General features: G+C 74.4%; 54 protein-coding genes and 1 tRNA gene (1 of these 55 running past the window's edge). 41 read left to right on the top strand and 14 right to left on the bottom strand.

Going from position 1 to position 57671, the window contains the following annotated elements; translation table 11 throughout:
* The 3 genes from BLS70_RS19915 to BLS70_RS19905 all read left to right on the top strand — a co-directional run.
* On the top strand, positions 1–355 hold the end of the coding sequence (locus BLS70_RS19915) for an NAD kinase (RefSeq protein ID WP_091771485.1). 689 nt of this gene lie to the left of the window's left edge; the window shows 355 of its 1044 coding nt (coding positions 690–1044); its start codon lies off the left edge, out of view; it ends in the stop codon at positions 353–355.
* Entirely contained in the window at positions 330–2162 is a 1833-nt protein-coding gene (gene recN / locus BLS70_RS19910) for a DNA repair protein RecN (RefSeq protein ID WP_255362611.1), read from the top strand. The genes BLS70_RS19915 and recN overlap by 26 nt, the downstream gene beginning before the upstream one ends.
* 63 nt (positions 2163–2225) lie before the next feature.
* Positions 2226–2936 (top strand): class I SAM-dependent methyltransferase, encoded by a 711-nt coding sequence (locus tag BLS70_RS19905; protein WP_091771560.1) that lies wholly within the window; start codon positions 2226–2228, stop codon positions 2934–2936.
* Positions 2937–2974: 38 nt separating this feature from the next.
* On the opposite strand, the gene BLS70_RS19900 is transcribed toward BLS70_RS19905, so the two are convergent.
* Complete coding sequence (locus BLS70_RS19900) at positions 2975–3817, bottom strand: TetR/AcrR family transcriptional regulator (protein ID WP_255362610.1); 843 nt, start codon at positions 3815–3817, stop codon at positions 2975–2977.
* A gap of 263 nt (positions 3818–4080) precedes the next feature.
* Between BLS70_RS19900 and steA the strand changes: the two genes are divergently transcribed.
* Genes steA through BLS70_RS19860 form a run of 8 tightly spaced genes read left to right on the top strand, consistent with a single transcriptional unit; the run spans position 4081 to position 14457 of the window.
* Positions 4081–5217, top strand: coding sequence for a putative cytokinetic ring protein SteA (gene steA / locus BLS70_RS19895; protein ID WP_255362609.1), 1137 nt, complete (start codon positions 4081–4083; stop codon positions 5215–5217).
* Positions 5214–6155 (top strand): copper transporter, encoded by a 942-nt coding sequence (locus BLS70_RS19890; protein WP_091771481.1) that lies wholly within the window; start codon positions 5214–5216, stop codon positions 6153–6155. The genes steA and BLS70_RS19890 overlap by 4 nt, the downstream gene beginning before the upstream one ends.
* A complete protein-coding gene (locus BLS70_RS19885; protein ID WP_091771479.1) occupies positions 6152–7000 on the top strand; it encodes a hypothetical protein in 849 nt (282 codons plus the stop codon). The genes BLS70_RS19890 and BLS70_RS19885 overlap by 4 nt, the downstream gene beginning before the upstream one ends.
* A complete protein-coding gene (murJ, locus tag BLS70_RS19880; protein WP_091771477.1) occupies positions 6997–8619 on the top strand; it encodes a murein biosynthesis integral membrane protein MurJ in 1623 nt (540 codons plus the stop codon). Before BLS70_RS19885 ends, murJ begins: the two co-directional genes overlap by 4 nt.
* Positions 8612–9751, top strand: coding sequence for a glycosyltransferase family 4 protein (locus BLS70_RS19875; RefSeq protein WP_091771475.1), 1140 nt, complete (start codon positions 8612–8614; stop codon positions 9749–9751). Before murJ ends, BLS70_RS19875 begins: the two co-directional genes overlap by 8 nt.
* Positions 9748–12150: a hypothetical protein gene (locus BLS70_RS19870; RefSeq protein WP_091771473.1), complete on the top strand. Its 2403-nt coding sequence runs from the start codon at positions 9748–9750 to the stop codon at positions 12148–12150. Before BLS70_RS19875 ends, BLS70_RS19870 begins: the two co-directional genes overlap by 4 nt.
* Positions 12125–13861, top strand: coding sequence for a CTP synthase (gene pyrG, locus BLS70_RS19865; protein ID WP_091771471.1), 1737 nt, complete (start codon positions 12125–12127; stop codon positions 13859–13861). The genes BLS70_RS19870 and pyrG overlap by 26 nt, the downstream gene beginning before the upstream one ends.
* Positions 13861–14457, top strand: coding sequence for an NUDIX domain-containing protein (locus BLS70_RS19860; protein ID WP_091771469.1), 597 nt, complete (start codon positions 13861–13863; stop codon positions 14455–14457). The genes pyrG and BLS70_RS19860 overlap by 1 nt, the downstream gene beginning before the upstream one ends.
* Positions 14458–14519: 62 nt before the next feature.
* On the opposite strand, the gene BLS70_RS19855 is transcribed toward BLS70_RS19860, so the two are convergent.
* The gene (locus BLS70_RS19855; RefSeq protein WP_091771467.1) at positions 14520–15314 is read right to left on the bottom strand and encodes a hypothetical protein; all 795 of its coding nucleotides are present in this window, start codon (positions 15312–15314) and stop codon (positions 14520–14522) included.
* A 147-nt stretch (positions 15315–15461) separates the two neighbouring features.
* Between BLS70_RS19855 and BLS70_RS19850 the strand changes: the two genes are divergently transcribed.
* Both BLS70_RS19850 and BLS70_RS19845 read left to right on the top strand, forming a co-directional pair.
* Positions 15462–15956 carry a GNAT family N-acetyltransferase gene (locus BLS70_RS19850; protein ID WP_218122518.1) on the top strand — a complete coding sequence of 165 codons (495 nt, stop codon included), beginning with the start codon at positions 15462–15464 and terminating at the stop codon, positions 15954–15956.
* Positions 15957–16115: 159 nt separating this feature from the next.
* Complete coding sequence (locus BLS70_RS19845) at positions 16116–17582, top strand: HNH endonuclease signature motif containing protein (RefSeq protein WP_091771463.1); 1467 nt, start codon at positions 16116–16118, stop codon at positions 17580–17582.
* A 40-nt stretch (positions 17583–17622) separates the two neighbouring features.
* Here the strand turns inward: BLS70_RS19845 and BLS70_RS19840 are convergent, their stop codons facing one another.
* Positions 17623–18264, bottom strand: a complete 642-nt coding sequence (locus BLS70_RS19840) for a hypothetical protein (protein WP_091771460.1) — start codon at positions 18262–18264, stop codon at positions 17623–17625.
* A 76-nt stretch (positions 18265–18340) separates the two neighbouring features.
* Between BLS70_RS19840 and ald the strand changes: the two genes are divergently transcribed.
* The 6 genes from ald to scpB all read left to right on the top strand — a co-directional run bounded on the left by ald (position 18341) and on the right by scpB (position 23868).
* Entirely contained in the window at positions 18341–19456 is a 1116-nt protein-coding gene (gene ald / locus BLS70_RS19835) for an alanine dehydrogenase (protein ID WP_091771458.1), read from the top strand.
* A gap of 50 nt (positions 19457–19506) precedes the next feature.
* Positions 19507–20433, top strand: coding sequence for a site-specific tyrosine recombinase XerD (locus tag BLS70_RS19830; RefSeq protein ID WP_255362608.1), 927 nt, complete (start codon positions 19507–19509; stop codon positions 20431–20433).
* Between the two features lie 212 nt (positions 20434–20645).
* Positions 20646–21551: a ParA family protein gene (locus BLS70_RS19825; RefSeq protein WP_091771454.1), complete on the top strand. Its 906-nt coding sequence runs from the start codon at positions 20646–20648 to the stop codon at positions 21549–21551.
* Complete coding sequence (locus BLS70_RS19820; RefSeq protein ID WP_091771452.1) at positions 21548–22075, top strand: hypothetical protein; 528 nt, start codon at positions 21548–21550, stop codon at positions 22073–22075. The genes BLS70_RS19825 and BLS70_RS19820 overlap by 4 nt, the downstream gene beginning before the upstream one ends.
* 123 nt (positions 22076–22198) lie before the next feature.
* Positions 22199–23041, top strand: a complete 843-nt coding sequence (locus BLS70_RS19815) for a segregation and condensation protein A (protein ID WP_091771450.1) — start codon at positions 22199–22201, stop codon at positions 23039–23041.
* The gene (scpB, locus tag BLS70_RS19810) at positions 23038–23868 is read left to right on the top strand and encodes an SMC-Scp complex subunit ScpB (RefSeq protein ID WP_091771448.1); all 831 of its coding nucleotides are present in this window, start codon (positions 23038–23040) and stop codon (positions 23866–23868) included. Before BLS70_RS19815 ends, scpB begins: the two co-directional genes overlap by 4 nt.
* 3 nt (positions 23869–23871) lie before the next feature.
* On the opposite strand, the gene BLS70_RS19805 is transcribed toward scpB, so the two are convergent.
* The 3 genes from BLS70_RS19805 to BLS70_RS19795 form a co-directional block, all read right to left on the bottom strand.
* On the bottom strand, positions 23872–25347 hold the full coding sequence (locus BLS70_RS19805; protein ID WP_091771446.1) for a hypothetical protein: 1476 nt from the start codon (positions 25345–25347) through the stop codon (positions 23872–23874).
* The gene (locus tag BLS70_RS19800; protein WP_255362607.1) at positions 25344–25919 is read right to left on the bottom strand and encodes a SigE family RNA polymerase sigma factor; all 576 of its coding nucleotides are present in this window, start codon (positions 25917–25919) and stop codon (positions 25344–25346) included. Before BLS70_RS19800 ends, BLS70_RS19805 begins: the two co-directional genes overlap by 4 nt.
* A 90-nt stretch (positions 25920–26009) precedes the next feature.
* Entirely contained in the window at positions 26010–26417 is a 408-nt protein-coding gene (locus BLS70_RS19795; RefSeq protein WP_143030467.1) for a hypothetical protein, read from the bottom strand.
* Between the two features lie 99 nt (positions 26418–26516).
* Between BLS70_RS19795 and BLS70_RS19790 the strand changes: the two genes are divergently transcribed.
* The 4 genes from BLS70_RS19790 (at position 26517) to der (ending at position 29882) form a co-directional block, all read left to right on the top strand.
* Positions 26517–27362 (top strand): pseudouridine synthase, encoded by an 846-nt coding sequence (locus BLS70_RS19790; protein ID WP_091771439.1) that lies wholly within the window; start codon positions 26517–26519, stop codon positions 27360–27362.
* 116 nt (positions 27363–27478) lie between these two features.
* A complete protein-coding gene (gene aroH, locus BLS70_RS19785) occupies positions 27479–27841 on the top strand; it encodes a chorismate mutase (protein WP_091771437.1) in 363 nt (120 codons plus the stop codon).
* Positions 27838–28539: a (d)CMP kinase gene (gene cmk, locus BLS70_RS19780; RefSeq protein WP_255362606.1), complete on the top strand. Its 702-nt coding sequence runs from the start codon at positions 27838–27840 to the stop codon at positions 28537–28539. The genes aroH and cmk overlap by 4 nt, the downstream gene beginning before the upstream one ends.
* A complete protein-coding gene (gene der / locus BLS70_RS19775; RefSeq protein WP_091771435.1) occupies positions 28536–29882 on the top strand; it encodes a ribosome biogenesis GTPase Der in 1347 nt (448 codons plus the stop codon). The genes cmk and der overlap by 4 nt, the downstream gene beginning before the upstream one ends.
* A 48-nt stretch (positions 29883–29930) precedes the next feature.
* Here der and BLS70_RS19770 read toward each other — a convergent pair whose 3' ends face one another.
* Positions 29931–32096, bottom strand: a complete 2166-nt coding sequence (locus BLS70_RS19770) for an MMPL family transporter (RefSeq protein WP_091771433.1) — start codon at positions 32094–32096, stop codon at positions 29931–29933.
* A 270-nt stretch (positions 32097–32366) separates the two neighbouring features.
* Between BLS70_RS19770 and BLS70_RS19765 the strand changes: the two genes are divergently transcribed.
* Positions 32367–32440: transfer RNA gene (locus BLS70_RS19765), tRNA-Pro, on the top strand.
* A gap of 242 nt (positions 32441–32682) precedes the next feature.
* Positions 32683–33438, top strand: coding sequence for a hypothetical protein (locus tag BLS70_RS19760; RefSeq protein WP_091771431.1), 756 nt, complete (start codon positions 32683–32685; stop codon positions 33436–33438).
* Positions 33439–33529: 91 nt separating this feature from the next.
* Here BLS70_RS19760 and BLS70_RS19755 read toward each other — a convergent pair whose 3' ends face one another.
* Positions 33530–35725, bottom strand: a complete 2196-nt coding sequence (locus BLS70_RS19755) for an MMPL family transporter (RefSeq protein ID WP_091771429.1) — start codon at positions 35723–35725, stop codon at positions 33530–33532.
* A gap of 4 nt (positions 35726–35729) precedes the next feature.
* Positions 35730–36317 (bottom strand): TetR/AcrR family transcriptional regulator, encoded by a 588-nt coding sequence (locus BLS70_RS19750; protein ID WP_091771427.1) that lies wholly within the window; start codon positions 36315–36317, stop codon positions 35730–35732.
* Positions 36318–36511: 194 nt separating this feature from the next.
* Here BLS70_RS19750 and BLS70_RS19745 point away from each other — a divergent pair, with 194 nt between their 5' ends.
* Positions 36512–37129: a TetR/AcrR family transcriptional regulator gene (locus tag BLS70_RS19745; protein ID WP_091771425.1), complete on the top strand. Its 618-nt coding sequence runs from the start codon at positions 36512–36514 to the stop codon at positions 37127–37129.
* A gap of 50 nt (positions 37130–37179) precedes the next feature.
* Positions 37180–38325, top strand: a complete 1146-nt coding sequence (locus BLS70_RS19740) for a nitronate monooxygenase (RefSeq protein WP_091771423.1) — start codon at positions 37180–37182, stop codon at positions 38323–38325.
* Between the two features lie 157 nt (positions 38326–38482).
* Here the strand turns inward: BLS70_RS19740 and BLS70_RS19735 are convergent, their stop codons facing one another.
* Entirely contained in the window at positions 38483–38686 is a 204-nt protein-coding gene (locus BLS70_RS19735; protein ID WP_091771554.1) for a hypothetical protein, read from the bottom strand.
* A 55-nt stretch (positions 38687–38741) separates the two neighbouring features.
* On the opposite strand from BLS70_RS19735, the gene BLS70_RS19730 reads away from it, so the two are divergent.
* Entirely contained in the window at positions 38742–39296 is a 555-nt protein-coding gene (locus tag BLS70_RS19730; RefSeq protein WP_091771421.1) for a DUF2243 domain-containing protein, read from the top strand.
* Here the strand turns inward: BLS70_RS19730 and BLS70_RS19725 are convergent.
* Both BLS70_RS19725 and BLS70_RS19720 read right to left on the bottom strand, forming a co-directional pair.
* Entirely contained in the window at positions 39269–41065 is a 1797-nt protein-coding gene (locus BLS70_RS19725) for a hypothetical protein (protein WP_091771419.1), read from the bottom strand. The two genes, BLS70_RS19730 and BLS70_RS19725, sit on opposite strands and share 28 nt — an antisense overlap.
* A 103-nt stretch (positions 41066–41168) precedes the next feature.
* Entirely contained in the window at positions 41169–42974 is a 1806-nt protein-coding gene (locus BLS70_RS19720) for a hypothetical protein (protein WP_091771417.1), read from the bottom strand.
* A gap of 200 nt (positions 42975–43174) precedes the next feature.
* Between BLS70_RS19720 and BLS70_RS19715 the strand changes: the two genes are divergently transcribed.
* The 13 genes from BLS70_RS19715 (at position 43175) to BLS70_RS19655 (ending at position 56297) form a co-directional block, all read left to right on the top strand.
* Positions 43175–45262 (top strand): elongation factor G-like protein EF-G2, encoded by a 2088-nt coding sequence (locus BLS70_RS19715; RefSeq protein WP_091771415.1) that lies wholly within the window; start codon positions 43175–43177, stop codon positions 45260–45262.
* Between the two features lie 90 nt (positions 45263–45352).
* Entirely contained in the window at positions 45353–46009 is a 657-nt protein-coding gene (gene clsA / locus BLS70_RS19710) for a cardiolipin synthase ClsA (protein WP_091771413.1), read from the top strand.
* Positions 46006–46917 carry a DUF881 domain-containing protein gene (locus BLS70_RS19705; RefSeq protein WP_091771411.1) on the top strand — a complete coding sequence of 304 codons (912 nt, stop codon included), beginning with the start codon at positions 46006–46008 and terminating at the stop codon, positions 46915–46917. The genes clsA and BLS70_RS19705 overlap by 4 nt, the downstream gene beginning before the upstream one ends.
* 3 nt (positions 46918–46920) lie before the next feature.
* On the top strand, positions 46921–47253 hold the full coding sequence (locus BLS70_RS19700; protein ID WP_091771409.1) for a small basic family protein: 333 nt from the start codon (positions 46921–46923) through the stop codon (positions 47251–47253).
* Positions 47250–48128: a DUF881 domain-containing protein gene (locus BLS70_RS19695; RefSeq protein ID WP_091771407.1), complete on the top strand. Its 879-nt coding sequence runs from the start codon at positions 47250–47252 to the stop codon at positions 48126–48128. The genes BLS70_RS19700 and BLS70_RS19695 overlap by 4 nt, the downstream gene beginning before the upstream one ends.
* Before the next feature lie 41 nt (positions 48129–48169).
* Positions 48170–48592 (top strand): glycine cleavage system protein GcvH, encoded by a 423-nt coding sequence (gene gcvH / locus BLS70_RS19690; protein WP_091771405.1) that lies wholly within the window; start codon positions 48170–48172, stop codon positions 48590–48592.
* 260 nt (positions 48593–48852) lie between these two features.
* Complete coding sequence (gene odhI, locus BLS70_RS19685; RefSeq protein ID WP_091771403.1) at positions 48853–49374, top strand: oxoglutarate dehydrogenase inhibitor Odhl; 522 nt, start codon at positions 48853–48855, stop codon at positions 49372–49374.
* Between the two features lie 5 nt (positions 49375–49379).
* On the top strand, positions 49380–50108 hold the full coding sequence (gene ftsR, locus BLS70_RS19680; protein ID WP_091771552.1) for a transcriptional regulator FtsR: 729 nt from the start codon (positions 49380–49382) through the stop codon (positions 50106–50108).
* A gap of 83 nt (positions 50109–50191) precedes the next feature.
* Complete coding sequence (locus BLS70_RS19675) at positions 50192–50692, top strand: bifunctional nuclease family protein (protein ID WP_091771401.1); 501 nt, start codon at positions 50192–50194, stop codon at positions 50690–50692.
* A gap of 266 nt (positions 50693–50958) precedes the next feature.
* Positions 50959–51528, top strand: coding sequence for a MerR family transcriptional regulator (locus BLS70_RS19670; RefSeq protein WP_091771399.1), 570 nt, complete (start codon positions 50959–50961; stop codon positions 51526–51528).
* 336 nt (positions 51529–51864) lie between these two features.
* The gene (gene gcvP, locus BLS70_RS19665; RefSeq protein ID WP_218122516.1) at positions 51865–54909 is read left to right on the top strand and encodes an aminomethyl-transferring glycine dehydrogenase; all 3045 of its coding nucleotides are present in this window, start codon (positions 51865–51867) and stop codon (positions 54907–54909) included.
* A 63-nt stretch (positions 54910–54972) separates the two neighbouring features.
* Entirely contained in the window at positions 54973–55572 is a 600-nt protein-coding gene (locus BLS70_RS19660; protein WP_255362605.1) for a DinB family protein, read from the top strand.
* Positions 55569–56297 carry a class I SAM-dependent methyltransferase gene (locus tag BLS70_RS19655; protein WP_091771397.1) on the top strand — a complete coding sequence of 243 codons (729 nt, stop codon included), beginning with the start codon at positions 55569–55571 and terminating at the stop codon, positions 56295–56297. Before BLS70_RS19660 ends, BLS70_RS19655 begins: the two co-directional genes overlap by 4 nt.
* 15 nt (positions 56298–56312) lie before the next feature.
* Here the strand turns inward: BLS70_RS19655 and BLS70_RS19650 are convergent, their stop codons facing one another.
* A complete protein-coding gene (locus tag BLS70_RS19650; protein ID WP_091771395.1) occupies positions 56313–56516 on the bottom strand; it encodes a DUF5999 family protein in 204 nt (67 codons plus the stop codon).
* A 173-nt stretch (positions 56517–56689) separates the two neighbouring features.
* A complete protein-coding gene (gene coaA, locus BLS70_RS19645) occupies positions 56690–57643 on the bottom strand; it encodes a type I pantothenate kinase (RefSeq protein ID WP_091771393.1) in 954 nt (317 codons plus the stop codon).
* Between the last annotated feature and the right edge of the window lie 28 nt (positions 57644–57671).

Here is a 57671-nt window from a genome sequence, read left to right as displayed (position 1 = left end):
ACTGGTGACCTCGCCGAACTCCGTGCTGACCGTGACCGTCCCCGCCGACGGCAACCGCGCCCGCGCCTCGGCGGACGGCCGCCGCATGGTCGACGTCCCCGACGGAGGGCGCGTCGACGTCCGCAAGGCCACCCGGCCGGTGCGGATCGCCCGTGTGCACGCCGCCACCTTCGGCGACCGGCTGGTCGCCAAGTTCGGCCTGCCGGTGCGCGGCTTCCGCGACGCCCGGCACGCCGGGCCCGGCCACGAGCTCTACACCAGCCGGAACGTCCTCACCCGCGGCGTCATCACCGGGGGCGGCGACGTCGTGGCCGGAGGGGAGGCGGCCGGTGCCGGCTCGCACGAAGACGCCTGACGAAGGACCCTCCTGCCCCCCACCCCTCGCTGACGCTCGGGGCGGGACCCTGCAGGAGGGCCGTTCCAGCACGTCACCGGGCCGCCTCACCGAGCTCCGCATCCGCGGGCTCGGCGCGATCGACGACGTCACCCTCGAGCTCGGCCCGGGCCTGACCGTGGTCACCGGTGAGACCGGTGCCGGCAAGACGATGGTCGTCAGCGGCCTGACGCTGCTCTTCGGCGGGCGCGCCGACCAGGGCCGGGTCCGGGCCAACGGCCGGGCCGGGGTGGAGGGTCGGCTGACCCTGCCGCCGGACTCCCCGGTGTGGCAGCGCGCCGCCGACGCCGGCGCCGACCCCGACGACGACGGCAGCCTCATCCTGGCGCGCACGATCAGCGCCGAGGGGCGCTCCCGGGCCTTCCTCGGGGGACGCAGCGTGCCGGTCGGCGTGGTCTCCGAGCTGGCCGAGAGCCTGCTCGCCGTCCACGGGCAGACCGACCAGCTGCGCCTCTCCCGCCCCGCCGAGCAGCGACGAGCGCTGGACCGCTACGCCGGGACCGAGCACCTCGCGCTCATCGACCGCTACCGCGAGGCCCACGACCGCTGGCGGGCCGCCGCCGCCGAGCTCGACCGCCGGCGCAGCCAGGCCCGTGAACTGGCGCAGGCCGCCGACGTGCTGCGACACGGCCTGGAGGAGATCGAGGCCGCCGCTCCCGAGCCGGGCGAGGACGAGGCGCTGGCCACCCAGGTGAAGCGGCTCAGCGACGCCGACGCGCTGCGCGCCGCGGCCGACGAGGCGCGCATGGCCCTGGTCGGCGACGTGACCGGCGACCTCGGCGGGGGAGACGTCCCGCAGGACGCCACCGCCGCGCTGGCCATCGCCGAGCGCGCGCTGGCCGGGTCGGACGATCCGACGCTGGTGCTCCTCGCCCAGGACCTCGCGGACGCCGTCGCCGTGGTGTCGGACGTCGCGGGGCAGCTCGCCGGCTACGTGGCCGACCTCGACGCCGATCCCGCGCGCCTGGCCGAGGTGCTCGACCGACGGGCGCTCATCACCGGCCTGACCCGGAAGTACGCCGACCCCGGCGACGGGCTGGCCGGCGTGCTGGCCTGGGCGGACGAGGCACGGCGGCGGCTGTCCGAGCTGGACGTCTCCGACGAGGCGCTGGACCAGCTCGCCGCGGCGCGCGACGCCGCCCGCGCGCAGGTGGACGACCTCGGGGCGCGGATCTCCGCCGGGCGCCGGGCCGCCGCCGACGGCTTCGCGGCCGAGGTAGGCCGGGAGCTGACCGGGCTGGCCATGAAGAGCGCCCGGGTCTCCTTCTCCATCGAGACGGACCCCGACGAGCCCGGTCCGGACGGCCTGGACCAGGTCGCGCTGCTGCTCGCCGCGCACCCCGGCGCACCGGCACGCCCGGTGCACAAGGGCGCCTCGGGTGGTGAGCTCTCCCGCGTCATGCTCGCCATCGAGGTGGTCTTCGCCGGCGCCGACCCGGTGCCGGTCATGGTGTTCGACGAGGTGGATGCCGGCGTCGGTGGACAGGCCGCGGGCGAGATCGGCCGCCGGCTGGCGCAGCTGGCCCGCCAGCACCAGGTCGTCGTCGTCACCCACCTGGCGCAGGTCGCCGCGTTCGCCGACACGCACCTGGTCGTCGACAAGTCCCCGGACACCGGGGCGGGGGTCACCGCCACCGACATCCGGGCGGTTCAGGCCGACGACCGCGTGCGCGAACTCGCCCGGATGCTCTCCGGGCTGGCCGACAGCGACACCGGCCAGGCCCACGCCCGGGAGCTGCTCACCGTCGCGGCGGAGGCCCGCGGGTGAATGGTGCGTGCCCGGTCGGGTGACTCGGCTTTGCACGACGGATCTCCGGGGTAGGGGTCAGTGGTGACCTGCTTCTCCTCGGCCGACGAATCGGCCCACTACGGGTTCTCCGTCTGCATGCTGCTCGAGCAGTACCGCGACCAGCTCGGCTGGGAGCGCGACGGTGTCGTCGAGCTGGGCAGCGGTGACGCCACCGCCATCTCCGACGTCGTGGCGAGCCTCCCGGGGCTCCGGGTGCGTGGCTTCGACATCAGCGCGCCCTCGGTCGAGAAGGCCCGCGAGAACATCCGCGCCCGGGGCGTGGACGACCGCTACACCGTGGAGCTGGGCGACTTCTTCGACCAGGCGGACTCCTCCGGTGGCCCGCAGATCGCCACCGTGATCTCCAACCCGCCCTACATCCCCGCGCCGGACCGCGACATCCTCATGCCCGAGCTCTGGGGCGGCGTGTACGGCAACGACCTGGTGCTGCAGCTGCTCAAGACCGGCTACGACAACGTCGTCGCCGCGGTCGCCAGCTACTCCGACCCCGTGACCACGGTGCGCACCGCCGAGGACGCGGGCTACCGCGTGGCCAACTTCCTCGCGATGGGCCTGGACTACGGCACGTACAGCAGCGAGCCGAAGGTCCGCGACCACATCCGCCGGCTCTGCGACGAGGGGCGCGGCTGGGCCGGGGACGACGAGTACATGGTCGCCGTGGCGCTGTTCACCCGGAACGCCGACGTCCCCGGCGACCGCGCCGACCAGCTCCTCCGCGCCCTGCAGCTCTGACGGTGCGGGGCCCGCAGGGGTCCCGCACCGCCAGGGCGCTAGCGGCGCTTGGCGTAGCCGGCGAGGCCGAACTGCAGGAGGGCCAGCCCGCGGCGGCCCTGCCGGCGCAGCTCGCCGGACAACTCGGGCCCGGTCACCCCGGCCAGCACCCGGTCGCGCGCGAGCTCGAGCAGCGAGGCGTACAGCCCCAGGACGGCGTGCGCCGCCAGCCACGGCTCCACCTGCCCCGGCCAGGCCCGCGTCTCCTCGGCGATCAGGCCGGCCAGCGCGTCGGTGAGCTCGCCCAGGATCTCCCGCTCGCGGACCTGAAGCGTGCGGCTGCCGCGGATCACCCGTGCCATGCGGGCGACGCCCTCGGCCGCCTCCGGCGCCCCCAGCAGGCCCACCGCCGCGACGACGAAGCTCCCGGCCGCCGCGGAGACCGACTCTCCGGACGGGCGGCTGCGCACCGCGTCCAGCAGCGCCTCGCGCATCGGCGGGTCGGCGTCGAAGACCAGTCCCTCCTTCATCGGGAAGTGGTTGAAGACGGTCTTCTCCACCACGCCCGCGCGCTTGGCGATCTCGACGACGCTGACGGAGTCGAAGCCACGCTCGGCGAAGAGGTCCGCGGCGGCGTCGACGATCCGCGCCCGTGTCTCCTGGTAACGCTGCTCACGTCTGCCCGGCGTGCGGGCACCGCGCCGGGCGGCCTCGCCGTCGCCCTCGCGCACCGGTGCGGTGCCGTCCGCGGTGGCTGGCGCCGCCGGCACGACGTCGACCGCCGCCTGGTCGCCGGAGGTCGTCCGCACGGGGGCCGGCGGAGGCGGGGGAGCGGTGGGGAACGCCCTGATCAGCGGCGAGGGGACCGCGGGCGCGGGTTCGGCCGCCGGGGTCGCCGGCACGGGGGGAAGAGGGTCGGTACGGGGCACTGCGCGGGCCACTCCAGTCACAGGCGCAACGCTAGTCACGACTCGGTAACGGTCTCGCGCGAGCGCTGAACACGGCGCCGCTGGCGTGTCGCCGGGAAGTGGTGTCGCGCACTCTGCGTGACCGGTGGATCGCAGTTGCGCGTCGGAGGTCCGGCGGGTGAACGGCCCGTGAAAGCATGCAGGTCATGCGCATCGGCACCCTTCGACGTGGCCGGGCACAGGAGTCGGGTCCCGGCGTGTCCGGCGTCGTCCGCCTGGACCGCCGCACGAAGACCCTGACCAAACGGCTGCGCCCAGGCGACATCGCCGTCATCGACCACGTCGACATCGACCGGGTCAGCGCCGACGCGCTGGTGAGCTGCAAGGTCGCAGCCGTCGTCAACGCCGCGCCCAGCATCTCCGGCCGCTACCCCAACCTCGGGCCCGAGATCCTGGTCAACGCCGGCATCCCGCTGCTCGACGGCGTCGGGCGCGACGTCTTCGCCGCCCTCAAGGAGGGCACCTCCGTCCGGCTGGTCGAGAACCAGCTGATGACCGGGGACGGCACCGTGGTCGCCGAGGGCGTGGCGCAGGACGCCGAGCGCATCGCCGCCTCGATGGCCGAGGCGCGCGCCGGGCTCTCCGCGCAGCTCGAGGCGTTCGCGGCCAACACGATGGAGTACATGAAGCGCGAGCGCGCGCTGCTCCTCGACGGCGTGGGCGTGCCCGACGTCAGCACGGCGATCGACGGCCGCCACGTGCTCATCGTCGTGCGCGGTTACGACTACAAGGAGGACCTGCACGCGCTGCGGTCCTACATCCGGGACTACCGGCCGGTCCTCATCGGGGTCGACGGCGGCGCCGACGCGCTGATCGAGGCCGGTTACCAGCCCGACATGATCATCGGCGACATGGACTCGGTGAGCGACGCTTCGCTGACCTCCGGTGCCGAGGTCGTGGTGCACGCCTACCCCGACGGCCGGGCCCCGGGGTTGCCCCGCGTGCAGGAGCTCGGCGTCGAGGCCATCACCTTCCCCGCAGCCGCCACCAGCGAGGACATCGCGATGCTGCTCGCCGACGAGAAGGGCGCCAAGCTCATCGTCGCCGTGGGCACCCACGCCACCCTCGTCGAGTTCCTGGACAAGGGCCGAGGCGGCATGGCGTCCACGTTCCTCACCCGGCTGCGCCTGGGCGGGAAGCTGGTCGACGCCAAGGGCGTGAGCCGGCTGTACCGCAGTCGCATCTCGACCACGGCCCTGGTCGTCCTCGTGCTCGCGGCCTTCGTCGCCATCGGCTCCACCCTCGTGGTGTCGACCGCCGGACGGGTCTACCTCGACCTGCTGCTCGACCAATGGAACAGCTTCGTGTTCTGGCTGGAGAACCTCTTCTCGTGATCGACTTCCGCTACCACCTGGTCTCGCTGATCGCCGTCTTCCTCGCGATCGCGCTCGGGATCGTCATCGGCACCACCGCGCTGAACGGGCAGATCCTCGACGACCTCGAGAGCCAGGTCGACGCCCTCGAGACGGACAAGCGCTCGCTGGAGGACAGGTCGCAGATGCTGCAGGGCCGGCTCGACTCCACCGACCAGTTCCAGGCCGCGGTCGCCCCGGCCCTGGTGGACGGCGCCCTCACCGACAGCAGCGTCCTGCTCGTGCTCGCCGACGAGGACGTCGAGACCGAGGACGTCGAGGAGATCAGCGCGCTGATCACCGACGCCGGCGGCACCATCGCCGGGCAGATCACCCTGGCCCCCGCGTTCAGCGACCCCGCCTCCGAGTCCAGCCTGCAGAGCTACGCCACCGGCTCCGGTCTGCCCGCGGGCATCACGCTGCCCGACGTCGACGACGCCGGCGAGCTGGTGGGCTCGCTGCTGGCGCAGGTGCTCATGGTCCCCGCGGGCGGCACCCCGCCGGACACCGCCGCGACCTCCTCGGTGCTCGCCGGGCTCCCCGCGCTCGAGGTGCTGCGGACCGACAGCGACTCGGTCACCGCGGCCGACTACGCCGTCGTCCTCACCGCCGGCGAGCTGACCGACGACGACGCCGCGGACCGGAACGCCAACCTCGTCGAGCTGGTCGCCGCGCTGGACGCCGCCGGCTCCGGGGTCGTCGTCGCCGGCGACGCGGTGTCGGCGCGCGAGAACGGCCTGGTCGGCACGGTCCGCAGCGACCCCGACCTCTCCGCCTCCGTGTCCACCGTCGACAACGCCGGCACGCCGGCCGGCCGGATCAGCACCGTCCTCGCCCTGCGGGCGGAGGGGGAGGGCACCTCCGGCGCCTACGGCACGGGCGAGAACACTTCTCCGGTGCCCCCGGTCACGACCCCGTGACGCCGCGGCCCCCCGCCCGCTCCCGGGCGGGCCTCGTGCTCGCCGGTGCCGCGGCCGGTCGGGCCGCGCTCGCGGTGGCCGCCGCCCTCGCCGCCTCCGACCGCGGCCGGGCGTGGGCCCGCACCAACTACGCAGGGCGGCCGGTGACCCTGCTCGGGGGACCGGCGCTGGCCCTGGCAGCCACGGCCACCGGCGTCCTCGGCGCCCCGGCCGGGCTGCGCACCGCCACCGCCGTGGCCGGCGGCGTGTCCGGTCTGGTCGGTGGCTACGACGACCTCGTCGGCGCCCGCCCCGAGCAGGCGCGCGACAAGGGGCTGGCCGGCCACCTCCGTGCCCTGCGCGCCGGCCGGGTGTCCGCCGGCGCGGTCAAGGTCGCCGGCATCGGGGCCGCGGGCGCCGTCGCCGCCCTGCTCACGTCCCGCGGCCGCGGGACGGGGGCGCTGGCCGACGCCGTCCTCACCACGGGCCTGGTCGCCGGCACCGCCAATCTGCTCAACCTGCTGGACCTGCGCCCGGGGCGGGCGGCGAAGGCCGGTGTGCTCGCGGCCGCGGCCACCCTGGGCGGTGCCCCCGGATCCCTGGTGGCGGGGCCCCTCGGTGCCGCCCTCGCAGTCCTGCCGGACGACCTCGGCGAGCGGGTGATGCTCGGCGACAGCGGGGCCAACGCCCTGGGCGCGCTGCTCGGCCTGAGGCTGGCCGCGGGGCCCTCGCGCGGTCGTCGGGCCGGGCTGCTCGCCGGTATCACCGCGCTGACGCTGGCCAGCGAGAAGGTCAGCTTCACCCGGGTCATCGACGCCACCCCGGGGCTGCGCGACCTGGACCGGCTCGGCCGCCGGCCGTCGTGACCCGCCGGTCGGTCGCGCAGGGGGTCGCCGGGGCCGCGGCGCTGATCGCCGTCCTGACGCTGCTGGCCCGCGTGGCCGGCTTCGGCCGCACCCTGGTCTTCACCAACGCGGTGGGCGCGGACACCACAGGTGACGCCTACCAGGCGGCCAACACCGTCCCGAACATCGTGTTCGAGGTCGTCGCGGGGGGAGCGCTGGCGGCACTGGTCGTGCCGATGCTCGCCGGTGGCATCGCGGTCGGCGACCGTGAGCAGGTGCGCCGGACGGCGTCGGCGCTCCTGGGCTGGACCCTGCTGGTCCTGACTCCGCTGGCCGTGGTCATCGCGCTGTTCGCCGAGCCCATCGCCCGCGTCCTGAGGCCCGGTCAGCCGGAGCAGGTCGACCTGGCCGCCCGGCTCCTGCTCGTCTTCGCGCCGCAGGTCGTGCTCTACGGCATCGGCATCGTGCTGGCCGGCGTGCTGCAGGCGCACCGCCGCTTCGCCGCCCCCGCCCTCGCCCCGCTGCTGTCCAGCGTGGTGGTCGCCTCGGCCTACCTGTTGTTCGCCGGCATGGGCGGCAGCCGCGACGTCGCCGACCTGTCGCGGCCGGCCGAGCTCGTCCTCGGCGTGGGGACGACGCTCGGCGTGGTGGCGCTGAGCCTGAGCCTGCTCGTCCCGCTGCGCCGGCTCGGCCTGGGGCTGCGGCCCTCGCTGCGTTTCCCGGTCGGCGCGGCCCCGCGGGTGCGCCGGCTCGCGGTGGCCGGTGTGCTGACCCTGGCCGGTCAGCAACTGGTCGCCTTCGTGGCGATCCGCCTCACCGGCGGGAACGCGCCCGAGGGCAGCCTCGTGGTCTACGGCGCCGGCCTCACGCTCTTCCTCGTCCCGTGGGCCGCGCTGGCCGTGCCGCTGGCGACGTCGGCCTACCCGGGGCTGTCCGAGCGGGCCGAGCTGGGCGACGACGCCGGCTATGCCCGCGCGCTCGCCCCGGTGACCGCGCTGGTGGTCGCCGCCTCGGCGGGAGCCGCCGCGCTGCTGATCGCGGTGGCCGGTCCCATGGCGCGGGTCTTCCTGAGCTCGGGCACCGACGCCGGCGTGGGCGCGCTGCGGGACACCACGATCGCCTTCGCCCCGGGGCTCGTGGGGTACGGACTCGTCGCCGTCCTCACCCGCGCCCTGTACGCGCGCGGGGAGTGGAAGGCGCCGACCGCGTGCGTGGTCGGCGGCTGGCTGGTCGCCGTCGTCGCCGACGTCGTCCTCGCCGCCGCGCTGCCGGACGCCGACCGTGCGGCCGCGCTCGGTACCGGCCACACGCTGGGCGTCACCGTCGCCGGGGTGGCGCTGCTCGTCGTGGTCGCCCGCACCGCCCCGGCGGGCTCGCTCACCGGACTGCCCCGCATCGCGACGACGGCGCTCGCCGCCGCCGCGGCCGGGGCGGCCGCCGGGCTGGCCCTGTCCCGGGCCCTCGGCGCGGATCCGGTCCCCGACGACGGGGTCCTCGCCGCGATCGGCGTCGGCGTGCTGGCCGGAGCACTCGTGCTCGTCGTCGTCCTGGGCGTCATGATGGGGGCCGCGCGGGGGCCGCTGTCCGCCGCGCTCGGCGCTCTGCGTGCGCCCGACCGGCAGGAGGTGCACCGTGGCTGAGCGACCGCCGCTCGCCGGTCGCCGTGTCGTCGAGGTGCTGGCCACCAGCGCCGGCGGGGTGGGCACGCACGTCCGGGCCCTGCTGCCGACGCTGCGCGAGGCCGGCGCCGACGTCGGGGTGTGCGGTGCGCCGGCGACCGAGGAGCTGTTCGGCTTCACCGCCAGCGGGGCGGACTTCACTCCCGTGGGCATCTCCTCCGGGCTGGCGCCGGTGGCCGACGCCCGGGCCGTCCTCCAGCTGCGCCGCGCCGTCGCCGGTGCCGACCTGGTGCACGCCCACGGGCTGCGCGCCGGTCTGGTCGCGGCCGCGGCGCTGCGCCTCCGGAGGCCGCGTCCGCCGCTCGTCCTCACCCTGCACAACGCCCTCCAGGAGGGCGGTGGCCGGTTGCGAGGTGCGATGCAGGCCCTGGAGCGGCTGACCGTGCGGGGCGCCGACCTGGTGCTGGCCGTCTCCAGCGACCTCGCCGCCAACGCCCGGCGGGCCGGCGCCCCCGACGTGCGGGTCGCTCCCGCGCTCGCGCCGCCGCTGCCCCCCGCCCAGCGCAGCCGCGACGAGGTCCGGGCCGAGCTGGGCCTCGCCGAGGGCAGGCCCCTGGTGGTGGCGGTGGGCCGGTTGCACCCGCAGAAGGGCTACGACGTCCTCTTCGACGCCCTGGGCCGGTGGGCCGGCACCGACGACGCCCCGCTGGTCGCGATCGCCGGGGACGGGCCGCTGCACGACGAGCTGGCCGCCCGGATCGCGGCGGAGCGGCTGCCGGTCGTGCTGCTCGGGCGACGCGGCGACGTCCCCGACCTGCTCGGTGCGGCCGACGTGTGCGTGCTCCCCTCGCGCTGGGAGGGCAGCCCCTTCACCGCCCAGGAGGCGCTGCGCACCGGCACGCCGCTGGTCTCCACCCGCGCGGGCGGGATCCCCGAGCTGGTGGGGGAGGCCGCGGACCTGGTGCCCGTCGGCGACGCCCCCGCGCTCGCCGACGCACTGCACCGCGTGCTCGCCGACCCCGCGCACGCGACCGCGTTGGGGGAGGCGGGCCGGCGGCAGGCGGAACAGTGGCCGGACGAGGCGGGCGCGGGACGCCGCGTCGTCGCCGTCTACCGGGAGCTGCTGGGGCCTCCGGAAGCCGGTTCCCGGTGACCAGCGCCCGGCGGTGGCTCCTGCCGCTGGTGCTGCTGCTCGTGGTCCTGCTCGGCTGGGCGCCGCCGGCCTCGGCCGCGGACGACGGGCCGGGGGACGACGCGGCGGCCGTGGACCGCGTCCTCGTGGTCGGTGTCCCCGGTCTGGTGTGGGGCGACGTCGATGCCACGACCACCCCTCGCCTGTGGGAGATGGCCGAGCAGGGGTCGGTCGGCGCCCTGTCGGTGCGCGCCGCGCGCGGGACGACCTGCCTGCTCGACGGCTGGGCCACCCTGGGCGCGGGCAACCGCGCCCGGTTCCCGGGTCCGGACGACGGCCTGCCCCCCGTACCCCTGCCCACCGTGCCCCTCCCGGAGGACGGGCTCGGACCGCCGCCACCCGGCAACGCCCCGACCGACCCCGGCGCCGGCGAGGACGAGGCCGAGCCACGGGTGGACACCTCGCTGTCCTACTGCGGCCTGCAGGAGCGGATCGCCGCGGTGGCGCTGGACGACCCGGCGGCCACGGTGCAGCGGACCGCCGACGACGTGGGCACGGCCCGGTTCGGCGCGGAGCCCGCGGCGCTGGGCGCGGGCGTCGGGTGCGCCGGCGTGTCCGGCCGGGCAGCCGCGCTGGCGGTGGCCGCACCCGACGTGCGCCTGGACCGCAGGGTCAGCCTGCCGGGCGAGCCCGCCGAGCTCGCCGCCTTCCTCGAGGGCTGCCGGCTGAGCCTGGTGACGCTGGACCAGCTGACCCTGGCGGGCACGCCCGGCGCCGACCGGACCGACGACGGCACCGATCCGTTGCCCCGGGCGAGCGGTCTGGCCCGGATCGACGAGGCGGTCGGCCGGCTGCAGGCCGCCGTGGCACAGCTACCGGGGGAGACCCTGGTCCTGCTGGCCGGGATCTCCGAGGTCAACGACGGCCGGCCGCAGCTGCACGTAGGCATCGCGTCGGGGCCCGGGTTCGACACCGGCGGCTGGCTGAGCTCCGCGAGCACCGGCCGGGCGCCCTACGTCCAGCTCATCGACCTGGCTCCGACGGCCCTGCGCGCCCTCGGCCTGGACGTGCCGGCGTCGATGAACGGCCAACCGTTGCGCGCCACGTCCGACCGACCGGCGCTCGCCGAGGCCGTCACCGACCTCGAGCACATGAACGTGGCTGCGACGGTGCACCACCGCAACGTCGGCGCCTTCTTCTGGCTGGTGGTGCTCATCGGAGCCGCCACGGTCGCCCTCGGCGTCCTCGTGCGCGGCGTGCGCGGCGGCGGTGCCCGCCTCGGGCGGGTCAGGGGCGCACCGGCGGCGCTCCGGGTGCTCTGCCTGGCCGTCGCCGCCCTGCCGGTGGCGACGTACCTGGCCGGCCTCGTGCCGTGGGAGCGGACGGCCTCCCCGCTGACGTCCCTGGTGCTGGCGGTGCTGGGCGCCGCCGGCGTGGTCACCGCGGCGGCCCTCCTCGGCCCCTGGCGGCGCGCCCGGCTGGGCCCGCCGCTGGTCGTCCTGGCCGTCACGCTGGCCACCCTGGTCGGGGACGTGCTCACCGGCTCGACGCTGGAGCTCAACGGCCTGCTCGGCTACTCCGCGATCGTGGCCGGCCGGTTCACCGGCTACGGCAACCTCAGCTTCGGGCTGTTCTCCGTCAGCGCACTGCTGCTCGCCGCCGCCGCCGCGACCGCGCTGGGACGCCGGGCAGCGCCCGTACGACGGCGCCGGGTGGTGGCCGCGGTCGTCCTCGGCTCCGGGCTGCTGACCGTCGTCGTCATCGGTGCCCCGGCGCTGGGCCGCGACTTCGGCGGCGTGCTCGCGTCCCTGCCCGGCTTCCTCCTGCTGGCCATGCTGCTCACCGGCGTGCGGGTCACCGTCGTGCGCCTGGCCGCGATCCTGGGCGCCGCGGTGCTCGCCGTGGGCAGCATCGCCGTCCTGGACTGGAGCGGACCGCCCGAGGAGCGCAGCCACCTCGGGCGCTTCGTCGAGCAGGTCCTCACCGGCGAGGCGTGGACGGTGGTCTCCCGGAAGGCGCAGGCCAACCTCGACATCCTGCTGGGGAGCCCCCTGGCCTACATGCTGCCGGTGGCCCTCGTCGCCGCGGTCTGGCTGGTGCGCCCCGGCGGGCCGCTGCGCAGCGCGGGCGGAGTGGCGCCCGGCGGCCTGCCCGCGGCCGACGCCGCCGTCCTGCGGGCCGGCCTGGTCTCCGGCGCCCTCAGCCTGGCGCTGGGCGCCGCGGTGAACGACTCCGGCGTCGCGCTGCCGGCCACCGCGGCGGCGCTGCTGGTGCCGCTGCTCGTCTGGCTGGTCGCCGCACCGCGGTCGGACACCCCCGGGAAGGGGGAGGGCGAGCCGGGAGCTGCCGACACGGGCCCGGCCGGCGACCCGAGCCGTGTTACGGTCGTCTCCCGTGGGTCGACCGTCTGGAACGCTTGAATCCGTCGCATCACGCGGCCTCCTCCGCAACTCCCAGCCGACGAAGTTCGTCTTCGTCACCGGCGGGGTTGTCTCCTCCCTGGGCAAGGGACTGACCGCCAGTTCGCTGGGCGCGTTGCTGTCCAGCCGAGGGCTGCGGGTCACCATGCAGAAGCTGGATCCCTACCTCAACGTCGATCCCGGGACGATGAACCCGTTCCAGCACGGGGAGGTCTTCGTCACCGAGGACGGCGCCGAGACCGACCTGGACGTCGGTCACTACGAGCGCTTCCTCGACATCGACCTCTCCGGCCGCGCGAACGTCACCACCGGCCAGGTGTACTCGGACGTCATCGCCAAGGAACGGCGCGGCGAGTACCTGGGCGACACGGTGCAGGTGATCCCGCACATCACCAACGAGATCAAGTCCCGCATCATGGCCGGCGCCGAGGGCCCGGACCGGGTGGACGTCGTCATCACCGAGATCGGCGGCACCGTCGGCGACATCGAGTCGCTGCCCTTCCTCGAGGCCGCCCGCCAGGTGCGGCACGAGATCGGCCGGGACAACTGCTTCTTCCTGCACATCTCGCTGATCCCCTACATCGCGCCGTCGGGCGAGCTGAAGACCAAGCCGACGCAGCACTCGGTCGCGCAGCTGCGCAGCATCGGCATCCAGCCCGACGCCCTGGTCTGCCGCTCGGACCGGGAGATCTCCGAGGGCCTCAAGCGCAAGATCAGCCTGATGTGCGACACCGACGTCGAGGGTGTCGTGTCCTGCCCGGACGCTCCCTCGATCTACGACATCCCGAAGGTGCTGCACAGCGAGGGCCTGGACGCCTACGTCGTCCGCCGGCTGGGCCTGCCCTTCCGCGACGTGGACTGGACCGTGTGGGGCGACCTGCTCGACCGGGTGCACGCGCCGAAGGCGACGGTGACGATCGCGCTGGTCGGCAAGTACATCGACCTGCCCGACGCCTACCTGTCGGTCACCGAGGCCTTGCGCGCCGGCGGGTTCGCCCACCGCAGCCGGGTGCAGATCCGCTGGGTGCCCTCGGACGACTGCGAGACCCCCGAGGGCGCGGCGAAGGCGCTGGCCGGCGTCGACGGCGTCTGCATCCCCGGCGGCTTCGGCGTCCGCGGCATCGAGGGCAAGCTCGGCGCGATCCGGCACACGCGGACCAACGGCATCCCGACGCTGGGCCTGTGCCTGGGCCTGCAGTGCATGGTCATCGAGTACGCCCGCGACGTCGCCGGGCTGGAGAAGGCCAACTCCACGGAGTTCGACCCGGAGACCCCCGAGGCCGTCATCGCCACGATGGCCACCCAGGTCGACGTCGTCTCGGGCACCCGCGACATGGGCGGCACCATGCGGCTGGGCAGCTACCCGGCCACCCTGCAGCACGGCTCGGTGACCGCGGGGGTCTACGGCTCCACCGAGATCACCGAGCGGCACCGGCACCGTTACGAGGTGGCCAACGCCTACCGCGACCGGCTCACCGAGGCCGGCCTGGTCTTCTCCGGCACCTCGCCCGACGGCACGCTGGTCGAGTTCGCGGAGCTGCCGAAGGAGGCGCACCCGTTCTTCGTGGGCACGCAGGCGCACCCGGAGCTGAAGAGCCGGCCCACCCGCCCGCACCCGCTGTTCGCGGGGTTCGTCCAGGCCGCCATCGACTACCAGGAGTCCGCGCGGCTGCCCGTCGTCCTCGACGAGGCGCAGCAGGTCGGCATCTGATGCCCGAGCCCGCCGCGCACGACTACCGGGTGCTGGACAGCGAGACGGTCTTCGACGGCCACGTCATCTCGCTGCGCCGGGACACGGTGGCCATGCCGGGCGGCGGGGACTCGGTGCGCGAGGTCGTGACGCACCCGGGAGCGGTGGCGGTCGTCGCGGTGGACGACGAGGGCCGGGTGGTGCTGCTCCGGCAGTACCGCCACCCCGTGGGGCGCTACCTGTGGGAGCTTCCCGCCGGGCTGCGCGACGCCGACGGCGAGCCGCCGCTGGAGACGGCGAAGCGGGAACTGGCCGAGGAGGTGCAGCTCGCCGCCGAGCGGTGGTCGCTGCTGACCACGACCTACAGCTCGCCGGGCTTCTCCGACGAGCTGGTGCTGGTCTACCTCGCGGAGGGCCTGTCCGACGCCGCCCTCCCCGAGGGGTTCACCGTCGAGCACGAGGAGCTCGACATGACCGTCGAGCGCGTGCCGCTGGCCGACGCCGTGCAGCGCGTCTTCGACGGCGACATCCGCAACGCTGCCGCCGTCGTCGGCCTGCTGGCCGCCGCCCAGGCGCGGGACGCCCATCCGCGACTGCGCGACGTCGGCGCCGAGTAGTCGATCCGACGTAGCCAGGCGTCTGGCCCGGGAAGCTCGGAAACTCGCCTCGAGCGGCCCATTCAGGGCCCTTCGCCGGCCAGCGCATCCAGGAACGCGTCGAAACGCTCGTCCTCCGCGTGCATGATTTCGGACAGCGCCACCGTCGACGGTGAGCCGGTCGCCTCCACGTACGCGGAGAACCGCTGGAAGACCTCGTTGCCGAATGCGTCGCCCAGGGCGTCCTGCAGGTACCCCATGGTTGCGTCCATCCGCTGACCGTTCTCGTGGGCCGCCTCGACCTCCAGGTACCCCAGGACGAGGTAGCTGTGCCGGCGGTGCCGTGACCTGCGCTGCTGCTCCGCCAGTTCCTCGTCGAACTCCGGGCTGCCCGGCTCGTAGGCGAACCATCCGTAGGACCCCTCGTTCGCCACCTGACCATCAGGGTCGAGATGCGGTATCGGATCCGGGCAGAGGTGGTGGGTCGTCAGGTGCAGGTGGTCCCCACGCTCGAGCACGAATCCGTGCGGCGTGCGGTCGACCCCGACGAGTGCCGCGTCGAAACTCAGCAACAGCGCGGTGTAGGCGCGCGCCCGGGCGTCGCCTGCCGGCCACCACGACTCGATGACCCGGGCGTCGCGCTCCACCGCCCTGCTGAACTCCTGCTCGTCCAGCATCAGGCGGTACGGCGGGCCGGTCGGCGTCCCCCTGTGCGCCGTGACCAGCCATTCGACCGGCCCTGGCTCGTCGTCGTGCTCCTCGCCGCCCGGCCGGCCGTCCACCGGGCCCGTGACGACCGTCCCCGTCCGTCGCAGGTCGGCGAGGAACCGGCCCAGGTCGTGGAGGGCGTCACCGTCGTGCGGGGAAGGTGGGGTCATGCCGGCGATGCTCGCATCACGACGATCACGGCCGGGCGTCGAAGCTCAGCCACCCTCTGTCCCGTAGCGGCCCGCTGAGGGACAGCGGCGTCGCGGCGCTCGGAGAGGACTGGCACTGTCGCGATCGTGAGCTCGAGGACGCGCATCGTGCACATCGACGACGCCGAGGCACTGACCCGCATCGTGATCGAGGGCCGCACGTTCTTCGCTCCATGGGAGCCACACCGAGACGAGCGGTGGTTCACCGAAGAAGGTCAGCGTGACGACTTCCGAGCGGCACTGGATCGGTACGCGGCGGGGCTCGGCCTCCCCTGCGTGATCGTCGACGACTCAGGGTGCGTGGTCGGCCGCATCAATCTGAACAACATCGTCCGGGGTGCTTTCCGATCGACCAGCGTTGGTTACTGGGTCGACCCCGCCAGCAACGGACGTGGGCTGGCCACGACTGCGGTCGGGGAGATGCTGCACCGCGCCTTCGCCGAGCTCGGGCTGCACCGCGTCGAGGCGGGCACGCTGGTACACAACGCGGCCTCGCAACGAGTGCTGGAGCGCAACGGGTTCGCCCGTTACGGGCTGGCCCCGCAGTATCTGAACATCGCCGGCCGCTGGCAGGACCACGTGCTCTTCCAAGTGCTGGGGTGAGCCAGGGAGCGCCCCGCATCCAGCCCGGGATCCGGCCTGACAGGTGCCGCTGAAGCCGCCTCATGGGCCAATCCGAGCCACAGACAGGCCTGTGCGATCCCTCTGCTGGCCGTACTCACCTCGCCAAGAAATGTCAGAGGTGGCCCGTAGCTTCGTGGTGTGCAGACGCTGGCGGGGACCTCTCTGGTGGAGGGGGTGCTGGTCGACTGGGTGAGCGCCCCGCCGGAAGCGCACCTGGACCTGCCCGTCGACTGGCTGGACGACGGGCAGGTCGCCGCGGAGCTGGCCCGGATCGAGCGGGACCGCGCGCGGCAGACCGCCCGCGAGGCGCAACTGATCCTGCGGCTCGCCGAGCTGCGACCCGACACGGACGATCCGGCGCCCGGCACACCCGGTGCCCGCCGGCGGAGCTGGCGGAGGACCGACCCAGAGTTCGCCGGGGTGAGCGAGTTCTTCCCCGACGAAGTGGCGCACGCAATCAACCTGGGCCGGGGGACGGCCGCGTTCCGGGCACGACGGGCGTTCACCTGGCGGGACAACCTCCCGGCCACGTTCGCGGCGTTGCGGCGAGGGGAGGTGGACGAGCGCCGCGCGGGGGTCCTCGCCGACGCCCTGCAGTGCGCGACGCCGGAGCTGGCTCAGGCCGTGGAGGCGGCGCTCCTGCCCGAGGCCGGGGAGATGTCGCTAGCCCGCCTCCGGAACCGCGCCCTCGAGCTGCTGGCCGAGCTGGACGCGACCGCGGTCGAGGAGCGTCGGGCCGAGGCGCAGCGGGCCGCCGACGTGCGCACGTACCCGACGGCTGACGGGATGGCGGCGCTGACCGCCGAGATGGGCGCGGAGGAGGCGGCTGCCTGCTACGCCGTCATCGACGAGCTGGCCGCGATGGCTAAGGCCGACGGCGACGAGCGGGCGATCGGGCAGATTCGGTCGGCGATCCATTCGATGCTCATCCTGCGTCCCGCTCACGGACTGGGTGGGATGTCGGTGCAGCTGACCGTCAACGCCGCACTCGACGGACTGGAGGGAGCCAGCGATCGGGGTGGCGACGTCGCGGGCTTCCCGATCACCGCCGCTCACCTGCGCGAGTTGCTGCGTCGGGTGGAGGCGATCGGGCTGACCGCACCGGTCGGTGGGTCGCTGACCTTCGCGCTCACCGACGAGCGCGGGCAGTTGCTCGCCACCGTGACCGCCGCCGAGCTCTCCCGTCTCGCGCGGGGCGGCTGCCGGCAGCACCCCGATGCGGGGTGTGGCTGTGCTGTGCTGGGCATGCCGGACCCCGTCGACGAGTACGAGCCCCGGGCCGCCCAGCGGCGGTTCGTCACCACCCGGGACCGGCGGTGCCGGATGCCCAACTGCGGTCAGCGGGTCGGTTGGGCCGACCTCGACCACGTCCTGGCGCACGCGGACGACGGGCAGACGTCGTGCACGAACCTCTGCTGCGCCTGCCGCTCCCACCACCGGCTGAAGACCTTCGCCCGCGGCTGGGACTTCCGCATGGATCCCGACGGCACGCTGCACGTGACCAGCCCGTCGGGGATCACCCGGACCACCCGGCCACCGGGTCTCCGACCGCCCGAGCCCGCACCCTCACCGCCCGATCCCGCGGCCGACCCGCCACCGTTCTGACTGCGCGTGCGGAGTGCTCGCACCGACTTCTCGAGGGACGTCAGGCGTGCTCGGCCTGCGTCGTCGTGCCGGGCGGCCGGAGGCCCAGGCGGTCGAGTTCGAGGGCCGCCAGGGCTCGCACGGCCGCGGGGTCGCCGGCCCGCCATGCCGCGCCGGTGCCCGGCGGCAGCGCGGCCAGTCGGGGGAGTGGTGCGGTCGCCATCGCCCGGGCGGCCAGCAGCTCCAGGTCCGCGCCGCCGGCCGGGGTGCCGGTCAGCACCCGCTGCGCCGCCGTGGCCTCGCGGACCCAGCGGGTCCGCCACGGCAGCCAGCGCAGCAGGAGCCAGCCGACCGGCAGCACGACGAGGGCGAAGGCGAGGATCGTCGCCAGGGTGTCGACGGCGTCCTGCGCGGATTGCCCGGCGCCGCGCACCGAGCCGCTCGCCTCGGCCAGCGCGTCGAACGGCGCCGACAACTCGTCGCCCGCCAGCGGCACGTCCTCGGCGGCACCGGCCGCGGACTCCATGCTCCCGCCGACCGACCGGCCGAGATCCTCGACGGCCTGCCCCGGCCCGGCCAGCAGCAACACCGCGCCGTGCACCGCGCGGGCGGCGAGCACCCAGCCGACGATCCACACGAGCAGGCCGAGGTCGGCGGCGAGCTGGCGCAGGCGGAGGGCGGGGTTCTGGGCGTACAGGCGCATCCGACCATCCTTCGGTCGGCAAGGACCGCCCGCAGGTCGAGCGTGGGAGGACGGTCGCGTGCCTACACTCCGGCCCATGCAGGTCGGGGTGGCCCGAGAGGTCAAGAGCGGTGAGTACCGGGTCGCGCTGACCCCGGCCGGCGTGACCGAGCTCGTCCGGGCCGGGCACACCGTCCTCGTCGAGAGCGGAGCGGGGGAGGGGTCCTCGATCCCGGACACCGACTTCGCCGCCGCCGGTGCGCGGCTGGTGCCCGCCGCCGACGACGTGTGGGCCGAGGCCGACCTGCTGCTCAAGGTGAAGGAGCCGGTGCGCGAGGAGTACGGGCGGCTGCGCGCGGGCCAGACGCTGTTCACCTACCTGCACCTGGCCGCGTCGAAGGAGTGCACCGACGCGCTGGTCGCGTCGGGCACCACGGCGATCGCCTACGAGACCGTGCAGACCCCCGACGGCGCGCTGCCGCTGCTGGCGCCGATGAGCGAGGTGGCCGGGCGGATGGCGCCCCAGGTCGGTGCGCACGCCCTGGAGCGCGCGCACGGCGGGCGCGGTGTCCTGCTGGGCGGGGTGCCCGGGGTGTACGCCGCGAAGGTCGTCGTCCTCGGTGCCGGCGTCTCGGGGATGAGCGCGGCGGCCATCGCCCTGGGCATGCAGGCCGAGGTCGTCGTGCTGGACAAGGACATCGACAAGCTGCGCGCCGCCGACCGCATCTACCAGGGGCACCTGCAGACCGTGGCCTCCACCGCCTACGAGGTCGAGCGCGCGGTGCTCGACGCCGACCTGGTGATCGGTGCGGTGCTCGTTCCCGGGGCGCGCGCACCGGTGCTGGTGAGCAACGAGCTGGTGGCGCGCATGAGGCCCGGCTCGGTGCTCGTGGACATTGCCGTCGACCAGGGCGGCTGCTTCGAGGACACCCGGCCGACCACCCATGACCAGCCGACGTTCCGGGTGCACGGGTCGGTCTTCTACTGCGTGGCCAACATGCCCGGCGCGGTGCCGAACACCTCCACGCACGCCCTGACCAACGTCACGCTGCCCTACGTGATGGCGCTCGCCGGGCAGGGGACAGCCGCGGCGGTGGCCGCCGACCCGGCGCTGGCGCACGGGGTCAACGTGGCCGGGGGCGAAGTCGTGCTGCCCGAGGTGGCGCGGGCGCACGGCCGCACCGCGGTGCCGCTGGCGGAGGTGCTCTCCTGACCGTCGCCGACCTCCCCTCGCGCGTCTCCGGCTCCGATGTGGCGCGGGCGGTGACCGGGTACCTCGACCACCTCACCGTGGAGCGCGGGCTCGCTGCCAACACCATCGCCTCCTACCGGCGCGACCTGCGCCGGTACACCGAGTACCTCGACGCCGCCGGCGTGCGCGGCCTGGGCGAGATCGCCGAGTCCGACGTGGCCGGCTTCCTCGCCGCTCTCCGCCGGGGCGACGACGACCACCCGCCGCTGTCGGCCACCTCGGCCGCGCGCGCCGTGGTCGCGGTACGAGGCCTGCACCGTTTCGCCCTGCTCGACGGTCTCGTGCCCGACGACGTCGCCGCCGAGATCCGGCCGCCCACGCCCGCCCGGCGGCTGCCCAAGGCCGTGCCAGTGGAGTCGGTGGTAGCGCTGATCGAGGCCGCCGGAGCCGTGGAGGGACCGCGCGGCCTGCGGGACCGGGCGCTGCTCGAGCTGCTGTACGGCACCGGTGCTCGCATCTCCGAGGCGGTCGGCCTGGCGGTGGACGACGTCGACCGTGGGCAGGCGACGGTGCGGCTGGCCGGCAAGGGCGGCAAGGAGCGCATCGTGCCCGTCGGCAGCTACGCGCTGCGCGCCGTCGAGGAGTACCTCGTCCGGGCCCGTCCCGAGCTCGCCGTGAAGAGCAGGGGCGGGGTGCGGGGCGGCACGCTGTTCCTCAACGTCCGTGGGGGGCCGCTGTCCCGGCAGAGCGCTTGGCAGATCCTGCGCTCGGCCGCCGAGCGCGCCGCCGGGGGGAGCAGCGAGCTGGCCCGCTCGGTGTCGCCGCACACGCTGCGACACTCCTTCGCCACCCATCTGCTCGACGGCGGTGCCGACGTCCGCGTGGTGCAGGAGCTGCTGGGCCACGCCTCGGTGACGACGACGCAGGTCTACACGCTGGTGACGGTCGACCGGCTGCGCGAGGTCTACGCGACCAGCCACCCGAGAGCGCTCAGCTGACAGCCCGCTCGGGTGATCCTCGGCAGATTTTGGTGCCGCTTCGGCTGGAGCAGTCACACTGGTTGTCACAGATCGCCATGTCGACACGGCACGCGGCGAGCCTCCTTGGTCAGCCTTGCATCGCTCCATAGTTTCGTCCCACCCGAGCGGACAGGACGGCTGGCCGCACCCGGCACCGACCGGACCGGGGACGAGCTGGAGGCGACAGACCCATGGCGATCCGAGCGGACGCGGCCCACGCCGTCGCGCGCCCGCGCGACACCGACCCCGAGATGGGTGCCGCCGCCTCGCGGCAGGACCCCGCGCGCGCCCGGCAGCGTCCGCTGCCGGACCCCAAGCCGCTGACCGAGCACGGCCCGGCGCACGTCATCGCGATGTGCAACCAGAAGGGCGGCGTCGGCAAGACCACGTCGACCATCAACCTGGGCGCCGCGCTGACCGAGTTCGGCCGCAAGGTGCTGCTCATCGACCTCGACCCGCAGGGTGCCCTGTCGGTCGGGCTCGGGATCCCGGCGCAGAACATGGACCGGACGATCTACAACGCGCTCATGGAGCGCCGGACGACGCTGCGTGACGTGCGGGTGCACACCGACATTCCCGGTCTGGACCTGGTGCCCAGCAACATCGACCTGTCCGCCGCCGAGGTGCAGCTCGTCAGCGAGGTCGCCCGCGAGCAGACCCTGCTGCGCGTGCTCGCCGACGTGCGCGACGAGTACGACTACATCCTCATCGACTGCCAGCCCTCGCTCGGCCTGCTCACGGTCAACGCCCTGACCGCGGCCCAGGGCGTGATGATCCCGCTGGAGTGCGAGTTCTTCTCCCTGCGCGGGGTGGCGCTGCTCGTCGACACGATCGACAAGGTGAAGGAGCGGCTCAACCCGCAGCTGGAGATCTCCGGCATCCTCGCCACGATGTACGACGCGCGGACCGTGCACTGCAAGGAGGTGTTCAGCCGGGTGGTCGAGGCCTTCGGCGACACCGTCTTCCAGACCGTCATCCAGCGCACCGTCCGGTTCCCGGAGACCACGGTCGCCGGGCAGCCGATCACCACCTGGGCGCCGACCTCGTCGGGTGCCGCGGCCTACCGCGACCTCGCCAAGGAGGTCATCGCACTGTGACGCGTCGTCCTGTCCTCCCGGGGGCGTCGGAGCTGTTCCGCCGCACCGACACCGCCAACGCCGTCCCCGAGGTCACCGAGCTCCCCAGCCTGAGCAGCACGGTCAGCTCGCCCGCCCTGCGCGGCGCGGCGGCCGGCCGCCGCGCCGAGGAGTCGGTCCCCGAGTCCGCCGCCAGTCCGCTGACCCTGGTGCCCGGGGGTGCCACCGCGGCCCCGGCCACCGGCGACGACGAGCTGGCCGCCTTCCGCAGCGCCCCGGCGCCCGCGCCGGTGATGCAGCCGCGCGTGCCGACCCGGGGGCGTCCCGCCCGCGGCCGGGAACGCACCAAGCACGACGAGAAGATCACCGTCTACATCTCGGCCGACGACCTGATGCAGCTCGAGACCGCCCGGCTGACGCTGCGCGGTCAGCACGGCCTGGCCGCCGACCGCGGGCGCATCGTCCGCGAGGCGATCTCGGTGATCCTGGCGGACCTGGCCGATCGCGGCGAGGACTCCGTCCTGGTGCGCCGCCTCAAGGGCTGAGCACATCGTCGTCCTCCGGACGACACCGCGGCCAGGTGCCGTCCCGGCCGGCGTGGAGCACCACCTCCGTCCCGGCCGGGAGGCCTTCGGCCCCCGCACCCGGAACGGACCTAGGCTGCCGTCGTGAGCGAGGCGCAGCCGACATCGCGCTTCACCGTCCGGCTGACCAACTTCGAGGGTCCCTTCGACCTCCTGCTGCAGCTGATCGGCAAGCACAAGCTCGACGTCACCGAGATCGCGCTGTCGACGGTCACCGACGAGTTCATCGCGCACCTGCGGGCGCTGGGCGACGAGCTCGATCTGGACCAGGCCAGCGAGTTCCTCGTCGTGGCCGCGACGCTGCTCGACCTCAAGGCGTCACGGCTGCTGCCGGCCGCCGACGTCGACGACGAGGAGGACCTCGAGCTGCTCGAGGCCCGTGACCTGCTCTTCGCCCGGCTCCTCCAGTACAAGGCCTACAAGCAGGCGGCGGCCTTCCTGCGGGAACGCGAGACCGAGGCCGCCCACCGGTTCCCGCGCACCGCCGCCCTGGAGCCGCGCTTCGCCGACCTCGTGCCGGAGGTCTCGCTGGACCTCACCCCGGAGCAGTTCGCGGCCCTGGCCGCTCGGGCCCTCACGCCGAAGATGCCCGAGCTCGTCGGGGTGGCGCACCTGCACGCCCCGGCGGTCAGCGTCAGCGAGCAGCTCGTGGTCGTCCGCGACCACCTCGCCCGCGCCGGCACCGTCTCCTTCCGTGCGCTCACCGCCGACTGCACGCACACCCTCGAGGTCGTAGCCCGGTTCCTGGCGCTGCTCGAGCTGTACCGGCAGCAGCGGGTGACCTTCGAGCAGCTGACGCCGCTGGGTGACCTGCACGTCCGCTGGACGGGGCGGGAGCAGTCCGACGCGGAGGTCGACGTGGACGGCGCCCTGCCCGACCACGGCGCGGCTCCCGCAGCCGACGACATCGACGAGGAGTACTCGTGAGCAGCGACGACGACCAGCCGGCACCCATCTCCTGGGAGGCACTCGCGGCGGAGCTGGCCGCCACCCGGCAGGAAGCGGAGCGGAGGGGCGAGGACGACCCGGTCGCCTGGGACGCCGTCGCCGCCGAGCTCGCGGCCCGGGTCTCCGACCTGCCGGTGGAGGTGCCGGACGTCGCACCGGTGCCGGTCGAGGACGACGGCGACGCGGCACCGGCCCTGGCGGTCGCGCCGGAGCCCGAGCCCGAGCCGGAGCCGGAGCCCGAGCCGCTGGAGCTGCTCGACCCCGCCGAGCTGCAGGGCGGGCTCGAGGCGCTGCTCTTCGTCATGGACGACCCGGTCGACGAGGACACCCTCGCCGGGGCTCTGCGCTGCGACGTCGACCAGGTCCGAACCGGCCTGGCCGAGCTGGCGGCCGGCTACGACGCGCGCTCGGCCGGCATCACCCTGCGCAGGGTGGGGGAGGGGTGGCGCCTCTACACCCGTGAGGAGCACGCCGCTGTCGTGGAGCGGTTCCTCGTGGACGGGCAGCGCAGCCGGCTGACCCAGGCGGCGCTGGAGACCCTCGCCGTCATCGCCTACCGGCAGCCGGTCACCCGCGCCCGCGTGGCCGCGATCCGCGGCGTGGGTGTCGACGGCGTCATGCGCACGCTGCTCAGCCGGGGCCTGGTGTCGGAGGTGGGCAGCGACCCGGACAGCGGGGGCGGGCTCTACGCCACGACGCCGCTGTTCCTCGAACGGCTGGGGCTGACGTCGCTCGCCGACCTCCCGGAGCTCGCCCCGCTGCTGCCGGAGACCGCGGCCGTCCTCGACGAGCACCCCGACAGCTGAGCGTCACTCCCCGGTGAGGATGCCGGCGCGGGTGTACTCCCCGCCGTCCGCCCGGAGCGGCACGACCGACGTGGTGCCGGCGATCAGCTCCTCGTCGGTGGTGACGAGCACTCCGTCGACCAGGGGCACCTCGTCCAGCACGGTGCCCGTCGCGTCGTGGAGCCGCGCGGTCGTGGCCCCCACCGGCGCGACGACCACCAGGCTGGTCAGCTCCGAGTCGCCGGAGCCGGTCATGTCGTGCGTGGTGCAGCGGAACGCGAAGGTGCGCTCGGCGATGTCGGTGCCCCCGCCCGGCAGGACCGTGGTGTACAGGTCATCGCTGCAGCTGGATCCCCCGAAGCCCCCGTCCTCGAGCGGGCGCAGCACCGTGCACGACACCAGGACGGCCGTCGAGGGCAGGGTGGCGGTGGTCAGCGTGACCGTCGTCGGCACACCGTCGCGGGACGGCGCGATACCGGTCCACGGGACGACGACGTCGACCTGCTCCGGTGGCAGGCCGCTCCGCATCACCAGGTCCGCCGCGTCGAAGGCAAGCTCCGCGGGGTCGCCGACCGGCGGCCGCAGGGTGCGGACGGTGACGCCGGCCTGGATCCGGTCACGGTCACCGGCGCCGGAGGAATCGCTGGAGAAGGTGTCGAAGCCCTCGTCTGCGGCGACCGTGCCGCCGTCCCGCTCGATCCGGTAGCGCATGGCGTAGCCGTGATCGGTGGTCAGCAGCGCGGCGCCGTCCGGCGCGTCGACCGGCCGGTAGTCCCAGGTCTCGGTTCCGTCGGCCGCGTACTCCGGTCGGTCGGCGATCTCGATCCAGTCACCCGGTGCCGCGAGGACGAGCGCGGTGCCGGTCGACGCGTCACGAACGGCGATCGGGCGGCCGTCCATGCGGCCCCGCGGAACGCCGGCCAGGCGGAGCTGGTCGATCGGGGTGCCGGCCGGGCCGGCGAAGACCGCCACCGCGGTGGAGCCGAGCGCACCCAGATCGGTCTGCAGGTCGGGGTCGCGCTCGACCGGCTGGGCGTTGTTCTGCCCGGCCACGACGGCCAGGCGCAGACCGCTGGGGCTGTCGCCGGCCCACAGCACCCGGCGGGACTCGAGCGGCGGGTCGGGGATGCCGCTGAGCACCGGGTCGCGGCCGGCCGGCGCGGAGTCGCTCGACCAGGGCAGCCGGACCAGCGCATCGACCGCTGCCGGGTCGCCGACCAGCGGCCCGCGGGCCGGAAGACCGAGGACGTCGACCGCGGGCGCGGAGGAAGGTCCGGCCGTCGACCGGTCGGAGCCGTCGAAGAGGTGGGACGCCCCGGCCTGGGCGCCCAGCAGGACGGCCACGACCGCCGCGGCCGCGGCGAGCAGCTCGGCGCGGTGGCGCAGCCGTCGGCGGCGCAGGTCGGTCAGCCCCGCGGCCGACAGGTCGCGGGAGCTGTCGGGCGCCACCTCGTCGGCCCAGGCGCGCAGCTCGGTCCGCAGCAGGTCCTCGGTGTTCACGGCCGTCCTCCGGGGGGAGTGGGGGAGGGGAGCGGTGCGGGCGGCGCGAGGACGTCCGGGGCGGGCGAGTCGTGCTGGTCGAGCACCTCGCGCAGCCGGGCCAGGCCCCGGGACGCCGACGACTTGACCGTGCCCTGGCTGCAGCCCAGAGCCGCCGCGGTGTCCTGCTCGGACAGGTCGTCGAAGTAGCGCAGCACCAGCACCGCGCGCATGCGGGGCGGCAGGCGGAGGAGCGCCGCCCGGAGGGCCAGGCGCTGGACGGTGCCGTCGTGCTCGTCGGCGCCCGCTCCGCCGTCCTCCGGGAAGCCGGCGACCGGCACCTCCCGCCAGGAGAGCCGCCGGACCAGGTTCAGGTGCGTGGTGACCACGGTCTTGCGGGCGTAGCCGACCGGGTCGACCCGGTCACGCAGGCGCGGCCAGGGCCGGAAGACCTCGAGCAGCGCGGCCTGGACCAGGTCCTCGGCCCGGTGCAGGTCGCCGGTGAGCAGGAAGGCGGTGCGCATCAGCGAGGCGCGCCGTTCCGCGACGAAGGCGTCGAACGCCGCCTCGTCGTCCCCGCTCAAGCGAGCCACCGGTTCTCCTCGTCGCAGGTGCCTTCCATGGACTAGGACACGGTGGTGGCCACGGCAGGTTGCCTGGCCGGGGGATCGGGTGGGAGAGGGTCAGCGGCGTGCGCGCGCCGTCATCGCGAAACCCGCCGTCGAGAGCAGGAAGGCCCCGACCCCGACGGCCAGCGTGGTCATCCGGACTACGTCGGAGTCCGCGTAGGGATCGAGCGCCAGGAAGGCCACCAGGCATGCGGAGGAGAGGACGGCCAGGACGCCGGCACCGCGCTCTGTCGCGGTGAGCCGCTCCGCCGCCGTCGTGCCCGCGGCACGGGCGTCGCGGAGCGAGGCAAGGTTCGTCAGCGACGCGACCACCGAGAGCCCCAGCGCGAGCAGGGCGGCCAGCCCGGCGCCGATGTTCGCTCCGTCGTCAGGATCCGCCGTGAGGAGGGCTACTGCGAAGAGAAGCCAGAGGAGGGTCGCCAGGGCGGCGACGACGAGTCCGGTCCTGCGTGTCGTGGTCACGTCCCCAGCGTGCTGCACGTCGGTGCTCCAGCACCGCAGGTGACCCCTTCGCGGACGAGTGGTCGGTGCTGCCCGCCCGAGGTGGGAGACTGTGCAGTGATGAACGCTGCGACCCCGAACGACGACGCCCCCACCGCCTCCGGTGGCGAAGGCTGGTCCGAGGACATGGAGCTCGCTCCGGTCCACCCCGCCGACCGTGCCCCCGAGACCGACGCCGACCGCGAGGGCGAGCGGCTGCAGAAGGTGCTGGCCCGGGCCGGCGTCGGATCCCGACGCGTGTCCGAGGACATGATCGAGGCCGGCCGGATCAGCGTGAACGGCGCCGTCGTCCAGGTGCAGGGCATGCGGGTCGACCCCACCCGGGACAAGATCGCCGTCGACGGCGTCCGGGTCGAGATCCGCGACGACCGCGTCACCTACGCGATGAACAAGCCCCCGGGTGTCATCACCGCGATGAGCGACGACCGCAACCGGCCGACCGTCGGCGACATGGTCGGCGACCTCGCGCCCGGGCTGGTGCACGTCGGCCGGCTGGACCAGGACACCGAGGGTCTGCTCCTGCTGACCACCGACGGCGAGCTCGCCCACCGGCTGGCGCACCCGTCCTACGGCGTGCGCAAGACCTACCTGGCGCAGGTGTCGGGCTCGGTGCCCCGTGACCTGCACAAGCGGCTGCGCGCCGGGATCGACCTGGACGACGGCCCGGTGAAGGTCGACTCGTTCCGGGTGGTGGACACCCACGCCGGCCAGTCCGTGGTCGAGGTCGTGCTGCACGAGGGCCGCAAGCACATCGTGCGCCGGCTGCTGGCTGAGGTCGGCCTGCCGGTCTCGCGGCTGACCCGCACCGCCGTCGGCCCCATCGAGCTGCGGGCCATGCGGTCGGGGACCATCCGCAAGCTCAGCCGCGAAGAGCTCGGCACCCTCTCGGAGCTGGTCGGGCTGTAGTCGCCCGGGGTCGAGGATGCCGCTCCGGGGGACCGGTGGCGCGCGCTCCATAGACTCGATCGAGGCCCCGGCGATCCGGGCGCCGGTGCATGGCAGAGAACGAACGAGGAGTGTGCATGGCCGTCCGAGCCATCCGGGGCGCGACGCAGGTCGACGCCGACGACCGGGAGCAGGTGCTCGAGGCCACCCGCGAGCTGGTGAGCGCCGTGCTCGAGCGCAACGCGCTGGAGCACGACGACGTCATCAGCATCGTGTTCACCGCGACCCCCGACCTCGTCTCGGAGTTCCCGGCCCTGGCCGCGCGCGAGCTCGGCATGGGGGACGTGCCGCTGATGTGCGCGACCGAGATCGCCGTACCGCACGCCCTGCCGCGGGTGCTGCGGCTCATGGCGCACGTGGAGACCCCACGGCCGCGGGCCGAGATCCAGCACGTGTACCTCCGCGGTGCGGCAGCCCTGCGCCGGGACATCGCCCAGTGACGGACACGATCCCGTTCCGGGGCGCGGTGACCCTGGACGGCCCCTCGGGCACCGGGAAGTCCAGCGTGGCCCGGGGCGTGGCCAGCCGGCTCGGCGCCGCCTACCTCGACACGGGCGCGATGTACCGCGCCGCGACCGTCGCCGTCCTCGACGCCGGCGTGGACCCCGAGGACGCCGAGGCGGTGGCCCGGACCGTGGCCGCCGCGCGGATCGTGGTGGGCACCGAGGCCGGCACCGAGCGCGTCGAGGTCGACGGCGTCGACGTCGCCGTCCGCATCCGGGGCGCCGAGGTCACCCGGTCGGTGTCCGCGGTCTCCGCGGTCCCGGCCGTGCGCCGGCAGCTGGTCGCCCAGCAGCGCGAGCTCGCCGGCGCGGCCGAGGCGGTCGTCGTCGAGGGACGCGACATCGGCACCGTCGTGCTGCCCGACGCGACGCTCAAGGTCTACCTGACCGCGGCGCCCGAGGTCCGGGCCCAGCGCAGGGCCGGGCAGCTCGGCCTCACGGAGGCGGCGGAGATCGACGCCCTGGCCGCGGACCTCCGCCGCCGGGACGAGTACGACAGCAGCCGGGCGGACAGCCCGCTGCGACCGGCCGCGGACGCCGTGGTCGTGGACAGCAGCGAGCTGAGCCAGCAGGCCGTGGTGGACCGCGTCGTGGCGCTGGCCGAGGCCGCGCTGGTGACAGGGGACCGCACATGACAGAGAACCAGGACGGGCCGCTCCCCGTCGTCGCCATCGTCGGCCGGCCCAACGTGGGCAAGTCGACGCTGGTCAACCGCATCCTCGGCCGGCGCGCCGCCGTCGTGCAGGACACGCCAGGGGTGACCCGCGACCGGATCTCCTACGAGGCGCTCTGGAACGGCAAGCGGTTCACCGTCATGGACACCGGCGGCTGGGACCCCAAGGCCACCGGGATGGGCGCCTCGATCACCCGTCAGGCCGAGTTCGCGATGCAGACCGCCGACGTCATCGTCCTGGTGGTGGACAGCCAGGTGGGCGCGACCGACACCGACCTCGCCGCCGCGCGTGTGCTGCGCCGCAGCGACCGGCCGGTCATCCTCGTGGCCAACAAGGTCGACGACGAGCGCAGCGAGGCCAACGTCGCCGAGCTGTGGAGCCTGGGCATGGGGGAGCCGCAGCCGGTCAGCGCGCTGCACGGCCGCTCCAGCGGTGACCTGCTCGACCTGATCCTCGACGCGATGCCCGAGGCGCCGCGCGAGCAGGAGCACGAGGAGGGTCCGCGACGGGTGGCCCTGGTCGGGCGCCCGAACGTCGGCAAGTCGAGCCTCATCAACCGGCTGGCCAAGGAGGAGCGCTCCGTCGTCGACTCGGTCGCCGGCACGACGGTCGACCCGGTGGACTCGATCGTCACCCTGGGCGGGGAGGAGTGGCGCTTCGTCGACACCGCCGGCCTCCGCCGCAAGGTCAACACCGCCAGCGGCATGGAGTACTACGCCAGCCTGCGCACCGAGGCCGCCATCCAGGCCGCCGAGGTCGCCGTCGTCCTGCTGGCCGCCGACGAGGTGATCAGCGAGCAGGACCAGCGCGTCATCTCCCAGGTCGTGGAGGCCGGACGCGCACTGGTCATCGCCATCAACAAGTGGGACACCCTCGACGAGGACCGGCACGACCAGCTGGAGCGCGAGATCGAGCGGGACCTGGCGCGGGTCAAGTGGGCGACGCGGATCAACATCTCCGCCTCGACCGGCCGCGGGGTGGGCAAGCTCGCCGACCACCTGCGCTGGGCGCTGGCGTCGTGGGAGAAGCGCGTCCCGACCGCGGAGCTCAACCAGTTCGTCCGGGCGCTGGTCCAGGAGACGCCGCCGCCGGCACGCGGCGGCCGCGCGCCCAAGATCAAGTACGTGACGCAGGCCGACGTCCGCCCGCCCCGGTTCGTCGTCTTCTCGACCGGCTTCCTCGAAGCCGGCTACCGGCGCTTCCTCGAGCGCAAGCTGCGCGAGCAGTGGGGCTTCGCCGGCACCCCGATCGAGGTCTCGGTCAAGGTGCGCGATGCCCGCGACCGGGACGCCCGCAAGAGCTGACGCTCCGGCCTGCGGGTGGGCCGGCACGGCCGGCCCACCCGCAGGACGTCAGGAGCCGGGCCGGGCGTCCTCGGGGTCGTCCTGGCGGGAGCGCGGTCCGGGCACCCGGGCGCCCTCGCCGGCGTGGACGGGCTCGCGGTCGTGCTCGGGCTCGTCGTGGACCTGTGCCAGCATGCTCGGCCACCACATCCACCGGCCGACGTCCAGGTTCAGGGCGGTGACCAGCACGGACCGGACGATGATGGTGTCCAGCAGGACGCCGAGCGCGACCGCGATGCCGAGCTGGGTGAGGAACGTCAGCGGCAGGGTGCCCAGGACGGCGAACGTCGCCGCCAGCACCAGGCCGGCCGAGGTGATCACCCCGCCGGTCGCCGCCAGCCCGATGAGGGCCGCCCGCCGGGTGCCGTGGTCGAACGACTCCTCCCGCACGCGGGTCATCAGGAAGATGTTGTAGTCGATGCCCAGCGCGACGAGGAACACGAAGACGAACAGCGGGAACGAGCTGTCGGTCGAGCTGACGCCCAGGGTCCAGTCGAAGATCACCGCACTGATGCCGAGCGCGGCGCCGTAGGAGAGCACCACCGTGGCGATGAGGATCAGCGGGGCCACGATCGCCCGGAGCAGCAGCCCGAGCACCACCAGCACCACCAGCATGATCAGCGGGATGATCACGCGGTTGTCCCGCTGGGAGGCGGTCTGGACGTCGAGGTTGACGGCGGTGTTGCCGCCGACCACTGCCTGACCGTCGCCGACGTCGTCCAGGCCGGTGCGCAACCGTTCGATGGTGTCGTAGGCGTTCTGGCTGTCGGCGGGATCGGTGAGGTCGGCCTGGACGAGCGCCGCGTTCCCGGTGGTCTGGGGCGGCGCCACCGCGCCGATGCCCTCGGTGCCGGCGACGGCGTCGGCCACCTGGTCGGCGTCTGCGGCGGTGGTGAGGACGTAGACGGGGTTGCCCGCGGTCGCCGGGAAGTGTGCCCGCGCGACCTCCTCTCCCTGGATGGACTCGGGGTCGCCGCGGAAGGAGTCGGCCTGCGTCAGGCCCTTGGCGTTCAGGCCGAACATCCCGATCGCGGCCACCCCCAGGAGCAGGCTGGTGACCACCCACACCGCGCGAGGACGGGGCTTGATCAGGCTGCCCACGCGGGCCCAGATGCCGGTCGCGCTCGGCTCCCGGCTGCCCAGGGCCGGCCGCACCGGCCAGAACACCCAGCGGCCGCAGATGACCAGCAGCGCGGGCAGCAGCGTCATGAGGACGACGAGGGTGACGGCGACGCCGATGGCCGCGACCGGGCCCAGGCCGGCGGTGGAGTTCATGTCCGCGAAGGCCAGGCAGAGCATGCCGAGGACCACCGTGCCGCCGCTGGCGAGCACCGCCGGCCCGGCGCGGTGGACCGCCTCGGTCATCGCCTCGTGCCGGTCGGCGTGCAGCCGCAGCTCCTCCCGGTACCGGGCGACGAGCAGCAGCGCGTAGTCGGTGCCGGCGCCGATGACCAGGACGGTGAGGATGCTCGCGCTCTGCCCGTTCACCGTCAGGTCGGCGTACCTCGCCAGCAGGTAGATCACTGCCTGCGAGCAGAACAGCGCCACGATCGCGGAGAAGATCGGCAGGATCCACAGGACCGGGCTGCGGTAGGTGAACAGCAGGATCAGGATGACGACGCCGAGGGCGGCGAACAGCAGCGCGCCGTCGATGCCCTCGAAGGCCTCCGCCGAGTCGGCCGCGTTGCCCGCCGGCCCGGTGATCCAGGACTCGAGGCCGTCGGGCCCGTCGGTGACGACGTCCCGGATGCCGTCGACCAGGCCACCGATGCCTTCCCAGCCCTCGGCGCCGACGTTCAGCGGCACGACGAGCTGGATGGCCTCGCCGTCCTCCGAGGGGATCGGGCCGGTGATCTCGCCGTCGAGCTCGTCCAGCCGGCCGAGCTCGGTGGCGTCCTCCTGCACGGCGGCCAGGTCCTCGTCGGTCACCCCGCCGGACCGTTCGTAGACGATGACGGCCGGGATGATGTCGGGATCGGAGCCCAGCTCGGCCTGCCGCTCGATCGCCAGGGTCGACTCGGCGTCGCCGGGCAGCCACGAGGACACCTCGTTGTCCTGCTCGTCGGTGAGGCCGCCGGCGAGAGGTCCGGAGGCCGCGGCGAGGACCAGCCAGAGGACCAGGATGACCCACTTGAGCCGGCGGTTGCTGACGCGGGATGCGAATGACCTGCCCATGACGATTCCCTTCGGCACAGCGGTGCCCCTGGCGGAGCTGAACGGCAAGGACCCCGTGGGGGGAAGGTTTTCAGGGTCCGTGCCAGGTGTCATCGGGTTTGACGTCCGGGGCGCCCAGAACTGAGCGGGGGTGCCGCCGGGTGTCACCAGGTCTGACGGGACGGGCCGCCCGGACGTGACAGGGGGCGCGCCGGAGGGCACGTGCGGGTGCGGTAATCTTCCGGAGCGGCCATCGCGCGCCCCGGACTGCCGGGACGGTGTGACGGAGCGCGGGCTGTAGCGCAGCTTGGTAGCGCACCTGACTGGGGGTCAGGGGGTCGCAGGTTCAAATCCTGTCAGCCCGACAGAGGAACGAGCAGCTCAGGGGCGGGTCGACCACGAGGTCGGCCCGCCCCTGCTGCGTTGCGGACGACCGCCGTGCAGCTGCCCGGTGCTGGGCGGCTGACTGTGCAGACGTCGCGCCGGACGGCGGGGCTTCCTGTACCGGACGTCCGTGCCTTCTTGGCGACGGCCGCCCGCATCCGCGGCGGGTGAGGGAGGGGCCGCGCACAGTCCTCGCGCCGCCCGCTCGTGCCACCATCCGGGCATGGACGCCCCTGCGCCGCACCGGTTCGTCGCCCGCGTCATCGAGGAGGCGCAGAACAAGATCCACGACGACGACGTCGCGCAGCAGTTCGGCTTCACCGGTGCCCTCGTGCCCGGGGTCGAGTTGTTCGCCCGGATCACCACACCGCTGGTGGCCGGCTGGGGGGAGGAGTGGCTGTCCGGCGGGCGGGTGGACGTGCGCTTCCGCCGCCCGGTGTACGACGGCGAGGAGCTGCTCGTCGACGTGGACGACGATCGGCTGACCGTGACGGGCCCGGACGGCGAGGTCCGGTGCCTGGGGTCCGCCGGCCGGACGGCGGACCGTCCCGACCTCACCGGCCTGGACGGGGCGGCTCCTGCGGACGGGCAGGTGGCCGACCCCGTGGTCGGGCCGTTCGGCAGCGTCCACGAACCCGTCACCGTCGAGCAGAACGAGTGGTACCTCGACGCCGTCGGCGAACCCCTGGCTCTGTACCGGGAGAACGCGTGGGCCCATCCGGGGATGCTGGTCAAGGCGGTGCACCGGCTGCTCACCCGGAACGTCGCCCTGGGGCCGTGGATCCACACCGCGAGCGACTGCCGCTTCCTCGGGGTCGCCCGGCTGCCCGCGCTGGTGACCTCGCACGGCCGTGTGACCTCCGTCGGCCGCAGGGGCCGGAACGACGAGGTGCGCTACGACGCGCTGGTCCTCGCCGACGGCGAACCCGTGCTGCACGTCCAGCACACCGCGCTCTACCGGCTGGGCGCCGCCGGCTGAGGGGTCGAGCCGAGCAGGTGCCCAACGACGGTGTCCAGTGCCCGGAGCACCGCCGCCCGCCCGTGCTCCGTCGTGGCGCAGCAGGGGGCGCTCAGCGGGCGCCGGACTCGACCGTCTCCGACTCCTCGCGCAGGGCGCGCAGCTCGTCGTCCGAGGCGCCGTCGCCCTTCAGCGCGGTGCCCTCGACGTCGAGGTGGGGCAGCCAGCCCAGCCAGCGCGGCAGCCACCAGGCGCGCTCGCCCATGAGGGCGAGGGCGGCCGGCACCAGCACCATGCGGACGACGAAGGCGTCCACGACGATGCCCACCGCCAGCGCGAACGCGATGGACTTGAGGGTGGGGTCCGGGCTGGTGGCGAAGCCGGCGAACACGCCGAACATGATCAGCGCGGCCGCGACGACGACCGGGGCCGAGCGCCGGAAGCCGGCGCGGATCGCCTCCAGGGGCGCCTCGCCCGAGGTGTGCGCCTCGTGCATGCGGCTGACCAGGAACACCTGGTAGTCCATCGCCAGGCCGAACAGGATCCCGATCACCAGGATCGGGGTGAGGCTGATCAGCGGCCCGGTGCTGGTCAGGCCCACGAGATCGGCGAGCCAGCCCCACTGGAAGACGGCCACCGTGGCGCCCAGGGAGGCGCCCACGGTGAGCAGGAAGCCCAGCACGCCGACCAGCGGCACCAGCAGCGAGCGGAACACCAGCACCAGCAGGACGAAGGCCAGCCCGACCACGAGCACCAGGTAGACCGGCAGGGCGTCGTCGAGGGCCTGGGCCACGTCGACGCTCACCGCGGTGGCACCGGTGACGTAGGTGTCGACGCCGTCGAGGTCCACGAGCTCCGCGCGCAGGTCGCCGACGAGCGCCTCGGTGGCCGCGGTGTCCGGGCCCGATCCGGGGATGACCGTCACCAGGGCCGCGGTGCCTTCGGCGTTCGGCACCGGCGGCGTGACGGCGGCGACGTCGGACAGCGAGGAGATCGGCCCGCTGATCTCCGCCGCGGCCTGCGCGGCGCCCTCGCCCTGGACGAGGACGGCCAGCGGCCCGTTGATGCCCTCGCCGAACCCCTCCGCGAGGAGCTGCTGCGCCCGGGCCTGCGTGCTGTCCGGCTCCGGGGTCGGCACCAGCGTGGTCGCCATGGACGTGAAGGGGATCGCGATGACTCCCAGCGCGACGATCGTGGCCAGCACGGTCACCACCCGGTGCCGGGTCACCGCGGCGACCCACCGGGCGAGGAAGCCGGGGCCGCTGCGCCGGGATGCGCGGTCGCCGTCGGCCCGCACCTTCCGCGGCAGCGCCCGCATCCCCAGGTAGCTCGTCGCGGCCGGCACCAGGGTGAGCGCGACCAGGACGGCGACGACGATCGTCGCGGCCGCTGCCACGCCCATCTGGGTCAGGAACGGGATGCCCACCACGGACAGGCCGAGCAGGGCGATCACGACGGTGAGGCCGGCGGTGACCACGGCAGAGCCGGCCGTGCCGGTCGCCGTCGCGATCGCCGTCCCGACGTCTGCTCCGCGGAGCAGCTCCTGCCGGTAACGGCTGATGATGAACAGGGCGTAGTCGATGCCGACGGCCAGCCCCAGCATGCCGGCCAGTGCCGAGGTGGTGGAGGACAGGTCCAGGAAGCCGGTGGCGATGGTGATGCCCAGGACGCCGACGCCGACGCCGACGACGGCGGTCAGCAGGTTCATGCCGGCGGCGACCAGCGAGCCGTAGGTGAGCGCCAGGATGATCACCGCGAGGACGACGCCGATGACCTCGCCGACGCCCATGTGCGGAGCGCCCGCGTTGAGCGCCTCGCCGGTGGCCTCCACGGTGAGATCGCCCGTGCCGGCGTCGGCGACCGCGTCCAGCAGCGCCGTGCGCTGCTCGTCGGTCACGTCCTCGATCAGGCCGCCGTAGGTCACCGTGCTGTAGCCGATGGTCGCGTCGGGGTTGACCGAGGGAGCGGCCGGGTCCAGCGGGTTGCTGGCCGAGACGACCCCCGGCAGCGCGCCGAGGGTCTCGACCAGGTCGCCCACGGCCGCGGAGTTCTCCGCATCGGTGAGCGTGCTGCCCTCCGGCGTCGCGACGGCGACGTCGACGGTGGCGCCTCCCGCACCGAACTCCTCGGTGATGAGCTCCTGCGCGACCGTCGACTCCTGGCCGGGGATGGAGAAGGAGTTGGACGTCTCGCCGGACAGCGTGGCGGCGCCGATCCCACCGGCGACGAGGACCGCCAGCCAGACCAGGACGACGGCGAGCCGGCGGCGGTGCGAGAACGCGCCGATCCGGGAGAGCAGGTGAGCCATGGGATCAGGCCTCCGGGGTGGGGACGGGACGGCGGTGGCCGAGCGCGTCGAAGCAGGCGACGACCATGTGCGGCCGCCACGCGACGGTGAGGTCCTTCTGGTGGGCGGCGAGGGTCAGCACGCCCAGGGCGGCGAGCGCAGCGGCGACCCGCACGGTGCGCTCGGCCGTCGCCGCCTCCGGATCGACGCCGAAGGCGGCCAGTGCCGCGGTGGCCGACGCCAGGACCGCCTCGGCGCCGTCGTCGGCCGGCTCGTCGGTGACGGCCGTGCTGACCGGCGTCAGGAGCAGCGACACGAGGCCGGGGTGGGCGAGGGCCACGTCGATCCAGGCCTCGATGGCCCGCAGGTCCCGCTCGGGCCCGATGGGCAGGTCGGACACCACGTCGAGCACCTGCTGCCCGATCCCCGCGGCCTTGGCCAGCACGGCGGAGTGCAGGGAGTCCTTGGTGGGGAAGTGGTACTGCAGGCCGGCCTTGGACAGGCCGACCGCGTCCGCGATCTCCTGCAGCGAGGTCCGGGCGCCGCGCCGGGCGAAGAGGGCGGCGGCCCGATCGAGGATCTGCTCCTCGGCCTGCTGCCGGAATCCGCCCATGGATCCCAGGCTAGATCGGAACCGGCCGGATTGGCCGGGAAACCGGCCAGATCGGCCGGTGATACCGATCACCGCCACGACGGCCGGTCTCGGGCGCCCAGGGGTCCTGGCCGTTGCGGCGGTAACGTTGACTCCCTTCCGTTACCGCCCTACGGTGCGGCCATGCCTCGCTCGCTGCTCGTCGGGAACGGCGCGTGAGCGCGCCGGCGACCGTCGAACGGCCCCGCGCCCTCCTCGACAGGGACCGCGAGGAGCAGCTCACCGAACGCCAGCGCGAGGTGCTGCGGCAGCTCGACGCCATGTTCCGGGAGGGCTTCGCCGACCTGACCATGGCCGAGATCGCCGCGCGGGCCGGGTGCTCGTTGCGCACGCTGTACGCGCTGGCGCCCAGCCGCGACGAGCTGGTGCTCATGGTCGTCGACCGCCGGCTGTGGCGGATCGGCGGCGACGCCCAGCGCGTCATCGCCGCGGACATGGCGCCGCTGGACGCCGTCCGCCGCTACCTCCGGGCGGCGCACGTGGCGGTCGCCCGGGCGACGGATGCCTGGTCGCGCGACCTCGCCACGGTGCCCGCCGTGAAGGCGCTGGTCGACCGGCACAACCAGTACCTGGTCGACGTCACGCGCACCCTTCTCGACGCCGCCGTGGCGCGCGGCGACATCGCCGACGTCGACACCGCGGCCGTGGCCCGGGTGCTCGCCGGCCTCGGCCGCAGCCTCGCCGACCCCCACGTGGCGCGCACGCTCCGCAGTACGCCCCGGCAGGCCGCCGACGAGGTGGTCGACATGCTCCTGGCGGGCCTCACCCGATGACCGTCCCCGCACGCCCCGTCCACCGCACCACCACCTGAGAGGCACCCCCCGTGCGCACTGCCGCCACCGAGCTCGTCGGCATCGACGTCCCGATCTTCGCCTTCAGCCACTGCCGCGACGTCGTCGCCGCCGTCACCAACGCCGGCGGGCTCGGCGTCCTGGGTGCCGTGGCGCACACGCCCGAGCAGCTCGACATCGACCTCGCCTGGATCGAGGGGGAGGTCAAGGGCCGGCCCTACGGCGTCGACCTGCTCGTGCCCGAGAAGTTCGCCGGCTCCGAGTCCGGCGGGCTCGACCGCGAGGCGCTCGGCGAGCTGCTGCCCGCCGGGCACCGGCAGTGGCTGGACGGCCTGCTCGACCGGTACGGCATCCCGCCCCTGCCCACCGGCACGCCGACGGCCGGCCGCAGCTCCGGCGTCGGCGGCATGCGCGTGGATCCCAAGAGCATGGCGCCGCTGCTCGACGTCCTCTTCGCGCACGAGACCAAGCTCGTGGCCTCCGCGCTCGGCCCGCCGCCGCCGCACTTCATCGAGCGGGCCCACGGCGCCGGCATCCCGGTCGCGGCGCTGGCCGGGTCCGTGGAGCACGCCGTCCGCCACAAGGCCGCCGGCGCGGACCTCGTCGTCGCCCAGGGGACCGAGGCCGGTGGCCACACCGGCCAGATCGCCACGATGGTCCTCGTGCCGGAGGTGGTCGACGCCGTGGGGCCGCTGCCCGTCCTCGCCGCGGGCGGCATCGGCCGGGGCCGGCAGTTGGCGGCCGGCATGGCGCTGGGTGCCGACGGCGTGTGGTGCGGCTCGGTGTGGCTGACCACCGAGGAGGCCGAGACCAACCCGGCTGTGAAAGAGAAGTTCCTGCGGGCCGGGCTGGGCGACACCGTCCGCTCCCGGTCGATGACGGGGAAGCCCGCGCGGATGCTGCGCAGCCCGTGGACCGAGGAGTGGGAGTCGGCCGAGGGCCCCGGGACGCTGCCGATGCCGCTGCAGCCGATGCTCGTCGGCGAGGCACAGGCCCGGATCAATCGTGTGGCGGGCACGCCCGGCACGCCGGCGAACGACCTGGCCACCTACTTCGTCGGTCAGATCGTCGGCAGCGCGAGCATGAGCTCGGTACGGCCCACCCGGCGGGTCGTCCTCGAGATGGTCGAGGAGTTCGTCGAGGCCGTCGAGCGGCTCAACCGCTTCGTGGAGAGCTGACCCCCGGCCGTCGTCGACGCTGTGCACCGGCGGCGCACTCCGGACCCCGGAGTGCGCCGCCCACGCACGTCGTTCCCCCGGTACGACCGTTATCCCCAACATCGAGGCGCCGACAGCGCCGGGCAAGGACCCGCATCGAGGGCAGGGGGCGCGACTCTCAGGAGCCGGTGAGGCGGCGGCACTCCGGGCAGGGATCGGGCGAGCCCAGCCCGCGCGGCCCGGCCCACTTCCCCTGCACCACCGCGATCGAGGCGCCGCAGATGGCTGCCCACGGCGCGGGCAGGTCCGCGGTGGCGGCCAGGACGGCGTGCGCCGTGCCGGTCGCCTGGTCCCGGCCGGCGGCGTGGTCGCTGCTGCTCATGCGCTCCAGGATGCGCCGACGGGTGCCGGGCGTCCCGGCGGGGTAGCGGCTGCGCATGACGACCGGGACGACGACAGCGGGGGAGCGGCTGCCCTCGAAGGCGTCGGGACTCCTGTACGGCATCGGCTTCGGCGGCTTCGTCGACGGAATCGTGCTGCACCAGATCCTGCAGTGGCACCACATGGTCAGCTCGGTCGACGGCCGGGACCCCGGGACGCTCGGCGGGCTGGAGGCCAACACGGTCGCCGACGGCTTCTTCCACCTGGGCACGTGGGCCGCCGCGGTCGCCGGGATGGTCACCGCGCTGATCGCCTGGCGACAGGGCCGGATCGCGCCCAGCTGGAGCTTCCACCTCGGCCTCGTCGTCGCCGGGTGGGGGCTGTTCAACCTGGTCGAGGGGCTGGTCGACCACCAGATCCTCGGCGTCCACCACGTCCGCGACGACCTCGGGGCACCGCTGAGCTGGGACATCGGCTTCCTGCTCTCCGGCGTCCTGCTCATCGCGATCGGCTGGCTGGTCCACCGCCGCGGCGTACGCGACATGGAACGGCGCGCGGCCACCCGGTCCGATCGCGCCCTGCGTCAGCCGACCGGCGGCACCCCGCCGTAGACCTCGAATTCTCCCTCGGCCGCCAGAACCCGCTGCCAGGGCTGCGGGGGTGGCGAGCTGCCGTCCGCGTACGCGACCGTGACGACGTAGCCGGCCTCCTCCGGCCGTTCGGTGAAGCGCTCGCCGAACGGGATGCGCCACCCCTCGTCGACCTGGACGTCGATTCCGGCGCGGTACAGCGCCAGCACCAGGCCCGCCCCGGGTTCCACCGTGCCGACGATGACCGGTTCCGTGGTCGGGGCCATGTCGACGCGGACGACCGGCTGGTCTGCTCCCGTCCGCAGCCCCGAGCGGGTGAGGTCCGCGACGACCGCCTCCCCGAGCTCGGCGACGTGGCCGTCCCGGTCGCTCCACGTGACCTCCGCTCCCGCCACGCGGGCGGCGGTCACCAGCACGGCAGCCGTCGCGAGCGCGGCCACCGGGACGCCGATCACGGTGCCCGGCGACAGGCTCCGGCGCCCCGGGGCGACGCCCCTCCGGACGACGGCGGCGAGCTCCGGGAGCAGGCCGAGCCCGACGGTGGTCCAGGCCAGGATCCCGATGACCACCGTCCACTGCGTGAGGTAGGCGAACACCCACCCGTCGATGCGGGCGACCGCCGCGACACCGGCAGCGGCGAGGGCCAGCGTCAGCGCGCCCAGCCACAGGACGTCCCCACGCCGGCGGAGGGCGGCGACGCCCAGGGCGACGACGAACGCGACGATCCCCGATGTGATGGCCGGGGTCGGCCAGCCGGCCGGCAGGACGGGGCTCGGGGCCACGCCGTGTCCGGTCAGGTGGGCGGGGAGCTTGCCGAACTCGTCCGCGACCGCGCGCAGTCCGGTGGAGACGCCCGCCGGCTGCTCGGGGGACTGGGACAGGAGGTGGTCGTAGAGCACCCGTGCGTTGCCGGGTGTCCCGGTGAGCTGCTCGATGATCGGCGGCAACCACAGCAGCAGCCCGACCGCGACGGCGAGCAGGCCGGCGAACACCCAGCGACGGGGGCGCCGGACCGGCTCCGGCGCGCCGTCGACGGCGACCACCGGGCGACGTCGCCAGCGAAGCAGGCCGCGGAGCAGCAGCCCGGCGACGAGCACCGCTCCCACGGCGGCCACGGGCGGCAGGAAGCCGACGTGGCTCTGCGCGGCGAGCGACAGCGGGACGACGGCGAGCGGCAGGGCCCAGGCGTCGCCGCGGACGGCGGTCCAGCACAGGAGCACGCCGGCGAGGAACGGGAGCACGGGCAGGTACGGGTTCCAGGGGTCGCGGAGGAAGCCGTCCCCGACCGTCTGCAGGGTCAGCACGAGCGCGAGCAGGGCCCACGCCCCGGCGACGAGCCCGGCGCGGCGGCGGACCACCCAGACCGCTGCGGCTGCGCTCACCCCGTTGATCAGCAGTGCTCCCGCGGGGAGCGCCTGCATCGCGTCGTCCATCAGGAAGTAGGCGCCGGCCAGGAGCCAGGCGGCCATCGGGCCGGGGTGGTACCAGTCGAACCGCGAGTACGGGCCGAGGAGGACCTCGTGCTGTCCCACGGCGTCCACGACCAGGGTGAAGAAGGCGTGGTCCCCGGTGAGCAGGAAGGGGCGCCCGCGGTCCTGCCAGAGATCGACCAGACCGGCGACCGCAGGCAGGGCGGCGAGCACCAGGAGCGCCGCGGTGGCCATCCAGCGCAGGCGCCGGCCTCCGGCCCGCGGGGCCGGGGTGGGAGCCGGGGTGGACGCCGGGGTGGACGCCGGGAGGGTGTCGGACGGCGTCACCGGCGCGAGGTCGCCGGTCCGGTCGGTGATCACGGGAGGTCCAGACGTCAGGGGGCGTCAGCTGCAGCGGGCAGGGTACCGCCGGACCGGCCGTCTCCCGGGGCAGAAGGACGACCGGAGCGCCGCCCCGCGGGGATCACCCGGTCGGCGGGATGCCGCCGTAGACCTGGAACTCGCCGGCGACGCCGAGCACCCGCTGCCAGGGCTCCGGCGGCGGTGAGGTCCCGTCGGAGTAGGCGACGGTCACGATGTAGCCGGCGTCCTCGGCCCGGTCGGTGTAGCGCTCGCCGAAGGGCAGCACCCAGAAGGGCGACACCTGGACGTCGACGTCCTCGCGGGCCAGCTGCAGGACCACCCCGGTGCCGGGCATGTACGTGCCCATCAGCTCGTCCCGGGTGGTCGTCGTGAAGTCGACACGGACGACCGGGGCATCCGCAGGTGTCCGCAACCCGAGTCGTTCGAGGTCGCCGACGACGGCCTGGGCGAGGACGGTCACGTCGGGGCCGGGCAGCTTCGCCCGCGCCGTGTCCACCGCGGTCACCAGCACGACCGCCGTCGTCACCGCCGCCAGGGCCGTCGCGAGCACGGCGACGGGTCGCGCCGCTCGCTGCGACCCGCCGAGGGCACGCCTGAGCCCGGCGACGACCTCGGGCAGCAGGCTCAGGGCCACCGTGGTCCAGGCCAGGATGCCGACGAGGACGGTCCACCGGGTGATGTAGGAGTACGGCGGGCCGTCGAGCCGGGCGATCGCCGCCACGCCCGCCGCGGCGACGGCCACGGTGAGGCCGCCGAGCCACAGCACGTCCTCGTTGCGGCGACGGGCGCCGACGGCCAACGCGACGAGGAAGGAACCCAGGCCGACCGCGATGGCGGCCGGCGGGACCAGCAGGGGCAGGTACTCCCGGGCGGGGACGTCCGCGCCGACCACGTACGCGGGCAGCCGGCCGAACTCGTCACCGATCGCCCGGAGCGCGTCGGTGAACGACATGGACCGCTCGGTCGAGCCCTGGCGGAGGTACTCCAGGATCTCGGTCATGTTCCCCGGGTCCCGGGTGAGCTGCTGGATGATCGGCGGGAGCCAGAGCAGCACCGCGAGGGCGACGGCGGCCAGGGTGGCGACGATCCAGCGGACGGGACGTCCCACCGGCCGGCCGTCCGGTGCCGTGGCCGACCGGCCCGAGCGCCCGCGCCGGTGCCGGACCGCGCGGACGACGAGCCCGAGGGCCAGGACGGCGCCGACGCCGCCGACGGGTGCGAGGAAGCCGACGTGCGACTGGAGCGCGAGCGACATCGGGATCACGGCGAGCGGCAGACCCCAGGCGTCGCCGCGGATCGCCGTCCAGCACAGCAGCACTCCCGCCAGCAGGGGGAGCACCGGCAGGTAGGGGTTCCAGGCCTCGGTGAGGAAGTCGACGCCCAGCACGCGCAGGGTGAGGCACAGCACCAGGACCGCCGAGGTGGCGGCGAGCAGGCCGGCGCGGCGCAGCACCAGCCCGACCGCGGCGACGCAGCTGATCCCGCCGATGACGATCGCCCCCACCAGCAGTGCCTCCGGCGCACCGTCGAGCAGGCGGTAGGGGGCGGCCATCAGATAGGCCGCCATCGGTCCCGGGTGGAACCAGCCGAAGCGCGAGAACGGCCCGAGCAGCACCTCGTGGCGGCCGATGGCGTCGACGACCAGGGCGAAGACCGCGTAGTCCCCGATGGGCGAGGGAGCATCCCGGTCCCGGAGGAGGGCAACCAGCCCGAACAGCGCGGGCAGCGCCGCCAGCAGGAGCAGCCCTGCGCCGGCGAGCCGGCGGACCCGGCGCTCCTTCCGGCCCCGGCCCTGGCCGTCGCCGTCGTCGCCGTGGCGGTCGTCCGCGACCGGCTCCGACGCCGGGTCCGAGGTCACCGGGATCGGCGTCGTCGCCGCCGCGAGCTCGCTGGTGGGCTGGGGCACTGGGCGTCCAGACGTCGTGGGTGCGGGAGTCGACCGAGGGTAGCGGGCGACGGCCGCCCGGCCGGTCCGCGAGCAGGGGGCTTGCCCGTGCCGCGCGGACCGTGCACGGTGTGACCTGGACCACAGTTGTCCCCGTGCCCGGGAGGCCGTCGTGCCAGGTGTGCTCGCTGATCCCGCTCCCCGTCCGGCGAGGACGCGCCGTGGTTAGGGGGGCGGCGCTGCCCTCCGCGCCGTCGCCGAGGCCGGCCGAGCAGGTTCGGAACGTCGCGCTCGTCGGGCATTCCGGCGCCGGCAAGACGACGCTGGCCGAGGCGCTGCTCGTGGCCACCGGTGCGCTGCCCCGCGCCGGCCGGGTGGAGGACGGCACGACGTGCCTGGACACCGAGGACGTCGAGATCCGCCAGCGGCGCTCGGTGTCGCTGGGTGTCGCGACCGTGGAGCACGCCGGGCACCGCATCACGCTCCTGGACACCCCTGGGGCACCCGACTTCGTGGGCGAGCTGCGCGCCGGCCTGCGCGCGGCGGACGCCGCCCTGTTCGTCGTCTCCGCCGTCAACGGCGTGGACGACAGCACCGTGGCGCTCTGGCAGGAGTGCGCGGCGGTCGGCATGCCGCGCGCCGTGGTGCTCACCCAGGTCGACCGTCCGCAGGCCGACGTCGAGGAGGCCGTGCGGCTGTGCCAGGTGCGGCTGGGGGAGGGCGTCTTCCCCGTGCACCTGGTCGACCGCGCCCCCGACGGCTCGGTGCGGGAGCTGGTGTCCCTGCTCGACCCCGGTGCCGGGACCGGCCGGCCGGGGGCCGACGACGCCGACCGGCTCCGAGCCGAGCTGATCGAGGGCATCATCGGCGAGAGCGAGGACGAGGTGCTCATGGAGCGCTACCTCGCCGGCGACCAATTGGTGCAGGCCGATCTCATCGCCGACCTCGAGACCGCCGTCGCCCGCGGTCACTTCCACCCGGTCCTGTGCGCCGCGCCGCCTGCCGGCCTGGGGATCGACGCCCTGCTGGAACTCGTCGTCGCCGGGTTCCCGTGCCCGAGGGAGCACGGCTGCCCGCCCGTGACGCGCCCGGACGGTGCGCCGGCGCCGGCGCTGTCCTGCGATCCGGACGGCCCGCTCGTCGCCGAGGTGGTGAAGACGACGACCGACCCGTACGTGGGACGGGTGTCCCTGGTGCGCGTCTTCTCCGGCACCCTCCGCCCGGACGCCGCCGTCCACGTCTCGGGGCACGGCCTGGCCGAGCGCGGGCACCCCGACCACGACGTCGACGAGCGGATCGGCGCGGTGAGCTCGCCCCTGGGATCGCTGCTGCGGCTGGTCCCGGCGTGCCCGGCCGGCGACGTCTGCGCGATCGCCCGGCTCACCAGCGCCGAGACCGGCGACACGCTGTCCTCGCCGGACGACCCTCTGCTGGTGCCGCCGTGGGACCTGCCCACGCCGCAGCTGCCGGTGGCCGTGGAGGCCGCGTCGCACGGGGACGAGGACCGGCTGGCGACCGCGCTGGGGAGGCTGGTCGCCGAGGACCCCACGGTCCGGCTCGAGCGCCGCTCCGACACCGGGCAGCTGCTGCTCTGGTGCGTCGGCGAGGCGCACGCCGAGGTGCTGCTCGAGCGGCTGCGCAGCCGGCACGGGGTCTCCGTCGCCACCGTCCCGGTCCGGGTGCCGCTGGTGGAGACGCTGGCCGGGCCGGCGCGGGTCACGGCGCGGCACGTGAAGCAGTCCGGCGGCCACGGGCAGTACGCCGTCGTCGTCGTCGAGGGGGAGCCCGGGCCGCCTGGCAGCGGGATCGTCTTCGAGCAGCGGATCGTCGGCGGCACGGTGCCCGCCCAGTTCCACGGCAGCGTGGAGAAGGGCATCCGGGCACAGGCCGAGCGCGGTGTGGGTGGCGACCGTGCCGTCGTCGACGTCCGGGTCACCCTGGTCGACGGCAAGGCGCACTCGGTGGACTCCTCCGACGCCGCCTTCCAGTCCGCCGGCGCCCTGGCCCTGCGCGAGCTCGCCGCAGCGGCGGGCACCCGCCTGCTGGAGCCGTGGTGCGAGGTGGCGGTCCAGGTGCCCGGGGAGTACGTCGGCGCCGTGATGAGCGACCTGTCCTCGCGCCGGGCACGGGTCACCGGCAGCGACACCGATCCGGCGCGGAACCGCGCCACGGTGCGTGCCGAGGTGCCCGAGATGGAGCTGCTCGGCTACCCCGGTGCGCTCCGGTCCATCACCCACGGCACGGGCTCCTTCGATCGCCGGCCGCTGGGGCACGAGCCGGCTCCCGCCTCGCTGTCGGTCCCTGCCTGATGGTGCCGCCACCGCCCCGAGCGTCGGCGACCGGCAGGTGCCGACGGGCCGCTAGCCTCTGGGCAGGGTGAACAGCGGGCTGGAGGGATCGTGACGTCGTCGAACGGGCCGTCGGCCGAGACGACGGCGGCGCACGGCGCCGGTCCCGTGGGACGGGACGAGCTCCCGGACCGGGTCTGGACGCTGCCCAACGCGCTGTCGGTGCTGCGTCTGCTGGGCGTGCCGCTGTTCCTCTGGCTGCTGCTGGGGCCGGAGGCCGACGGCTGGGCCGTGATCGTCCTGATGATCTCCGGCATCACCGACTGGGCCGACGGCAAGCTCGCCCGCTGGCTGGACCAGAGCAGCCGCCTGGGCGCGCTGCTGGACCCGGCGGCCGACCGGCTCTACATCGTCTGCACGCTCGTCGCGCTGGCGCTGCGCGACATCGCGCCGGTCTGGATGGTCGCGCTGCTCCTGGGCCGCGAGCTCGTCCTGGGCATCGGGCTGCTCGTCCTGCGCCGGTACGGCTACCCGCCGCTGCAGGTGCACTACCTCGGCAAGGCGGCGACCTTCCTGCTCCTGTACGCCTTCCCGGGGCTGATGCTCGCCGACGGCACCGGCTGGTTCGCCACGGCCATCGAGCCCTTCGCGTGGGCCTTCACCATCTGGGGGACGGCCCTCTACCTCCTGGCCGGCGCCTTCTACGTCGTCCAGGTCGTCGGCATCGTCCGGGCCGAACGGGCCGCTGCCGCGGCCGCGGTGCCGTGACCGCTCGACCTCCCGGGGGAGGCCCGCGCTCCCTCGGCGCCTCGCTGCTCGACGACGTGCTGGCCGAGACCCTCGATCCGGCGTACGCGCAGGCCGCGGAGGCGCGGGCCGCACGGGGTCCGGCGGCAGGGGGGCGTCGCCGGCGCGGAGCCGTGCTGGTGGCGCTGACGCTGGTCGTGGCCGGGGTGCTCGCCGCGGTCACCTACGACCAGGCCGCCGCGCGCGTGCAGGGCCGGCAGGAGATCCGCGCCGCCCTCGTCGCCGACATCCGGACCGAGTCCGACGCCAGCGACGAGCTGGCCGCCGAGCTGGAGGAGCTGCGGGCGGAGGTCACCCGCGCCCGGGACGAGCTGCTCGCGTCCTCCACGACCGGGCAGCGGGCGCTCGATGCGCTGGCCCGCGCGGAGGCGGGTGCGGCCGCGCTGCCGGTCGAGGGCCCCGGCCTGCTCGTCACCCTGGCCAACGCCGGGTCCGACGCGGACGACGACCCGGTCGGCGGGGGCGACGAGGGCGACGTCCGCGGACGGGTCCGCGACGGCGACCTGCAGCTGGTCGTCAACGCGCTGTGGGCAGCCGGTGCCGAGGCGATCAGCATCAACGGCCAGCGCCTGGGCCCCACCAGCGCGATCCGGTTCGCCGGCGAGGCCGTGCTGGTCGACTTCCGCCCGGTGACCAACCCCTACGAGGTCAGCGCCATCGGCGACCCGGAGACCCTGTCCAGCGGCTTCCTCTCCAGTCCCGAGGTGGCCTCGCTCGCCCTCATCGAGGAGACCTACGGGCTGCGCTTCGACTTCTCGCGCGAGGACGACCTGAGCCTGCCCGCAGCCAGCACCCCCGAGCTGCGCGCGGCCCAGCCGGTGCCCGACGAGCCCGCCGTTCCGCCGACCGACCCCGCGACCGGAGACTGACCCGTGATCCCGATCCTCGGCCTGGTGGCCGGCGTCCTGCTCGGCCTGCTGCTCGACCCCACCGTCCCGCTGTGGCTGCAGCCCTACCTGCCCATCGCGGTGGTCGCGGCGCTCGACGCGGTGTTCGGCGGCTTCCGCGCCCGGCTGGACGGGATCTTCGACGCCAAGGTCTTCGTCATCTCGTTCGTCTCCAACGTCGTCGTCGCCGCGCTCATCGTCTTCCTCGGCGACCAGCTCGGGGTGGGCGCGCAGCTGTCGACCGCCGTCGTCGTCGTCCTCGGCATCCGCATCTTCGGCAACGCCGCAGCCATCCGGCGCCACGTCTTCCGGGCATGACCACCGACCCGCCGGTCGACCCGCCCGCGGCGGGGGACGACCCCGTCACCGGGGAGCCTGCCGCCGACGACGCGGTCGTCGATGGCCCGGCCACCGAGGACACGGCCGCCGACGACGCGGTCGTCGATGGCCCGGCCACCGAGAAGTCGGCCACCGAGGACTCGACCGGGGGAGGGGTGGCTCCCGGACGCCGCCGGGACCTGCCGGCTGCCGTGCTGATCGGCGTCCTCACCCTGCTGCTGGGCTTCGCCTTCACCGTGCAGGTGCGCAACTCCGACGACGAGCAGGTGCTCGCCGGGGCGCGGGAGGAGGACCTCGTCCGCATCGTCGACGAGGTCAGCTCCCGCGGTGTCCGGCTGCGTGAGCTCATCGCCGACCAGCGCAGCGCCCTGCGCCAGCTCACCAGCTCCGACAGCGAGACCGCCTCGGCGCTGGAGGAGGCGCGGACCCGGGAGGCGTCCCTCGCCGTCCTCAACGGCACCGCCCCCGCCGTGGGACCCGGGCTGCGCCTGACGATCCGCGACCCGGACGACGAGCTGCGGGTCACCGACCTGCTCGACGTGATCCAGGAGCTGCGCGGAGCCGGGGCGGAGACCATGCAGTTCGACGGCGTCCGCGTCGGCCTGAGCACCGCGGTGACCGGCGTCCCCGGGGCGCTGCTCATCGACGGCCGGCCCATCACCGCCCCGTACGAGGTGCTCGTCCTCGGCTCCCCGCAGGACATGGAGACGGCGCTCAACATCCCCGGGGGAGTGGTGCAGGCGGTGGGCGGCCGCGGGGGCTCGGTCGAGATCACGCAGGAGTACGACCTCGTCGTCGACGCGTTGCGGCCGCTCCCGGACGCTCAATACGCTGCGCCCGACACCGACGACTGAAGAAGGACCCCGGTGCCCCCCACCCCGATGGAGACTGCTGCATGAGCACGCCTGACGACCGCCGTTACACCGACCAGCACGAGTGGGCGCTGGTGCAGGGCACCGACGGCACGGGGACCACTGCGGAAGCAGGGACCATCGTCCGCGTCGGCATCACCGACCACGCCCAGGACGCCCTGGGGGACATCGTCTTCGTGCAGCTGCCCTCCGTGGGCGACGAGGTGGGTCCGGGGACGCCGATGGGCGAGGTGGAGTCCACCAAGTCGGTGTCCGACGTCTACGCCCCCGTCGCCGGCGTCGTGGCCGCGGTCAACGACGCCCTGGCCGACACACCCGAGATGATCAACGCCGATCCCTACGGAGCCGGCTGGCTCGTCGAGATCAGCGTGCCCGGCGAGGGCGGCGACCCGATCGGTGCGCTGCTGGACGCCGCGGCCTACCAGGCGCTGGTCGACGGCTCCTGACGGCCCCGCCTGCGGGGCCGGACCGCATGCCGCTCACTATGATCGCGACGGGGCACGGAGTCGCCGGTGACCAGCCGCGCAGCGCCGAACCCCGACCCTGCACGTGCGGTTGACCCTCGGGTCGACCGCTGGTTCCATGACCACGGCCCGCCGCACCCGCGGTGGCCGACACACGACGGGCCGACCGGCCCCTCGACCGCCGGCCGCCCGCGGCCCGTCCAGGCCCGCGGCGACGCCCCTCGTACCGGAGGAGACGCAACGTGCACTGCACTCGATGTGGACACGAGAACCCCGAGGGCAGTCGCTTCTGCGCGCAGTGCGGCTCGGCGCTCTCCCCGGAGCGCATCGGCGAGTCGACCAGCGTGATCCCGAAGGTCGGCGGCGAGGACTCCGGCGAGCAGCCGGAGGCGACGCCGGAATCCGCTGCCGATGCCCACGCCGGTGCCGTCGAGTCCCTCCCCGCCGGGTCGGCCCTGCTCGTGGTCAAGCGCGGCCCGAACGCGGGCAGCCGCTTCCTGCTCGACCAGGACGTCACGACCGCCGGGCGCCACCCCGACAGCGACATCTTCCTCGATGACGTCACGGTCAGCCGCCGGCACGTGGAGTTCCACCGCGAGGGCGGGGGCTTCTCGGTGCACGACGTCGGCAGCCTCAACGGCACCTACGTGAACCGCGAGCCGGTCGACGTCGCCACCCTGGCCGGGGGCGACGAGGTGCAGATCGGCAAGTTCCGCCTCGTGTACCTGACCGGTCCGCGGACCGGCGAGCCGGCCGCTCGCTAGTGGGCGTGCCCGAGCGCGAGAGCGCGCTCGGGGACGCCGCCGATCAGCACACGCCCCGCCTCACCATCGGCGAGGTGCTGGCTGTTCTTCGCGACGACTTCCCCGACGTGACGATCAGCAAGATCCGCTACCTCGAGTCCGAGGACCTGGTGCACCCGCAGCGCACCCCGTCGGGCTACCGGAAGTTCTCCCGGGCCGACGTCAGCCGGCTGCGCTACGTCCTGACGGCCCAGCGCGATCACTACCTGCCCCTGCGGGTCATCAAGGACCACCTCGAGGCGCTCGACCGGGGCGAGCCGATCCCGGGCACGTCGGCGCCGGCGACCACGCCCCCGCCCGCACCCGGCAACGAGGACGGCGAGGCGGCGCCCCTCACGCCGGACCAGTTCGCCCGCGCCGCCGGGCTGGAACCGGAGCAGCTCGCCGACTGCGTGCAGTTCGGCCTGCTCGCGACCGACGCCGACGGCCGGCACCCGGTGGCCGACCTCGCCGTCGCCCGCGCCGCGGCCGGCCTGGCCCGGCACGGCATCGAACCGCGCCACCTGCGCGTCTACCGCAGCGGCGTGGAGCGCGAGGCCGGCCTCGTGGAGCAGCTCGTCGCGCCGGTCCTGCGGGCGCGCTCGGAGGAGGCCCGTGCCCGGGCCACGGAGAAGCTGCGCGAGCTGGCGGGCCTCTCCGCGCAGCTGCACACCGCGCTGCTGGAAGCGCGGCTCCGGGATCTCCTGCGTCCCTGACCGGGCGTACCGTTGACGCGGGGTCGTCGTCCCGCCGCCGCCCTGATCCGCCCTGATCCGCCCGCAGCCGAGGGAGCCGTACCGTGCAGGAGCTTCGAGTCGTCGGCGTCCGGGTGGAGCTGCCCGGGAACCAGCCGATCCTGCTGCTCAAGGAGACGCAGGGGGAGCGCTACCTGCCGATCTGGATCGGTGCGGTCGAGGCCGCGGCCATCGCGTTCGAGCAGCAGGGTGTGCGCCCGGCGCGGCCCATGACCCACGACCTGCTCCGCGAGGTGATCACCGCCCTGGGCGCCGAGCTCGAGGCGGTGCACATCACCGAGATGCGCGACGGCATCTACATCGCCGAGCTGCTCCTCGGCGAGGAGCGGGTGGTCAGCGCGCGACCGTCGGACGCGGTCGCCCTCGCGGTGCGGACCGGCGCGCCGATCTTCGGTGCCGACGACCTGCTCGACGAGGTCGGGATCGAGATCCCCGACGAGCAGGAGGACGAGGTCGAGAAGTTCCGCGAGTTCCTCGACCAGATCTCGCCGGAGGACTTCGGCGCGGGCTCGGGTTCGGGCGGCGGCTCCGGTGGTCCCGCCTAGATCACAGGACGCACCACCCGACCCAGCCGCCACATCCTCGGCAAGTGTTGATGATCGGCAGCACCCCAGGTGTCCTCCACTCGAAATGATGACCGGTGCGACACGCCGCCCCGCTCAGTTGACCGGCCCCCGGGCCCGGCTTACGGTCGGCGAACAACAACGGTGTGACATCTGAGGTCGGTGGCTGCAGTCCAGAGTCGGCGGCCGGGGTGACCAGCCGTCGACCCGGACCGTGCGAGCGGGACGGGACAGAGGAGGACGCCGACGTGAGCGACCAGGACAAGGGCTCCCAGGGTCAGCTCTTCAGCGACGCCGCAGTCGGGGCTCCCGCGTACGACGAGGTCGACACCGACCTGGTCGGCTACCGCGGCCCGACCGCCTGCGCCGCTGCGGGCATCACCTACCGGCAGCTCGACTACTGGGCCCGCACCGGGCTCGTCGCCCCCTCGGTGCGCAGCGCCACCGGCTCGGGGACCCAGCGCCTGTACTCCTTCCGCGACATCCTCGTCCTCAAGGTCGTCAAGCGGCTCCTGGACACCGGCGTCTCCCTGCAGAACATCCGCAAGGCCGTCGACCACCTGCGCAACCGCGGCATCAAGGACCTCGCCAACGTCACGCTCTTCTCCGACGGCGCCACGGTCTACGAGTGCACCTCCGCCGAGGAGGTCGTCGACCTGCTCGCCGGCGGCCAGGGCGTCTTCGGCATCGCCGTCTCCGGCGCCCTGCGCGAGCTGTCCGGCGAGCTCGCCGAGCTGCCGGCCGAGCGTCTCGACGGTGCCCCGATGGCCACCGCGGACGACGAGCTCTCCCTGCGCCGCCGCCGCCGCGCCATGTGATTTCGCGGTCCTCCGGACCGCACCGCGGCCACGTGCCGTGCCCCGTCTGCGTTGAGCCCATCCCCGGCTCCTCCTCGGGGACCCTCCGGGCCCGCCTCGTCGGACCGGCCTCGCGGGGCGGCTCACGTCCCGGCGTCTTCGGCTGCCGGCCTGTCCGCTCCTCGGGGGACCCTCCGGGCCCCCGCTCGTCGGGACCGGTGAACCTCGGTGACCCAGGCGGGCCGTGGTCGTGGGTTGCCTGGGTTCAGCGGTAGGCCCCGGGGACGGTCGTCGGGGCCACTGTGACGCCTGTTGCAGCCGCCGGGCGGCTCGGCGCCCGCTGGTAGCGTTCTTGCAGTGACCGACCGCGCTGCCGGGCCCGATGTCGAGCAGGTGGGGAACGATCTCCCACCCCTCTCCGGGTCGCTGCCCTCGCTGAACGCCCTGAACCCCGCCGGATCGTTCGTCGCCCGGCACATCGGGCCGCGGGGGGACGAGACCGCGGCGATGCTCGAGGTCGTGGGGCACCCCACGCTCGAGTCGCTGGCCGACGCCTGCGTCCCCGAGAAGGTGCGCGACCGGACGCCGCTGGCGCTGCCGCCCGCCGCCGACGAGGCCGCGGTGCTGGCCGAGCTGCGCGACCGTGCCTCGGAGAACGACGTCCTCACGTCGATGATCGGCCTCGGCTACTACGGCACGGTCACCCCGACGGTCATCCAGCGGACCGTGCTGGAGAACCCGGCCTGGTACACCGCCTACACGCCCTACCAGCCCGAGATCAGCCAGGGCCGGCTCGAGGCGCTGATCAACTTCCAGACGATGGTCGCCGACCTGACCGGGCTGGACGTCGCGGGCGCTTCGATGCTCGACGAAGCCACCGCCGCGGCCGAGGCCATGACCCTGGTGCGCCGGGCGGGGCGCGCCAAGCCCGACGCCGTCTTCGTGGTCGACGCCGACACGCTGCCGCAGACGCTGGCGGTCCTCGAGACGCGCGCCGAGCCCCTCGGCATCACCCTGCACGTCACCGACCTCTCGCAGGGCTGGCCCACCGACCTGCCCGAGGCGGGCGCCTTCGGCGTGCTGCTGTCCTACCCCGGCGCGAGCGGGGCCGTCCGCGACCACCGCGCGCTGGCCGCGGCCGCACACGAGGCCGGCGCCTCCGTCGTCGTCGCCGCCGACCTGCTGGCGCTCACGCTGCTGGAGGCCCCGGGGGAGTGGGGCGCCGACGTCGCCTGCGGCACCACCCAGCGCTTCGGCGTCCCGATGGGCTACGGCGGCCCGCACGCCGGCTACCTGTCGGTCCGCGAGGGGCTGGCCCGCCAGCTGCCGGGCCGGCTGGTCGGCGTCTCGGTCGACGCCGACGGCGACGTCGCCTACCGGCTGGCGCTGCAGACCCGCGAGCAGCACATCCGCCGCGAGAAGGCGACCAGCAACATCTGCACCGCGCAGGTGCTGCTCGCGGTGATGGCCGGCGCCTACGCCGTCTACCACGGGCCCGAGGGCCTGGCCGCGATCGCGGCACGGGTGCACCGCAGCGCCCACGCGCTGGCCGGCGCGCTGCGCGCCGGCGGCCTTCCTCCGGTGCACGAGCACTTCTTCGACACCGTGACCGTCGCCGTGCCGGGCCGGGCCACCGAGGTGGTCGCTGCCGCGGCCGAGCGGCGGATCAACCTGCGCCTGGTCGACAGCGACACCGTGGCGGTCGCCTGCGACGAGACCACCACGCCGGAGATCCTCCGCGCGGTCGCCGAGTCGTTCGGGGTGGCCTTCGACGACGCAGCCCTGGCCGAGGACGGTGGCGACGCGCTCCCCGGTGACCTGCGCCGCCGCACCGCGTACCTGACCCACCCGGTGTTCTCCGCGCACCGCTCGGAGACGGCGATGCTGCGCTACCTGCGGTCGCTGAGCGACAAGGACCTCGCGCTGGACCGCACGATGATCCCGCTGGGCTCCTGCACCATGAAGCTCAACTCGGCCACCGAGATGGCGGCCATCACCTGGCCCGAGTTCGCCGGGCTGCACCCGTTCGCCCCCGCCGAGCAGGCCCGCGGCTACACGCGGCTGATCGACGAGCTGTGCGGCTGGCTGGCCGAGGTGACCGGGTACGCCGCGGTGAGCGTGCAGCCCAACGCCGGCTCGCAGGGCGAGTTCGCCGGGCTGATGGCCATCCGCGGGTACCACCGCTCCCGGGGCGACGAGGCGCGCGACGTCTGCCTGATCCCGAGCTCGGCGCACGGCACGAACGCCGCCAGCGCGGTCATGGCCGGCATGCGGGTCGTCGTCGTGTCCTGCGACGACGCCGGCAACGTCGACCTGGCCGACCTGCGGGCGAAGGTGGATCAGCACGCCGAGCGGCTCGCCGCCATCATGCTGACCTACCCGTCCACGCACGGCGTGTACGAGACCGAGGTCCGCGAGATCTGCGCCGCGGTGCACGACGCCGGCGGTCAGGTGTACGTCGACGGGGCCAACCTCAACGCCCTGGTCGGCCTGGCCCGCCCGGGCCGGTTCGGCTCCGACGTCAGCCACCTCAACCTGCACAAGACGTTCTGCATCCCGCACGGTGGTGGCGGTCCTGGCGTCGGCCCGATCGGCGTGGCCGAGCACCTGGTGCCGTTCCTGCCCGGCCACCCCCTGGTGGACACCGGCGCGAAGGGCCCGGCCGTCTCCGGTGCGCCGTACGGCTCGGCGGGCATCCTGCCCATCTCCTGGGCCTACGTCCGGCTCATGGGGCCCGACGGCCTCACCCGCGCCACCGAGCACGCCATCCTCGGCGCGAACTACCTGGCCACCCGGCTGCGGGAGCACTTCCCGGTGCTCTACACCGGCGCGGACGGCATGGTCGCCCACGAGTGCATCCTCGACATCCGGCCGCTCACCAAGGCCACCGGCATCACCAACGACGACATCGCCAAGCGGCTCATCGACTTCGGCTTCCACGCGCCGACGATGAGCTTCCCGGTCGCGGGCACGCTGATGGTCGAGCCGACCGAGAGCGAGGACAAGGCGGAGCTGGACCGCTTCGTCGAGGCCATGGTGACCATCCGCGGCGAGATCGAGAAGGTCGCCACCGGTGAGTACGACCGCACCGACAACCCGCTGCGCAACGCGCCGCACACGCTGGCGATGCTGGCGGGGGAGTGGGAGCGGCCCTACCCGCGGACGACGGCGGTCTACCCGGTGCGCAGGCTGCAGGGCCGCAGCTACCTGAGCCCGGTCCGGCGCATCGACCAGGCCTACGGCGACCGCAACCTGGTCTGCGCCTGCCCGCCCATCGAGGCGTTCGCCGAGCACGACTTCGGCGAGCACGCCCCTCCGGCCGACGGCGCGACGCCGGAGCGTGCGGCCGGCGCGCCGGACGACCTGGGGACGACGGCCGACGTGGTGGGCGCCTCGGCCTGAGCCGCCGACGCCGCCGGGACAACCCGGTCGACGCCGTCGCACCCGCGTGCGACGGTGTCGGCCGTGACCGCTGACGACGACGCCAAGGCCGACCTGCGCACGTACCTGCAGGAGGGCCGGGACGTCCTGATGTTCAAGCTCGACGGCCTCTCGGAGTACGACCTCCGCCGCCCCCTCACGCCGACCGGGACCAATCTCCTGGGGCTGCTCAAGCACCTGTCGTTCGTGGAGATGGGCTACTTCGGCCCGGTCTTCGGCCGCCGCGTGCCCGAGGTCGAGGCCTGGATGGCCGAGGAGGGGGAGCCGAACTCCGACATGTGGGCGACGGCGGAGGAGACCCGGGACGACGTCGTCGGCCTCTACCGCCGCGCGTGGGCGCTGACGGACGCCACGGTCGAGGAGCTGCCCCTCGACGCGCAGGGCCGGGTGCCCTGGTGGTCGCGCCCGGAGGTGACCCTGCACCGGGTGCTCGTGCACGTCATCGGAGAGACCCACCGGCACGCCGGGCACGCCGACATCGTCCGCGAGCTGATCGACGGGTCGGTGGGCAACCAGGGCGTCGGCGACAACCTGCCCGAGCGCGACGCGGTCTGGTGGGCGGACTACCGGGAGAGGCTCCAGCGCGTGGCGGAGGCTGCCGGGGGCCGCACGCAGGGCCGGTGACCGACGCGATCTTCGCCGAGCCGCGGTTGGCGGCAATCTACGACGCCTTCGACGGCCCCCGCGACGATCTCCAGCCCTACCTCGCGCTCGCCGAGGAACCCGGTGTGCGGTCGGTCCTCGACATCGGCTGCGGCACCGGGACCTTCGCCTGCCTGCTGGCCGCCCGGGGGATCGAGGTCATCGGCGTGGATCCGGCCGCGGCCTCGCTCGACGTCGCCCGGCGCAAGCCTGGCTCCGAGCGGGTGCGGTGGGTGCACGGCGAGGCCTCGTCGCTGCCGCCGGTGCAGGTGGACCTCGTCACCATGACCGCCAACGTGGCGCAGGTGTTCCTCGACGACGGCGCGTGGGCCGCCACGCTGGGCGCGACCCGGGCGGCGTTGCGGCCGGGTGGCCGGCTCGTCTTCGGAAGCCGCCGGCCCGAGCGGCAGGCCTGGCTGGCCTGGGACCGCGAGCGGTCGCTCACCCGCGCCGTCGTCCCGGGCGCCGGGCCCGTCCGGACCTGGGTGGAGGTCACCGACGTGCGGGAGGACGTGGTCTCGTTCCGCTGGAGCTTCCTCTTCGAGGTCGACGGTGCGGTGCTGACCTCGGACTCGACGCTCCGGTTCCGCAGCCTCGAGGAGCTCTCCGACGCGGTGCGGTCGGCGGGTCTCGTGGTCGACGACGTCCGGGACGCGCCCGACCGGCCCGGGGCGGAGTACGTGGTCCTCGCCCGCCGGCCGGGCTGAACCGGAGCGGTGAGGTCAGGCGCCGACCAGCTCCGGGGCCAGCCAGGTGTGCGGGTGGGTGACGGCGCGGCCGTCGGGGAGCAGCTCGCCGTCGTCGTCGAAGAGGACGACGCCGTTGCACAGGAGGTTCCAGCCCTGCTCGGGGTGGCTGCGGACGATGGCGGCGAGGTCACGCGCCTCGCTCGTTGCGTCGGGGCACGGGGTGACGTGAGGGCACATGGTGGTCCGTCCGTTCGAGCCTCGTGGGCTCAGATGGCTGTGGGTGAGCGATCGATCACCGAACGCTGACCAGTGTGCGCCTGATCGGGGCGCAGGGGAGTGACCCAGGTCACGACGTCATCCCGCCGAGTGGTGCGAAGTTGCCAAGAGCCCGGGCGGCGCCGACCTGCGGGTCAGAGCTTGCGCAGCAGGATCCGTCGCACCGAGTGGTCGGCCGCCTTCTGCAGGACAAGCCGGGCCCGTGACCTGGTCGGGGCGATGTTCGACCGCAGGTTCGGGGCGTTGACCGCCGACCAGATGCCCAGGGCGGTGTCCCGGGCCTCCTCGTCGGTCAGGACGGCGAAGCGGTGGAAGAAGGCGGTCGCGTCGGCGAACGCGGTCCGGCGCAGGGCCAGGAACCGCTCCACGTACCAGGTCTGGATGTCGCTCTCGGAGGCGTCGACGTAGACGGAGAAGTCGAAGAAGTCCGAGGCGAACACCTCCGGCGCCGTCCCGTCGGAGCGGCGTCCCGCCTGGAGCACGTTCAGCCCCTCGACGACCAGGATGTCGGGCCGGTCGACCGCCTGCTGCTTGCCGGGCACGATGTCGTAGGACTGGTGGTCGTACACCGGCGCGAAGACCTCCTCGCGGCCGCTCTTCACGTCGGCGAGGAAGCGCAGCAGCGCCCGGCGGTCGTAGCTCTCGGGGAAGCCCTTGCGCCCCATGAGGCCACGGGCCTCCAGCACGGCGTTGGGCATCAGGAAGCCGTCGGTGGTGACCAGGTCGACGCGCGGTGAGCCGGGGCCGGCGGCCAGGAGCGTCTGCAGCAGCCGCGCGGTGGTGCTCTTGCCGACGGCGACGCTCCCCGCGACCGCGATGACGAAGGGAACCTTCGCCGTCGAGTCACCGAGGAACTCGCTCTGCGCGGCCCAGAGGCTGCGGCTGGCGGTGACGTGCAGGTTCAACAGCCGGGCCAGCGGCAGGTAGACCGTGGCCACCTCGTCGAGGTCGATGCGGTCACCCAGCGAGGCGAGCGCGGACAGGTCCGCCTCGTCGAGGGGGAGCTGCGACCCGGCGGCCAGCGCCCGCCACGAGGCGCGGTCGAACACCGCATAGGGCGAGATGGAGCCGCGTGTCCCTGCCGTCACGCCCCCATCGTGCCGTCCGGCACCCCTG

Origin of the sequence: Blastococcus aurantiacus, from assembly GCF_900102425.1 — a bacterium.
Classification (GTDB): Bacteria; Actinomycetota; Actinomycetes; order Mycobacteriales; family Geodermatophilaceae; genus Blastococcus; species Blastococcus aurantiacus.
The sequence above is the reverse complement of the archived record's forward strand: the minus strand, read 5'-3'. Positions and strand labels throughout refer to the sequence as shown.

Bases quoted from the DNA above. Each gene is read 5' to 3' on its own strand.
- BLS70_RS19860 (WP_091771469.1), top strand. From the start codon at position 13,861: ATGCCCGAGCCCGCCGCGCACGACTACCGGGTGCTGGACAGCGAGACG.
- BLS70_RS19855 (WP_091771467.1), bottom strand. From the start codon at position 15,314: ATGACCCCACCTTCCCCGCACGACGGTGACGCCCTCCACGACCTGGGC.
- BLS70_RS19840 (WP_091771460.1), bottom strand. From the start codon at position 18,264: ATGCGCCTGTACGCCCAGAACCCCGCCCTCCGCCTGCGCCAGCTCGCC.
- ald (WP_091771458.1), top strand. From the start codon at position 18,341: ATGCAGGTCGGGGTGGCCCGAGAGGTCAAGAGCGGTGAGTACCGGGTC.
- BLS70_RS19825 (WP_091771454.1), top strand. From the start codon at position 20,646: ATGGCGATCCGAGCGGACGCGGCCCACGCCGTCGCGCGCCCGCGCGAC.
- BLS70_RS19790 (WP_091771439.1), top strand. From the start codon at position 26,517: ATGAACGCTGCGACCCCGAACGACGACGCCCCCACCGCCTCCGGTGGC.
- aroH (WP_091771437.1), top strand. From the start codon at position 27,479: ATGGCCGTCCGAGCCATCCGGGGCGCGACGCAGGTCGACGCCGACGAC.
- der (WP_091771435.1), top strand. From the start codon at position 28,536: ATGACAGAGAACCAGGACGGGCCGCTCCCCGTCGTCGCCATCGTCGGC.
- BLS70_RS19770 (WP_091771433.1), bottom strand. From the start codon at position 32,096: ATGGGCAGGTCATTCGCATCCCGCGTCAGCAACCGCCGGCTCAAGTGG.
- BLS70_RS19760 (WP_091771431.1), top strand. From the start codon at position 32,683: ATGGACGCCCCTGCGCCGCACCGGTTCGTCGCCCGCGTCATCGAGGAG.
- BLS70_RS19755 (WP_091771429.1), bottom strand. From the start codon at position 35,725: ATGGCTCACCTGCTCTCCCGGATCGGCGCGTTCTCGCACCGCCGCCGG.
- BLS70_RS19750 (WP_091771427.1), bottom strand. From the start codon at position 36,317: ATGGGCGGATTCCGGCAGCAGGCCGAGGAGCAGATCCTCGATCGGGCC.
- BLS70_RS19735 (WP_091771554.1), bottom strand. From the start codon at position 38,686: ATGAGCAGCAGCGACCACGCCGCCGGCCGGGACCAGGCGACCGGCACG.
- BLS70_RS19730 (WP_091771421.1), top strand. From the start codon at position 38,742: ATGACGACCGGGACGACGACAGCGGGGGAGCGGCTGCCCTCGAAGGCG.
- BLS70_RS19695 (WP_091771407.1), top strand. From the start codon at position 47,250: ATGACCACCGACCCGCCGGTCGACCCGCCCGCGGCGGGGGACGACCCC.
- gcvH (WP_091771405.1), top strand. From the start codon at position 48,170: ATGAGCACGCCTGACGACCGCCGTTACACCGACCAGCACGAGTGGGCG.
- BLS70_RS19650 (WP_091771395.1), bottom strand. From the start codon at position 56,516: ATGTGCCCTCACGTCACCCCGTGCCCCGACGCAACGAGCGAGGCGCGT.